40 protein-coding genes, 2 tRNA genes, 4 pseudogenes and 1 other annotated feature are annotated in these 42,879 nt (G+C 69.0%); of the genes and pseudogenes, 20 read left to right on the plus strand and 26 right to left on the minus strand.

The window, feature by feature from the left end:
* The first annotated feature begins 378 nt into the window (after positions 1-378).
* The 3 genes and pseudogenes from NHN26_RS14960 to NHN26_RS17750 form a co-directional block, all read left to right on the plus strand.
* Positions 379-454 (plus strand) — tRNA-Ala (locus NHN26_RS14960).
* A 110-nt stretch (positions 455-564) separates the two neighbouring features.
* Positions 565-870, plus strand: a pseudogene (locus tag NHN26_RS14965) (IS3 family transposase); the annotation flags it as partial.
* Positions 738-854: a sequence feature (AL1L pseudoknot), on the plus strand. Its footprint overlaps the pseudogene before it by 117 nt.
* Before the next feature lie 8 nt (positions 871-878).
* Positions 879-1,010 (plus strand): annotated as a pseudogene (locus NHN26_RS17750) (IS3 family transposase); the annotation flags it as partial.
* A gap of 115 nt (positions 1,011-1,125) precedes the next feature.
* Here NHN26_RS17750 and NHN26_RS14970 read toward each other — a convergent pair.
* The 10 genes from NHN26_RS14970 to NHN26_RS15015 form a co-directional block, all read right to left on the minus strand.
* Complete coding sequence (locus NHN26_RS14970) at positions 1,126-2,037, minus strand: MBL fold metallo-hydrolase (RefSeq protein ID WP_253090169.1); 912 nt, start codon at positions 2,035-2,037, stop codon at positions 1,126-1,128.
* Positions 2,038-2,063: 26 nt separating this feature from the next.
* The gene (locus NHN26_RS14975; RefSeq protein ID WP_253090170.1) at positions 2,064-2,300 is read right to left on the minus strand and encodes a thioredoxin family protein; all 237 of its coding nucleotides are present in this window, start codon (positions 2,298-2,300) and stop codon (positions 2,064-2,066) included.
* Positions 2,301-2,316: 16 nt separating this feature from the next.
* On the minus strand, positions 2,317-3,372 hold the full coding sequence (locus tag NHN26_RS14980) for a permease (protein WP_132693622.1): 1,056 nt from the start codon (positions 3,370-3,372) through the stop codon (positions 2,317-2,319).
* Positions 3,369-3,665, minus strand: coding sequence for an ArsR/SmtB family transcription factor (locus NHN26_RS14985; RefSeq protein ID WP_253090171.1), 297 nt, complete (start codon positions 3,663-3,665; stop codon positions 3,369-3,371). Before NHN26_RS14985 ends, NHN26_RS14980 begins: the two co-directional genes overlap by 4 nt.
* Before the next feature lie 213 nt (positions 3,666-3,878).
* Complete coding sequence (gene phoB, locus NHN26_RS14990) at positions 3,879-4,571, minus strand: phosphate regulon transcriptional regulator PhoB (protein ID WP_132695241.1); 693 nt, start codon at positions 4,569-4,571, stop codon at positions 3,879-3,881.
* 3 nt (positions 4,572-4,574) lie between these two features.
* On the minus strand, positions 4,575-5,285 hold the full coding sequence (phoU, locus tag NHN26_RS14995) for a phosphate signaling complex protein PhoU (protein WP_253090172.1): 711 nt from the start codon (positions 5,283-5,285) through the stop codon (positions 4,575-4,577).
* A gap of 13 nt (positions 5,286-5,298) precedes the next feature.
* Positions 5,299-6,096, minus strand: coding sequence for a phosphate ABC transporter ATP-binding protein PstB (pstB, locus tag NHN26_RS15000; RefSeq protein WP_253090173.1), 798 nt, complete (start codon positions 6,094-6,096; stop codon positions 5,299-5,301).
* A gap of 21 nt (positions 6,097-6,117) precedes the next feature.
* Entirely contained in the window at positions 6,118-7,407 is a 1,290-nt protein-coding gene (gene pstA, locus NHN26_RS15005; protein ID WP_253090174.1) for a phosphate ABC transporter permease PstA, read from the minus strand.
* A 10-nt stretch (positions 7,408-7,417) separates the two neighbouring features.
* Complete coding sequence (gene pstC, locus NHN26_RS15010) at positions 7,418-8,794, minus strand: phosphate ABC transporter permease subunit PstC (RefSeq protein WP_253090175.1); 1,377 nt, start codon at positions 8,792-8,794, stop codon at positions 7,418-7,420.
* An 84-nt stretch (positions 8,795-8,878) separates the two neighbouring features.
* Entirely contained in the window at positions 8,879-9,916 is a 1,038-nt protein-coding gene (locus NHN26_RS15015) for a substrate-binding domain-containing protein (RefSeq protein ID WP_253090176.1), read from the minus strand.
* Between the two features lie 435 nt (positions 9,917-10,351).
* Here NHN26_RS15015 and NHN26_RS15020 point away from each other — a divergent pair, with 435 nt between their 5' ends.
* Genes NHN26_RS15020 through NHN26_RS15030 form a run of 3 tightly spaced genes read left to right on the plus strand, consistent with a single transcriptional unit; the run spans position 10,352 to position 12,966 of the window.
* The gene (locus NHN26_RS15020) at positions 10,352-10,669 is read left to right on the plus strand and encodes an ArsR/SmtB family transcription factor (RefSeq protein ID WP_253090177.1); all 318 of its coding nucleotides are present in this window, start codon (positions 10,352-10,354) and stop codon (positions 10,667-10,669) included.
* A 55-nt stretch (positions 10,670-10,724) separates the two neighbouring features.
* Entirely contained in the window at positions 10,725-11,762 is a 1,038-nt protein-coding gene (locus NHN26_RS15025; RefSeq protein WP_253090178.1) for a permease, read from the plus strand.
* Between the two features lie 43 nt (positions 11,763-11,805).
* A complete protein-coding gene (locus tag NHN26_RS15030; protein ID WP_253090179.1) occupies positions 11,806-12,966 on the plus strand; it encodes an MFS transporter in 1,161 nt (386 codons plus the stop codon).
* Positions 12,967-13,011: 45 nt separating this feature from the next.
* Here the strand turns inward: NHN26_RS15030 and NHN26_RS15035 are convergent, their stop codons facing one another.
* Positions 13,012-13,323 carry an ETC complex I subunit gene (locus NHN26_RS15035; RefSeq protein ID WP_253090180.1) on the minus strand — a complete coding sequence of 104 codons (312 nt, stop codon included), beginning with the start codon at positions 13,321-13,323 and terminating at the stop codon, positions 13,012-13,014.
* 169 nt (positions 13,324-13,492) lie between these two features.
* Here NHN26_RS15035 and uvrB point away from each other — a divergent pair, with 169 nt between their 5' ends.
* The gene (gene uvrB / locus NHN26_RS15040; protein ID WP_290442992.1) at positions 13,493-15,676 is read left to right on the plus strand and encodes an excinuclease ABC subunit UvrB; all 2,184 of its coding nucleotides are present in this window, start codon (positions 13,493-13,495) and stop codon (positions 15,674-15,676) included.
* Positions 15,677-15,965: 289 nt separating this feature from the next.
* On the opposite strand, the pseudogene NHN26_RS17710 reads toward uvrB, so the two are convergent.
* From NHN26_RS17710 to NHN26_RS15065, 5 genes and pseudogenes are all read right to left on the minus strand, one after another.
* A pseudogene (locus NHN26_RS17710) lies at positions 15,966-16,170 on the minus strand (IS5/IS1182 family transposase); the annotation flags it as partial.
* Between the two features lie 544 nt (positions 16,171-16,714).
* Complete coding sequence (locus NHN26_RS15050; RefSeq protein ID WP_253090181.1) at positions 16,715-16,960, minus strand: hypothetical protein; 246 nt, start codon at positions 16,958-16,960, stop codon at positions 16,715-16,717.
* On the minus strand, positions 16,960-17,292 hold the full coding sequence (locus NHN26_RS15055; protein ID WP_253090182.1) for a hypothetical protein: 333 nt from the start codon (positions 17,290-17,292) through the stop codon (positions 16,960-16,962). Before NHN26_RS15055 ends, NHN26_RS15050 begins: the two co-directional genes overlap by 1 nt.
* Positions 17,293-17,394: 102 nt before the next feature.
* On the minus strand, positions 17,395-18,135 hold the full coding sequence (locus NHN26_RS15060; protein WP_253090183.1) for a glucose 1-dehydrogenase: 741 nt from the start codon (positions 18,133-18,135) through the stop codon (positions 17,395-17,397).
* Positions 18,136-18,146: 11 nt separating this feature from the next.
* A complete protein-coding gene (locus NHN26_RS15065) occupies positions 18,147-19,610 on the minus strand; it encodes an aldehyde dehydrogenase family protein (RefSeq protein WP_253090184.1) in 1,464 nt (487 codons plus the stop codon).
* Positions 19,611-19,876: 266 nt separating this feature from the next.
* On the opposite strand from NHN26_RS15065, the gene NHN26_RS15070 reads away from it, so the two are divergent.
* The gene (locus NHN26_RS15070; RefSeq protein ID WP_253090185.1) at positions 19,877-21,082 is read left to right on the plus strand and encodes an aminopeptidase P family protein; all 1,206 of its coding nucleotides are present in this window, start codon (positions 19,877-19,879) and stop codon (positions 21,080-21,082) included.
* Here NHN26_RS15070 and NHN26_RS15075 read toward each other — a convergent pair.
* Complete coding sequence (locus NHN26_RS15075) at positions 21,066-22,109, minus strand: AbrB family transcriptional regulator (RefSeq protein ID WP_253090186.1); 1,044 nt, start codon at positions 22,107-22,109, stop codon at positions 21,066-21,068. The genes NHN26_RS15070 and NHN26_RS15075 overlap by 17 nt on opposite strands.
* Before the next feature lie 183 nt (positions 22,110-22,292).
* On the opposite strand from NHN26_RS15075, the gene NHN26_RS15080 reads away from it, so the two are divergent.
* The 3 genes from NHN26_RS15080 to mnmH are packed head-to-tail and all read left to right on the plus strand — an operon-like array spanning position 22,293 to position 25,529.
* Positions 22,293-23,618, plus strand: a complete 1,326-nt coding sequence (locus NHN26_RS15080) for a UDP-glucose dehydrogenase family protein (protein ID WP_253090187.1) — start codon at positions 22,293-22,295, stop codon at positions 23,616-23,618.
* 5 nt (positions 23,619-23,623) lie between these two features.
* Positions 23,624-24,439, plus strand: coding sequence for a YdcF family protein (locus tag NHN26_RS15085; protein ID WP_253090188.1), 816 nt, complete (start codon positions 23,624-23,626; stop codon positions 24,437-24,439).
* 28 nt (positions 24,440-24,467) lie between these two features.
* Entirely contained in the window at positions 24,468-25,529 is a 1,062-nt protein-coding gene (gene mnmH / locus NHN26_RS15090) for a tRNA 2-selenouridine(34) synthase MnmH (protein WP_253090189.1), read from the plus strand.
* Here mnmH and selD read toward each other — a convergent pair.
* The 6 genes from selD to NHN26_RS15120 form a co-directional block, all read right to left on the minus strand.
* On the minus strand, positions 25,516-27,708 hold the full coding sequence (selD, locus tag NHN26_RS15095) for a selenide, water dikinase SelD (RefSeq protein WP_253090190.1): 2,193 nt from the start codon (positions 27,706-27,708) through the stop codon (positions 25,516-25,518). The genes mnmH and selD overlap by 14 nt on opposite strands.
* A gap of 34 nt (positions 27,709-27,742) precedes the next feature.
* The gene (locus NHN26_RS15100) at positions 27,743-28,300 is read right to left on the minus strand and encodes a pyridoxamine 5'-phosphate oxidase family protein (protein WP_253090191.1); all 558 of its coding nucleotides are present in this window, start codon (positions 28,298-28,300) and stop codon (positions 27,743-27,745) included.
* On the minus strand, positions 28,293-29,351 hold the full coding sequence (locus tag NHN26_RS15105; RefSeq protein ID WP_253090192.1) for a lipocalin-like domain-containing protein: 1,059 nt from the start codon (positions 29,349-29,351) through the stop codon (positions 28,293-28,295). Before NHN26_RS15105 ends, NHN26_RS15100 begins: the two co-directional genes overlap by 8 nt.
* Positions 29,341-31,752, minus strand: a complete 2,412-nt coding sequence (locus NHN26_RS15110) for an ABC transporter permease (protein WP_253090193.1) — start codon at positions 31,750-31,752, stop codon at positions 29,341-29,343. The genes NHN26_RS15105 and NHN26_RS15110 overlap by 11 nt, the downstream gene beginning before the upstream one ends.
* Positions 31,752-32,408, minus strand: coding sequence for an ABC transporter ATP-binding protein (locus NHN26_RS15115; RefSeq protein ID WP_253090194.1), 657 nt, complete (start codon positions 32,406-32,408; stop codon positions 31,752-31,754). The genes NHN26_RS15110 and NHN26_RS15115 overlap by 1 nt, the downstream gene beginning before the upstream one ends.
* Positions 32,409-32,487: 79 nt before the next feature.
* Positions 32,488-32,691: a YgaP family membrane protein gene (locus NHN26_RS15120; protein ID WP_253090195.1), complete on the minus strand. Its 204-nt coding sequence runs from the start codon at positions 32,689-32,691 to the stop codon at positions 32,488-32,490.
* A 211-nt stretch (positions 32,692-32,902) separates the two neighbouring features.
* On the opposite strand from NHN26_RS15120, the gene NHN26_RS15125 reads away from it, so the two are divergent.
* The 6 genes from NHN26_RS15125 to NHN26_RS15150 all read left to right on the plus strand — a co-directional run bounded on the left by NHN26_RS15125 (position 32,903) and on the right by NHN26_RS15150 (position 37,997).
* Positions 32,903-34,084: a hypothetical protein gene (locus NHN26_RS15125; protein ID WP_253090196.1), complete on the plus strand. Its 1,182-nt coding sequence runs from the start codon at positions 32,903-32,905 to the stop codon at positions 34,082-34,084.
* A complete protein-coding gene (locus NHN26_RS15130) occupies positions 34,081-34,545 on the plus strand; it encodes a hypothetical protein (RefSeq protein ID WP_253090197.1) in 465 nt (154 codons plus the stop codon). Before NHN26_RS15125 ends, NHN26_RS15130 begins: the two co-directional genes overlap by 4 nt.
* Positions 34,546-34,716: 171 nt before the next feature.
* Positions 34,717-35,376 (plus strand): ABC transporter ATP-binding protein, encoded by a 660-nt coding sequence (locus tag NHN26_RS15135; RefSeq protein ID WP_253090198.1) that lies wholly within the window; start codon positions 34,717-34,719, stop codon positions 35,374-35,376.
* On the plus strand, positions 35,354-37,015 hold the full coding sequence (locus tag NHN26_RS15140) for a KpsE/RkpR family capsule polysaccharide export protein (protein ID WP_253090199.1): 1,662 nt from the start codon (positions 35,354-35,356) through the stop codon (positions 37,013-37,015). Before NHN26_RS15135 ends, NHN26_RS15140 begins: the two co-directional genes overlap by 23 nt.
* Position 37,016: 1 nt before the next feature.
* Positions 37,017-37,850: a 3-deoxy-8-phosphooctulonate synthase gene (kdsA, locus tag NHN26_RS15145; protein WP_253090200.1), complete on the plus strand. Its 834-nt coding sequence runs from the start codon at positions 37,017-37,019 to the stop codon at positions 37,848-37,850.
* A 72-nt stretch (positions 37,851-37,922) separates the two neighbouring features.
* Positions 37,923-37,997 (plus strand) — tRNA-Gln (locus NHN26_RS15150).
* A gap of 497 nt (positions 37,998-38,494) precedes the next feature.
* Here NHN26_RS15150 and NHN26_RS15155 read toward each other — a convergent pair.
* The 3 genes from NHN26_RS15155 to NHN26_RS15165 all read right to left on the minus strand — a co-directional run bounded on the left by NHN26_RS15155 (position 38,495) and on the right by NHN26_RS15165 (position 40,008).
* Positions 38,495-38,869 carry a PepSY domain-containing protein gene (locus tag NHN26_RS15155; protein WP_253090201.1) on the minus strand — a complete coding sequence of 125 codons (375 nt, stop codon included), beginning with the start codon at positions 38,867-38,869 and terminating at the stop codon, positions 38,495-38,497.
* A gap of 184 nt (positions 38,870-39,053) precedes the next feature.
* Positions 39,054-39,701 (minus strand): cytochrome b/b6 domain-containing protein, encoded by a 648-nt coding sequence (locus NHN26_RS15160; RefSeq protein ID WP_253090202.1) that lies wholly within the window; start codon positions 39,699-39,701, stop codon positions 39,054-39,056.
* Positions 39,694-40,008 carry a PepSY domain-containing protein gene (locus tag NHN26_RS15165; RefSeq protein ID WP_253090203.1) on the minus strand — a complete coding sequence of 105 codons (315 nt, stop codon included), beginning with the start codon at positions 40,006-40,008 and terminating at the stop codon, positions 39,694-39,696. The genes NHN26_RS15160 and NHN26_RS15165 overlap by 8 nt, the downstream gene beginning before the upstream one ends.
* Positions 40,009-40,152: 144 nt before the next feature.
* Between NHN26_RS15165 and NHN26_RS15170 the strand changes: the two genes are divergently transcribed.
* The 3 genes and pseudogenes from NHN26_RS15170 to NHN26_RS15180 all read left to right on the plus strand — a co-directional run.
* A complete protein-coding gene (locus tag NHN26_RS15170) occupies positions 40,153-40,812 on the plus strand; it encodes a response regulator transcription factor (protein WP_253090204.1) in 660 nt (219 codons plus the stop codon).
* Positions 40,809-42,143, plus strand: a complete 1,335-nt coding sequence (locus tag NHN26_RS15175; RefSeq protein ID WP_253090205.1) for a sensor histidine kinase — start codon at positions 40,809-40,811, stop codon at positions 42,141-42,143. Before NHN26_RS15170 ends, NHN26_RS15175 begins: the two co-directional genes overlap by 4 nt.
* A 313-nt stretch (positions 42,144-42,456) precedes the next feature.
* Positions 42,457-42,756 (plus strand): annotated as a pseudogene (locus tag NHN26_RS15180) (recombinase family protein); the annotation flags it as partial.
* Positions 42,757-42,879 lie beyond the last annotated feature (123 nt).

The following is a 42,879-nucleotide window of genomic DNA, read 5'->3' on the forward strand; positions in this document are numbered from 1 at the left end:
CGATCTGTCACCAGCTTCACAGCCTCAAACTTGAACTCCTTCGTGAACTTCCGTCTTACCATGTCCGATCTCCAGGTCCTTGGTCACGATCTTATCTTCGTGTCCACGAAACCGGCAGCAGGCCAAGCGCCACCTTCGCCTTGAAGTCCGCGCTGTAGTTCTTCCGTTTGCCAGCCACGCTGTTCGTCCTCGTCTTCCTCGGCGGCAAGCTTAGCAAACTGTCCAGTTTCTGGGGACCACCTCACTGTTCCACAAGGGCCGCGAGGTCGCGCGGCTGAGCGGCGCCCGGCCTGCCGCCGATATCGTGGCCTTCGTGCGCAGCCATGTGGGGGAGACCGCTTGACATCCCCCGCGCCATGGGCCAAATCGGCACGCATCGGGGCCGTAGCTCAGCTGGGAGAGCGCGTCGTTCGCAATGACGAGGTCAGGGGTTCGATCCCCCTCGGCTCCACCAAACCACAGTTTCGGGTTGAAATATCCGCTGACACCTTGAACGGAAAGGTGATTTCAGCGGTTCGACAAGCTTCGCAGCGACCGTAGCGCAAAGGCGCTGCGTAGCGGGCGATCGCGCCAGAGCTTGGCTGTTCGCCGGACAGCCTGCGGGTCTGGGGTCGGCAGGCCGAACGCGATGCCGGGCGGCGGGCCGGACCGACCGGCGACCAGAAGGATCGCATCAAGGATCCGGAACGCGAGGTCCGCGAGTTGCGACAGGCCAACGAGATCCTGAAGAAGGCCAGCGCATGTTTCGCGGCGGCGGAGCTCGACCGCCCGTTCCGCAAATGATCGCGTTCATCGATGATCACCGTGGCGTCCTTGGTGTCGGGCCGGTCTGCCGGGTTCTGGGGATTGCACCATCGACGTATTACGCCTTCAGGGTCGTGGAGCGTGATCCGGACCCGGCATCGGACCGGGCCAGGCAGGATCGCCTGGACATGGCTGCGATCGAGCAGGCCTTCGATGGCCGCCGGGGACGATATGGCGCTCGCAAGGTCTGGCACCAGTTGCGCCGCGCCCGTCATGCCGCCTGTCTCCTGCGCGCGCCCCCATGTCAGACCTGCGCGGCGCGTTTCGCGACCCGAGATCTTCGGGCGCGCCATCCCGCGAGGCCCGTCCGGGGGGCGGGCCTCACTCCCATTCCATCTGCTCATAGGTGGCCTGGGCGTTGCGGCCCGCGAGGCTGTCGAACTGGTCCAGATACGCCCAGGCGGACTGGTCGATGCCGGGGGCGTCGATCATGGTGCCGCCGTCTTCGATCAGCGCGCCGATCCGCGTGCGCAGGTTCAACAGGTAATCGTAGCTGTCGCGTCGCGCGGTGGCGAGATCCGTGGCGGGGCCGTGGCCGGGCACGATATTTGCGGGTTCGAAGGCGGCCATCGCCTCGAACACCTCGATCCAGCTTTTGGCGTCGGATTGCGGGCCGTTGCCCAGGATGCGCCCGACATAGACGATGTCGCCGGTGAACATCACGCCGCGTTCGTCCAGCCAGACGAAGCTGTCGCCGGGCGTATGCGCCGGGCCGCGATGCATGATCTCGAAGCTCATCCCGCCCAGGTCCAGCGTGTGATCGGTCTCGAAGATCACATCCGCATGGCTGGGTTCGGTGCCCGCAAGCCCGTCGCCGATCAACTCGGCCAGCCCCGTCATCTGCATCGAGGCGCGGTCCTGCTGGTCCGCGACGGCGGCCACCGAGGCGATCACGGTCGCCCCCTGCGCCTGCCAGTAGCCATTGCCCAGCCAGCGGTGATCCTGCCCGCCGGTATTGATGACATGGGTCACCGGCTGGTCGGTCACGCCGCGGATGGCCGCATGCAGCATCTCGGCCCCCTGCCACGACCCGCCCGGGTCGATCAGCACCGCACCCGCGCCGGTCACGACAAGGCCGAAAGTGGCGTTGTTGCCCAGATTTTCGGGATCGCGCTGTTCCATCGGGCCGATAATGGCCCAGACATCCTCGGCGACGGGCTGCACCTCCAGCACATCGGCCAGGGCATATGTCGGCAGGGCCACGGCAATGGTGGCCAGCAATCGGAATTTCATCAACGCTCCTCCCCGAGACGATCCTGTCAGGCCGACAGCCAGGCTTCAAGCCTGGCCGCATCGGGCAGTCCACCGGCATGCACCAGCTTGCCATCGACGCTGATGCCCGGGGTGGACATCACGCCCGCCATGGCGATGGACCGGGCGTCGGTGACCTTTTCGACCTCGACCTCCAGCCCGAGGCGGGCGGCGGTCTCACGCACCATCTGCTCGGTCGTCTCGCAGCGCTTGCAGCCGGGGCCGTAGACCTTGACGGTTTTCATGGGCGTCTCCTTTCGGTCAGACGATGGCGTTGAACAGAAAGCCGGTGGCGAGGATGCCCAGGCTGACAACGGCGACGAAGATCGCGATCAGGCGCAATGTCAGCACCTGTTTCAGGATGATCATCTCGGGCAGCGACAGGGCGATCACACTCATCATGAAGGCCAGCACCGTGCCCAGCGCGGCCCCCTTGCCCAGAAGCGCCTCGACGATCGGGATGACGCCCGCGGCATTGGTATACATCGGCACGCCCACGACGACGGCCGCCGGAACCGACCACCACGCCTCGCCGCCCATGATGCGCAGCATCACCGCCTCGGGCACATAGCCGTGGATCAGCGCGCCGATGGAAATGCCGACGACGACCCAGATCCAGACCCGGCCGACGATCTCGCGCACCTGGTCCAGCCCGATCTTCAGCCGGTCGACCATGCCCAGCCGCTCTTGCGGCAGATCGCCCACCGGCGCGGCGGTCAGTTCGCGCACCCAGTCCTGAAGGAAGCGTTCCAGCCGCATCCGGCCCAGCACCCAGCCTGCCACCGTCGCGATGGTGAAGCCGAAGACCAGGTAGAGCGTCGCGACCTGCCAGCCGACCAGACCGTAGAGCAGGCCCAGCCCCACCGGCCCGACCATCGGCCCGGCGATCAGGAAGGAAAACGTCACGCCCAGCGGGATGCCCGCCGAGACAAAGCCGATGAACAGCGGCACCGACGAGCAGGAACAGAACGGCGTCATCACGCCGAGGGTGGCGGCCAGCGGATAGCCCCAGATCTGGCGCCGCCCGGCGAGGATCGCGCGGGTCTTCTCCGGGCTGAACCAGCTGCGCAGGACGCCGGTGACGAAGACGATCAGCGTCAGCAGCAGCAATACCTTGGGCACGTCATAGACGAAGAAGGCCAGCGCCTCGCCGGTATGGCTGTGGCGGTCGACCGGCAGGAGCGACACGACCCATTCCGAGAAGGGCACCAGCTGCCCATAGGCCAGCCACCAGGCCAGCGCCGCGACCGGCAGCCCGGCATACCAGGCCCAGTCGGGCAGGCCGCGGCGGTCGGGGGCTTGGGTTTCGGCACTCACGCGACCTTCCTTTCGGGACTGTCCTGCGCGGCCGCGGCCAGCGCGGCGGTGACGATGGCGCCAAGCTCGGGCGCAAGATCGGGGTTCAGCCGGTAGCGCACCCATTGCGCATCGCGCCGGTCCATCACGAGGCCCGCCAGTTTCAGCACCTTCATGTGGCGCGACATCCGGCTTTGCGTGGCCTCCAGCCGGGCCATCAATTCGCAGACGCAATGCTCGCCGCCATCCGCCAGGATCGCCATCGCCCCAAGGCGGGTCGGTTCGGCAAGGGCGGACAGGACGGCAAGGGGCATGGCAGCGTCTCCTGCGCTTATGCGTTTAACCGCATTCATGGCGCAAATGCGTCCGGAAAGCAACAGCGCCGTCGCGGGCGGCCCGTCCTCTCCGCCCGGCGTCATGGCAAGGCAAGGCGAAGGCCGGCCGGCCCGTTGTCGCAACCCTGGGTCCCGAGGGAGTGCCGGGCAAAACGGGGCAGCCCCCGGTCCCTGCAAGACGCAGGGGGCCCCCTACCCCAGCGCGTATCCCGCGCCGCGCACGGTGCGCACGGGGTCGTCGCCGCCATTCTGGCAGAGCGCCTTGCGCAGGCGGCCGATATGCACATCGACCGTCCGGGTATCCACATAGATGTCGCGCCCCCAGACCCGGTCGAGCAATTGCTCGCGGCTCCAGACCCGGCCGGGCTTTTCCATGAAGGTCGACAGCAGGCGGAACTCGGTCGGTCCAAGTTTCAGCGTCTGGCCGTCGCGGAACACCTTGTGCGTCTCGGGGTCGAGCACGATGTCCTCGAATTCCAGCCGCTGGCCGACCGCGGCGGGCCGCGTGCGGCGCAACAGCGCGCGCACCCGCGCCATCAGTTCGACCACCGAATAGGGCTTCACGACATAGTCATCGGCGCCGGTTTCCAGCCCGCGCACCCTGTCCACCTCTTCGGCGCGGGCCGAAAGCATGATGATCGGAAGCGTCCTGGTGTCGTTGCGGGTCTTGAGCTGGCGGCAGATCTCGATCCCCGAGACCGAGGGCAGCATCCAGTCCAGCACCACCAGATCGGGCACGATCTCGTCCACGAGGATCAGCGCCTCGTCCCCGGTCGCGGCACGGGCCACGCGAAAGCCCTCGGCCTCCAGGTTGTAGGCCAGGACCTCGCGCTGGGCGGGCTCGTCCTCGACGATCAGAACCGTGGGCCGTTCGGCAGGTGACATCGCCTAGACCTTCGGTGCGTCGATGGCGGTGCGGTCGGCCTTGGGCCTGTCGTCCTCGGGCAGTTCGCCGGTCACCAGATAGATCACCTGTTCGGCAATCGAGGTGACGTGATCGCCCATCCGCTCGATGTTCTTGGCGATGAAATGCAGGTGCATGCAGGCGGTGATGTTGCGCGGATCCTCCATCATGAAGGTCAGGAACTCGCGGAACAGCGCGTTGTACATCTGGTCGACTTCCATGTCGCGCAGGCGCACGTCCTGGGCCAGTTCGGCATCGCGCTGGATATAGGCGTCAAGGGCGTCCTTGAGCATCGCCTCGACCGCCATCGCCATGCGCCGGATCGCGCCCGCCGAGCCCTCGATCGGCGACATCTGCACCAGAACCCCGGTGCGTTTGGCCATGTTCTTGGCGTAGTCGCCGATCCGTTCGAGATTGGCGCCGATCTTCATCACGCTCAGCACGGTGCGCAGATCGCCCGCCGAGGGCTGGCGCAGCGCCAGGAGCCGCGCGGCCTCTTCGTTGACGCGCAGTTCCAGTTCGTCCACGGCGCGGTCATTCGCGCGGACGCGTTCGGCGAGTTCCTCGTCGCGGTTCTCAAGCGATTGCGCGGCCTCGAGAATCGCGGCTTCGACCAGCCCGCCCATCTTCATGATGAGGGCCTGGATCGCCTCCAGGTCGCGGTCGTAGGATTTGACGATATGGCGGTCGTTCATCTGCGATCCCTTCTCAGCCGATCCGGCCGGTGATGTAGCTTTCGGTGCGCGGGTCGTGCGGGTTGGTGAAGATCTGGCCGGTCTCGCCGAATTCCACGAGGTTGCCGAGGTGGAAGAACGCGGTCTTCTGGCTGACGCGCGCAGCCTGCTGCATCGAGTGGGTGACGATCACCACCGAATACTGCTCGCGCAGCTCGTCGATCAGCTCCTCGACCTGGGCTGTCGCGATCGGGTCGAGCGCCGAACAGGGCTCGTCCATCAGCAGCACCTCGGGTTCCGTGGCGACCGCGCGGGCGATGCACAGACGCTGCTGCTGGCCGCCCGAAAGGCCGGTGCCGGGTTCCTGAAGCCGGTCCTTGACCTCGTCCCAGATCGCGCCGCGGCGCAGGGCGCGTTCCACGATCTCGTCCAGTTCGGCGCGGGTGCGGGCCATGCCGTGGATCTTGGGGCCATAGGCCACGTTCTCGTAGATCGACTTGGGGAACGGGTTCGGCTTCTGGAACACCATGCCCACCTTGGCGCGCAACTGCACCGGGTCGATCGAGGGCGCGTAGATGTCCTCGCCGTCGAGCGCGATCAGGCCCTCGACGCGGCAGATGTCGATGGTGTCGTTCATCCGGTTCAGGCAGCGCAGGAAGGTCGACTTGCCGCAGCCCGACGGCCCGATGAAGGCGGTGACCGTCTTGTCCTCGATCTCGACATCCACATCCTTGATGGCATGGGTGTCGCCATAGAAGACGTTCACTTTGCGGGCGGCGATCTTCACCTCGTGGGTCACGGCTGTCTTTCCCGAAGCTGGCGTATCATACATGAGGGTGGTCCTTTCGCGGCGCTACCATTTCCGCTCGAACTTGTTGCGCAGGAAAATGGCGATGGCGTTCATGAAGATCAGGAAGGTCAGCAGCACCAGGATCGCCGCCGAGGTCCGGCTGACGAACCCGCGTTCGGGGCTGTCGGCCCAGATGAAGATCTGCGTGGGCAGGGCGGTGGAACTGTCGAAGGGCGTGGCCGGCGCCGAGGTGATGAAGGCGTTCATCCCGATCAGCAGGAGCGGCGCGGTCTCGCCCAGCGCCTGCGCCAGCCCGATGATCGTGCCGGTCAGGATGCCCGGCATGGCCAGCGGCAGCACATGGCCGAACACCACCTGATGCTTGGACGCGCCCACGCCCAGCGCAGCCTCGCGGATCGAGGGCGGCACCGCCTTGAGCGCGGCCCGCGTCGCGATGATGATCGTGGGCAGCGTCATCAAGGCAAGCGTCATGCCGCCCACGAAGGGCGCGGAGCGTGGCATCCCGAACCAGCCCAGGAAGACCGCCAGCGCCAGCAGGCCGAACACCACGGAGGGCACCGCCGCCAGATTGTTGATGTTGATCTCGATCAGGTCCGACACCCTGCTCTTGGGCGCGAATTCCTCGAGATAGATCGCCGCGCCGATCCCGATCGGGAAGGCCAGCAGGAAACAGGTCATCAGGGCGTAGAACGAACCGATGATCGCCCCCTTCAGGCCCGCCAGTTCCGGGAAGCGTGAATCCGCGTTGGTGATCAGCCACCTGTTGAGCGGCTTTGACACCATCCCCAGCTCTTTCAGCAGATCGAAATTGGCGATCTCGTCGTCTTTCAGGCGGCGGTTCGCCTCGGGCGTTTCGCGGTCGATCAGGCCCTTGTTCAGCTGGTCATAGGGATCCGACACCGGCACCCTGACCGCGACCGTCTGGCCGATCAGCGCAGGATCGGCCACCACGCTGTCGCGGATGCTGAACTGCGCGCCATTCGACAGGATCGTGGTCAGCCTGCGCAGTTCAGCCCGGTCATCGGCCACGTCGGGAAACAGCTTGACCATGGTATCGGTGAGGACCTGGCGATAGTTGCCGCGGGCGGGATCGTTGCTGTCGATATGCGCCGGATCAAGGAAGACCTCGATCTGGACGAAGGTCTGGGTAAAGGCGTGACGGCCCGTCGATATCAGCGATGCCACCAGCAGGAACAGCATGCCGAAGGCAATGGTGATCGCGGCCAGGCCGGCCAGCTTGAGGGCGATCTGGCTGCGCTTGCGCTTGTTCAGGCGCGCGGCGAATTCGGGGGCGGTCCAATCGAAACTGCCCGAGGAAGTCTGGTCGGTCATTGCGCGGCCCTCAATCGTAGATTTCGCGATACTTGCGCACGATGCGCAAGGCGAAGATGTTGATGATCAGCGTCATCACGAAAAGCACCATGCCCAGCGCGAAGGCGGCCAGGGTCTTGGGACTGTCGAACGCCGTGTCGCCGATCAGCAGCGTGACGATCTGCACGGTCACGGTGGTGACGCTGTCCAGCGGGTTGATCGTCATCTTGGCGATCAGGCCCGCGGCCATCACCACGATCATCGTCTCGCCGATGGCGCGGCTGACAGCCAGAAGGATGCCGCCGACGATGCCCGGAATGGCCGCCGGGAACAGCACCTTGGAAATCGTCTCGGCCTGCGTGGCGCCCAGCGCCAGCGAGCCGTCGCGCAGGCTGCGCGGCACCGCGGCCAGCGCGTCATCGGCGAAGGAGGAGATGAACGGCACCAGCATGATGCCCATGACCAGCCCCGCGGCCAGCGCCGTATTGGGCGCGATCGGCAGGCCCAGGTCGGTTCCAAAGGACCGGATCGCCGGGGCGATCACGAGGATGGCGAAGAAGCCGTAGACCACGGTCGGAACGCCGGCCAGGATCTCGAGCACCGGCTTGATGACGGCCCGTATCCTGGGCGAGGCGAATTCATGCAGGTAGATCGCCGAGAACAGGCCGATCGGAACCGCGATCACCATCGCCACCGTCGCGATGACCATCGTGCCGAGGAAGACCGGCAGCATGCCGAAGGCGCCCTTGGCGGCGATCTGGTCCTCGCGCAGGGGGATCTGCGGCTCCCAGGACGTGCCGAACAGGAAATCGGTGAACGGGACCATCTCGAAGAAGCGGTAGGTCTCGAACACCAGCGAGCCGACGATGCCGATGGTCACGAAGATCGCCACCGTCGCGCATCCGACCATCAGGCCGAGAACGATCCGTTCCACCCCTTGCCGCGCGCGGAATTCCGCGCGCACGGTCTTGCGGGTCAGCAGGATCAGACCGGCGGTCAACGCGATCGTCAGCACCACCAGCAGCAGCGACGAGGTGCTGCGCAGCGACACCAGCCGCTCGGCGGCCTCGAGCTTCCATTCCTCGGGCGTGCCGAAGATGCGCCCGCCCGCGATCGAACGGATTTCGGACATGATAAGTTGCACCTGGCCGGTGCCGAGACCGTCCAGCGTGCCGTCAGGCAGCCCCGCCTTGATCATGCTCTCGATCACGGTGCCCTGAAGCATCAGCCAGAGGATGATGAAGAAGAACGTGGGCACGAGCGTCACGAGGGCCGAGAACCCGCCGTGAAACCCGTCGAGCGAATGCAGCTTTGTCCCGCCTGCACGGATCGCACGGGCCGCACGCAGATTGAGGATGTATCCGATCACGACCGCAGCGAACAGGATCAGGAAGGCGAAAAGCGTCATTTGGATGCCTGTCGGTTCAAGTGAGGGACGCCCCCGCTTTTGCGGGCGGGGGCGTCGGTCGTCGGGTTCAGGGGGATGCCCTGATTACTGCTTGGCGTCCATCGCGACGGCGTTGATGACGCGCTCCTGCAGCTCGGCGCGACGCTCGTCGTTCAGCGGCACGAGGCCACGCTCGGACAGGTAGCCGCCGGGGGCCAGCGCGTCTTCGGACATGTATTCCTCGACGAATTCCTGCAGGCCGGGGATCACGCCGCGATGCGCGTTCTTGACGTAGAAGAACAGCGGGCGCGACACCGGGTAGGACCCGTCGGCGATGGTGTCGAGGGAGGGTTCGACGCCTTCCAGTTTCACGCCTTTCAGCTTGTCCAGGTTCTCGAAGAGGAACGAGTAGCCGAAGATGCCCTGCGCGTTGGGATCCGATTCAAGGCGCTGAACGATCAGGTTGTCATTCTCGCCGGCCTCGACGAAGGGGCCGTCGGTGCGCATGCGCGAGCAGTTCTCGTTGACCCAGGCGCCGTCGAAACCGCCATCCTTGACGTAGGCCAGTTCCTTGCAGCCTTCGTGCATCGCCAGTTCGACGAAAGCGTCACGGGTGCCCGAGGTCGGGGGCGGCCCCAGAACGACGATGTCGGTGTCGGGCAGGCGGCTGTCGATCTCCGACCACTTCTTGAAGGGGTTCGCAACCCACTCGCCGTTCACCGGAACCTCGGCGCCGAGCGCGAGATAGACTTCACCCAGCGTCAGGTCCCAGTCGAAGTCGTTGGCGCGCGACACGGCCATCGACAGGCCGTCGAAGCCGATCAGCGCCTCGCTCACGTCGGTCACGCCATTTTCGACACAGACGTTCCACTCCGACGCCTTCATGGCGCGCGAGGCGCCGGTGATGTCGGGGAAGCCTTCGCCGATGCCGTTGCAGAAGATCTGCATGCCGCCACCGGTGCCGGTGCTTTCGACGATGGGCGACGACATCCCGGTGTCGTTGGCGAACTGTTCGGCCACGGCCTGAGTATACGGGAACACGGTGGACGAGCCCACAATGCTGATCTGGTCGCGCGCGGAGGCCGCGGTGGCCGAGATGGCCGCGATCGCCAGCGCCGAGGCGGTCACTTTGATATGGGACATGGTAGCTCCTGAAACTTGGGTTCGGGTGCGGATTCGCACCTGCTCCGGCTGCGTACCGGCCCCGCGCGACGCTTATGTAAAACTTAAATGACAGATTTATGACAGCGCATTTCCGGGAGTCGGCGCATGGCGGCCAAGCCGCCACCGACCCCTTGTTACGGAATGTTTTTCCGCCTTGAGTTGTAACAGGACGCAGCCTTGTGGGCCATTGCGGGCGAGGGCAGCGGGCAACCTTTCCCCGGCCATCGACAGAATCGGCGCGACAGTCCTTGGCCGCGCGCAGGATGGCTTGTCGGGTTTCACCGCGCCCGCGGTCGGGCGAGAGGCGCGACCCGTGACCGGGGGGGCCACCGGCTTTTCTGCCGGGGCCGCCGGGCGCAGCGCGGGTGCGGCGGAAAGGATTTACAGAACCGGTTTTCCGGTTATGTTTGCCGAATGACCGCAACCAGTCCCCATGCCCGCGCGCTTGCCGCCCTTGGCCACGATGCCCGCCTGTCGATCTTTCGCCTGCTGGTGAAGGCGGGAAATGCGGGGCTTCGGGTCGGCGATATCGGCGCGCATCTGGGCCTGGCGCCCTCGACGCTGGCGCATCACCTGTCCACGCTGGTCGATGCGGGGCTTGTGCTTCAGGACCGGCAGGGTCGCGAAGTGTTCAACCGCGTGGATTACCCGGCAATGCAGGACCTGGTCGGTTTCCTGACCTCGGAATGCTGCTGCGGCGTCACGGTGCCGTCGGCAGAGGATGCCGCCTGATGCGCCTGTCGGGTCTTTCATTCCCCGAAACATCCACCGCCCCGGAACCCGGACCATGACCGATACAAGCCCTGCCCATGTCACCCTTCGCCGCGGCCTGCAGACCCAGCGCGTCTGGCTTGCCTCGGGGCTGATCCTCGGGACGCTGGCCGTGATCGACCCGACACAGGCCGCGGCCAGCGCGGGGTTCGCGGCGAATGCGTTGCTGAAGACGGCGCCCTTCCTGATCCTGTCCATCGCCATTGCCGCCTGGGCAGGGGCGACCGGGGCCGACAACCTGATCGCCCGGGCCTTCACCGGCGCGCCGGTGGCGATGATCGGGCTGGGCGCGCTGGCGGGGGCGATCTCGCCCTTCTGTTCCTGCGGGGTGATCCCGCTGATCGCGGCGCTGCTGACGATGGGCGTGCCGCTCTCGGCGGTGATGGCCTTCTGGCTGGCCTCGCCGATCATGGATCCGTCGATGTTCGTGCTGACGGCCGGGGTGCTCGGCCTGGAATTCGCGGTGGCCAAGACCCTTGCGGCCTTCGGACTGGGCGTCTGCGGCGGGCTGGTCGTGCATCTGCTCGCACGCGGCGGCGCCCTTGCCGATCCTCTGCGCGAGGGCATCGGCGATGGCGGCTGCGGCGGCGCCCGGGTCCGCGCCCCCAGGCCCGTCGCCTGGCGCTTCTGGACCGAGAGGGAGCGGCGCGCGAAATTCGGCCGGACCGCGGCGAGCACGACCCTGTTCCTGGCCAAGTGGCTGACGCTGGCCTTCATCCTGGAAAGCCTGATGCTGGCCTGGATCCCGGCCGAGACGGTGACCGCCGCGCTGGGCGGAGAGGGGCTGATGCCCATCGTCACCGCGACGCTGGTGGGTGTGCCGGCCTATCTGAACGGCTATGCCGCGCTGCCGCTGGTCGGCGGGCTGATCACGCAGGGCATGGCGCCGGGGGCCGGAATGGCCTTTCTGGTGGCAGGCGGGGTCACCTCGATCCCCGCGGCCATGGCGGTCTGGGCGCTGACCCGGCCGCAGGTCTTTGCGCTATACATCGCGCTGTCGCTGACGGGAGCGCTTGTCGCGGGGCTGCTTTTCCAGCTCTGGGTCATCGCATGAGGGAACGCCGTTTCGCCATTCGGCGCCGCCTGCGGACCCCTGAATGATCCCGAGACTTCCGCCCGAAAGGCGCGGCCTGATCGTCGCGGCGCTTGGCACGTCGCTGACGGTCAGCTGGGCGTCGAGCTACTACATCCCCGCGGTCCTGGCGGTGCCGATGGCGGCAAGCCTTGGCCTGTCGCCGGTCTGGGTCTTCGGTGCCTTTTCCATGGCGATGGTGGTCTCGGCCATGGTCGGGCCCTGGGCCGGGGCGCGGATCGACGGCGCGGGCGGGCGCGGCGTGCTGATGGCGTCGAACCTGATCTTTGCCGCCGGGCTGGTGCTGCTGGCCGTGGCGCCCTCGCCCGCCCTGCTGTTCGCGGGCTGGGCGATCATCGGGCTGGGCATGGGCATCGGTCTTTACGAGGCGGGATTTGCCACGCTGGCGGGCATCTATGGCAAGCAGGCCCGCGGGCCGATCACCGGCATCACGCTGATCGCGGGCTTCGCCAGCACCGTCGGCTGGCCGCTGTCGGGGCTGATGCTGGCGCTCTGGGGCTGGCGCGAGGCCTGCCTGGGCTGGGCGCTGATCCATCTGTGCCTTGCGCTGCCGCTGAACGCCCTGCTGCCGAAAGGGACCGGGTCCTTCACCGGCGCGACCGCCCCCACCGAGGTCGGGCCGCCGCCGTCGCGCCTGGCGCTTGTGCTGCTGGCCTTCGTCTTTGCCGTAACCTGGTTCAACGCGACCGCCATGGCCGCGCATCTGCCGGGGCTGTTGCAGGCCGCCGGGGCCAGCACCGCGGTCGCCATCGCGGCCGGGGCGCTGATCGGCCCGGCCCAGGTCGCGGCGCGGCTGCTGGAATTCGGCCTGCTGCGCCGGTTCCACCCGCTTTTCTCCACCCGCATGGCCGCGGCGGCCCATCCGGTCGCCGCCGTGGCGCTGGTGACCTTCGGCGGCCCGGCCGCCTATGTCTTCGCGCTGCTGCACGGGGCGGGCAACGGCATCCTGACCATCGCCAAGGGCACGCTGCCGCTGGCGCTGTTCGGGGCGGCGGGCTATGGCCAGCGCCTGGGCTGGCTGAACGCCCCGGCCCGCATCCTGCAGGCCGCGGCCCCGCTGATCTTCGGCGCGGCGCTGACGGCCTGGGGGCTGTCGGCGATCTGGCTGACGGCGGGTCTGGGGCTGGCGGCGCTGATCGCCCTGCTGATGCTGAGACGATCCTAGCCCCGCCGGGGCAATTCCCCCGGGAAACCGCGGTTCGACGGGCGTTCAGTGGGTCCAGGTCCCCCGGCGGTCGACCGCGAAATTCTCGGCATAGCCCATCGGCCGGATATTCGGCTTGCGCGTCTTGGGCCGGATGACCACGGCGTCGATGCCGTGGCGGCGGGCGTAATCCTCGGCGGCCTCGCGGCTGTCGAAGCTCAGCCGGACCTGCGACTGGGTGTCGTCGGAACTGGTCCAGCCCATCAGCGGGTCGATCTCGCGGGCGGAGGCGGGGGCGAAGTCCAGAATCCAGTGATGGGTCTTGGCCTGGCCGGACTGCATCGCGGTCCTGGCGGGCTGGTAGATGCGGGCGCGCATGGCGTGACGTCCTCCCCAAATCCTGCTGCGCCTGTTATGGGGGTTCGGGCCGGGGCCTGCAAGGGGCGGCATACCGCAGGATACAACCCGCCGCGCCCCGAGAAGCCTGCCCCTTGAATGCCGCGCCCCGGAGGGCAAGTCTGGGACAGCCGTCCGAGGAATCGCCGCCATGCCCTATTCGACCGAACCGCCCGCGCTGGACGCCCCCCCTGCCCCGACCCGACCGCGCGAGAAGCTGGAGGGCGGCCGGCGCTTCGTCATGCGCACCGAGTTCCAGCCCGCGGGCGACCAGCCCACTGCCATCGCCGCGCTGGCCGGGGGCGTGAATGCCGGGGAACGCGACCAGGTGCTGCTGGGGGCGACCGGCACGGGCAAGACCTTTACCATGGCCAAGGTGATCGAGGAAACCCAGCGCCCCGCCATCATCCTGGCGCCCAACAAGACGCTGGCCGCGCAATTATACGGCGAATTCAAGGGCTTCTTCCCCGAGAACGCGGTCGAGTATTTCGTCAGCTACTACGACTACTACCAGCCCGAAGCCTATGTGCCGCGGTCTGACACCTACATCGAGAAGGAATCCCAGATCAACGAACAGATCGACCGGATGCGCCACTCGGCCACCCGCGCGCTTCTGGAACGTGACGACGTGATCATCGTGGCGTCCGTGTCCTGCATCTACGGCATCGGCAGCGTCGAGACTTACGGCGCGATGACCCAGGACCTGATCGTGGGCCAGAGCTATGACCAGCGCAAGGTGATCGCCGATCTGGTGGCGCAGCAATACCGGCGCAACGACCAGGGGTTCCAGCGCGGCAGTTTCCGGGTGCGGGGCGATGTGCTGGAACTGTGGCCCGCGCACCTGGAGGATCGCGCCTGGCGGATGTCGTTCTTCGGCGAAGAGCTTGAGGCGATTACCGAATTCGACCCGCTGACAGGCCAGAAGACCGACACCTTCGACCGCATCCGGGTCTATGCCAATTCCCACTATGTCACGCCCAAGCCGACGATGCAGCAGGCGGTCCACGCGATCCGCAAGGAGTTGCGCCAGCGGCTGGACCAGTTCGTGCAGGAGGGCAAGCTGCTGGAGGCGCAGCGGCTGGAGCAGCGGACCAATTTCGACCTCGAGATGCTGGAGGCGACCGGCGTCTGCAACGGGATCGAGAACTATTCGCGCTATCTGACGGGGCGCGCGCCGGGCGAGCCGCCGCCCACGCTGTTCGAGTTCATTCCCGACAATGCCATTGTTTTCGCAGATGAATCCCATGTCACCGTGCCCCAGATCGGCGGCATGTACCGGGGCGACTTCCGGCGCAAGGTCACGCTGTCCGAGCACGGGTTCCGCCTGCCCTCCTGCACCGACAACCGACCCCTGAAATTCGAGGAATGGGACGCGATGCGGCCGCAATCGGTCTTCGTCTCGGCGACGCCTGCGGCCTGGGAGATGGAGCAGACCGGCGGTGTGTTCGTGGAACAGGTGATCCGGCCGACCGGGTTGCTGGATCCGCAGATCGAGATCCGCCCCGTCGAGATGCAGGTGGACGACCTGCTGGACGAGGTGCGCAAGGTCGCGGCGCGGGGGTTCCGGACGCTGGTCACGACGCTGACGAAACGCATGGCCGAGGATCTGACCGAATACCTGCACGAACAGGGGATCCGGGTGCGCTACATGCACAGCGACATCGACACCATCGAACGCATTGAAATCCTGCGCGATTTGCGGCTGGGGGCGTTCGATGTGCTGGTCGGCATCAACCTGCTGCGCGAGGGGCTGGACATTCCCGAATGCGGGCTGGTGGCCATTCTGGACGCCGACAAGGAGGGGTTCCTGCGGTCCGAAACGTCCCTCATCCAGACCATCGGGCGGGCGGCGCGGAATGCGGAAGGGCGGGTCATCATGTATGCCGACCGGATCACCGGCAGCATGGAACGCGCGATGCGCGAGACCGATCGGCGGCGGGAAAAACAGATTGCCTACAATAGCTTACACGGGATCACGCCGGAGACCGTGAAGAAGAATGTCGAGGATATCCTGGCCGGGCTCTACAAGGGCGACGTGGACATGAACCGCGTGACGGCGAAGGTGGACAAGCCGCTGCACGGCGCCAACCTGGAGGCGCATCTGGACGGGCTGCGGGCGGCGATGCGCAAGGCGGCCGAGAACCTGGAATTCGAGGAAGCCGCCAGATTGCGCGATGAAATCAAGCGGTTGGAGGCCGTGGACCTGGTGCTGTCCGACGACCCGCTGGCCCGGCAATCGGCGGTGGACGACGCGGTGGAGGCCGCGATGGGGGCCAAGGGACGCTCGACCGCGGGACGGGCCGGACAGCGCGGGGGCAAGCGCGGGCGGCGGTAGCGCAGGGTCCGCGTTGCGGCGCGATTCGTGGTTAACGGCCTTGTCTTGCAGGGTTTCGGCGGTCGGACCCGCATCGGAATTCCATCGGACTTTCATCGGACCTTTTTCGGACCCGGTGGGCGGTTAACGTGGCGTGCGGAAGGCAACTGGGGGCGGTGGGTTGGCACCCACCCTACGGGCGGGACCGATCGCGCCCGCCCCAGGCCGACCGGTCGCGGCTGGCTCTCGACGACCCCGATCGTCCGACCCGTCGACAATGTCGCCCGGACCATGGCGCCCCGATCTGGACCAAGCCGAACGGCACCTTCATCGTCAGGCAGGTCTGAATCGCGGCATCGCTGCACCCGGACTCTCGGCCGCTCTTGCCGGTCGGCACGGCCCCCCGGGTCGTCGCGGGATGAGATCGGGCTGTCGGCAACCCGCGGCGCTTGCGCGCGGCCCTGCGGGCTGGGCAGTTCCGGGTCTTGTGGGCAAGGGGGGGACGGTCTGCCCATGCCCTCCAGCCGCCAACCGGATTCACGACATCAATAGCCCGCGGGACTTGCGCTAACGGGCCCGTCCCGGCATCAAATGGCGCGTGGGAAACAGCGGCATGACCGGCGCCCGCCTAATCCGGCGGCTCTGACGTGTCGTGGTTATGGACGGTGCCGTCCGCGCAGGTCGTCCGGTACTTCCCTGTTTGCGGGTCGTAAATGGTCCGGACAAGCGCCGGGCGAGTTCCCTGGACGGGTTTCAAATTCGGGGAATTGCAATCATGCTCTGACATGGGTCAAGGTCCTGCTGTGGCCCGGACCGTCGGCATCATGCCGCCCGGCCCCGGCATTGGTGGTCGTGACACCGCGTCGGGGCGCACGGAACGTGTCCCCCAAAACGGTGTGATGGCAAGGCTGCATCGACTGACCTGACAAATCCTGTCATGGGAGGGAATAACGTTTCCCGCCCGACCAGAGCGTTGGCGGTATTGAACCAGGCGGGTTGGCACCCACCCTACGCTTGCTTGGAACCGACGCGAGCTTGTCAAACCTCGGGATCCCGAGGTCAATTGGTGTTTGCGGTCACCGTCATATTCTGTGGCTGACTTCCAAACGCGGTAATCAACCCTCGGATCCACGCTCCAATCATTAGAGGAATGGCGATGATCGCGAGAAAGCCCAGACGAGACACAGACAAGGCCAGGCCGAACCCGAATACCACGATTTGCGCTATGCCCTGTCCGACCTGACCCACAAAGCCGGAGCCCAATCCGAGAATCAAGATATTGGAAATTATCGCCAATGCGTTCATCACACACCTCCCTCGTAAAAACACCCGCGCGAATCTTTCAAATCCGGCATCAAAGTCAAGCACGCACTCGGTGCGACATTTCGAAAGCGATCATATGCGCCGTCTGTCAATGCCAAAGACGAAACAGAAGTGGCACGCAATTGCGCCCCGAGAGCGATGAAATCTTCAATGTGAGCTGCGCGATTGTCGCGATTTTTGGTTCGCTCCTCTTTACCCGGCCCGCCCCGCCATAGACCACCCCTCGATCCGACCGACGTCTCCACGGCCTCTTTCATCGTCGATTGCCGGGCCAGGAAGGGATGGTCAGAGACCGCGATGTCCACCGCCTCCATCCACCCGGTTTCGTCGCGCTGTCGCGCGGTCTCCTCAATTGCCGTTCTGCCAAGGCTGGGTGCCAACCCACCGCCCCATCCCACGCAGGACGAGGCCACCGCTCAGATGCAGCGTCCGCCGTCCACCTCGAGCGCGGCGCCGGTGATCATGGCGGCCTCGTCCGAGCAGAGGAAACAGGCGGCGTTGCCCATGTCCTCGGGGGTCGAGAACCGGCCGAGCGGGATGGTGGCGAGGAATTTCGCGCGCATCTCGGGCGTGTCCTCGCCCAGGAAGCTTTTCAGCAGCGGTGTTTCGCCCGCGACGGGGCAGAGCGCGTTGACCCGCAGGCCATGGGGGGCCAGTTCGACGGCCATCGCCTTGGTCGCGGTGATCATCCAGCCCTTGGACGCGTTGTACCAGTTCAGCCGCGGCCGGGGCGAGAGGCCGGCGGTCGAGGCGATGTTCAGGATCGCGCCTGCGCCGTTGCCCTTCATGTGCGGCACCAGGTGGCGGGCGGTCAGGAAGACCGACTTGGCGTTGACCGCCAGCACGCGGTCGAATTCGTCCTCGGTGACCTCTTCCAGCGGCTTGGGCAGGTGGGTGATCCCGGCATTGTTCACCAGGATGTCGAGCCGTCCGAACGCGGCCAGCGCGGCATGGGCCATCGCGCCGACCGCGGCGTTGTCGGCCACGTCCACGGCTTGTGCGAGGCCGCCGATCTCGGCCGCGATTGCCTCGGCCGCGCCCATGTCGATATCGGCCACCATGACCCGCGCGCCTTCGGCCGCGAACCTGCGCGCGATGCCCGCGCCGAAGCCCGAGCCGCCGCCCGTGACGATCGCGGTCTTTCCGTCCAGTCGCATCCCGTTCTCCCTCAGCCGTGGCGTGCGGCGACCGTCTTGACCGTCGAGAACCCGTAAAGCGCCTCGAAACCCTTTTCGCGGCCATGGCCGGACAGGCCGGTGCCGCCGAAGGGCAGTTCGACGCCGCCGCCCGCGCCGTAATTGTTCACGAACACCTGCCCGGCCCGCAAGGCGCGTGCCAGCCGCATCTGCCGGGCGCCGTCGCGCGACCAGATCGCGGCGACAAGGCCGTAGGCGGTGCCGTTGGCGATGGCTGTGGCCTCGTCCTCGTCCTCGAAGGGGATCAGCGCCTGAACGGGGCCGAAGATCTCGTCCTGCGCCAGCCGATGGGCGGGCGGAACGTTCGCCAGCAGGCGCGGGGCGACATAGTGGCCGCCCGCGGGCGCGTTGCCGAGGATCGTGCCTTCGGCGGCGGTTTCGAGATCCGCGCCCTCGGCCAGGAAGCCCTGGACGATCTGCTTCTGGCGGGCCGAGATCAGCGGGCCGAGGTCGAGATTGTCGAGCGCCGGGCCGACCTTCAGCGCGCGGTAGCGCTCGGCCATCCGGGCGAGCACCTCATCGTAGACGGGCCGCTGGACCAGGATGCGCGAGGCGGCCGAGCAGGTCTGGCCCGCGTTCTGGATGCCCGCATTGACGAGGAAGGGCAGCGCGGCGTCGAGATCGGCATCGGCGAAGACGATCTGGGGCGACTTGCCCCCCAGTTCCAGCGTGACCGGCACCACGTTCTGCGCGGCGGCCGCCTGCACCAGCCGCCCGACATTCAAGGACCCCGTGAACGAGATGTGGTTGACGCCCGGATGCGCCGCCAGCGCCGCGCCCGCCTCTTCGCCCAGGCCCGGGACCACGTTCAGCGCGCCGGGCGGCAGGCCGGCCTCTTCGGCGAGGCGGGCGAAGGCCAGCGCCGTGAGGCAGGCCTCCTCGGCGGGTTTGAGCACCACGGCATTGCCCATCGCCAGCGCCGCCCCGACCGAGCGGCCGATGATCTGCATCGGGTAGTTCCAGGGGATGATGTGGGCGGTCACGCCATGCGGCTCGCGCAGGGTGTAGACGGTGTAGCCGTCCAGATAGGGGATGGTCTGGCCCATCACCTTGTCGGCGGCGCCGCCGTAGAATTCCATGTAGCGCGCCAGCGCCAGCGCGTCGGCGCGGGCCTGGGCGAGCGGCTTGCCGACATCGGTCGCCTCGATCCCCGCCAGTTCGTCGGCGCGGCCGCGCACGAACTGGCCGATCCTTGCCAGGACGCGCCCGCGTTCGGCCGCCGTCGCCCGGCCCCAGGCGCCGCGGCGGGCGTCCTGCGCGGCGGTCACGGCGGCGTCGATATCGGCCGCCTGCCCCCGTGCGATGCGGCCGATTTCCGCGCCGGTCGAGGGATCCTCGATGGGCAGGGTCTCGCCGCCCCGGGGCGGGGTCCAGTGCCCGGCGATGACGCAGCGGTCGGTGGGAAACCAGAGGTCGCGGAGGAGGTCGTTTGTCATGCGGGCACCTTGAGGTCCGGCGCGTCGGCCATCGGATCCTTGGTACAGCGATGTCCCGGCGCGCGCAGCCCCTTTTCGGCCGGTCCGCGCCGCCGGATCTGCGCGCTTGCCCGGGCGCGCGGCACGCGGCATAGTCCGTCCGGGCCGCGTGGCGATGGCGTCGCCGCAGGGGCTTTGCCCCCATGGCCCGGGCCGCGTGCCCCGTTTCCTGAACGCCGGGACCCCACTTGGCCCGGCAGCCCCGGGCCGACCGCTCGGAGGTTTCGATGACCCGACCCGACTTTTTCCGCTTTCACAATGGCGACAAGGTGGCCCTGCCCTTTTCGCAGGACGAATACGACACCCGCCTGATGGGCCTGCGCTCCGCGATGGATGCGACCGGCGCCGAGGTGGCGGTGCTGACCTCGATGCAGAACATCGCCTATTACTCGGGCTTTCTCTATTGCTCGTTCGGCCGGCCCTATGGGCTGGTCGTGACCGCCTCGGACGCGGTGACGATCAGCGCAGGCATCGACGCGGGCCAGCCCTGGCGGCGCTGCGCGACCGACAACCTGACCTATACCGACTGGGCGCGCGACAATTTCTGGCGCGCGGTGGCGCATGTGGCGGGCACGGGCCGCGCCGTGGGGTATGAGGGCGATCACCTGACGCTGGGGCAGAAGGGCAGGCTGGATGCCGTCCTGTCCCCGCGCGAGAGCGTGGACCTTGCCCCGGCCACGATGCAGCAGCGGATGCGCAAGAGCCCGGCCGAGATCGAGCTGATCCGCGCGGGCGCGGCCGTGGCGGATGTGGGCGGCTATGCCATCCGGGACGCGGTGCGCGAGGGCACGCGGGAAATCGACGTGGCCATGGCGGGGCGCGACGCGATGGAACTGGAAATCGCGCGGCGGTTTCCCGACGCCGAGTATCGCGATACCTGGGTGTGGTTCCAGTCGGGGCTGAACACCGATGGCGCGCATAACCCGGTGACGGCCCGGCAGTTGCAGCGGGGCGATATCCTGTCGCTGAACACCTTTCCGATGATCTCGGGCTATTACACCGCGCTGGAACGGACGATGTTCGTGGGCGAGGTGGATGCCGCCAGCCTGGAGATCTGGCAGGCCAATGTCGCCGCGCATGAATACGGCATGTCGCTGCTGAAACCCGGCACCACTTGCGCCGAGGTGACCCATGCGATCAATGCCTTCCTCGAGGACCGGGGCCTGTTGCAGTATCGCAGCTTCGGCTATGGCCATTCCTTCGGCGTGCTGTCGCATTACTATGGCCGCGAGGCGGGGCTTGAGTTGCGCGAGGATATCGACACGGTGCTGGAACCCGGCATGGTGATCTCGATGGAGCCGATGCTGACCATCCCGCAGGGCCAGCCCGGCGCGGGCGGCTATCGCGAGCATGACATCCTGATCGTCACCGGGACCGGCGCCGAGAACATCACGGGCTATCCCTATGGCCCCGCGTTCAACGTGGTGGGCTGACATCGCGCCCGGCCGTCGCCCCGATCCGGGCGACGGCCAGCGGCAGCGCCACGGTCAGCACCAGCAGCCGGAACACATGATGCGCCGCGACAAAGGCCGGGTCCGCGCCCAGCAGGAGCGACATGGCCATCATCGTTTCCAGCCCGCCGGGGGCAAAGGCGATCAGCGCGGTCAGCATCGGCAGGTCGAGCAGCACCGCCACCAGCGCCGCGGCGGCCAGCGACAGCAGGGCGGCGAACAGGGTCAGCAGGCCGGAGGCGCCCAGCGCCTGCCAGACCATGCGCGGCGTGACGCCCGCAAACCGCGTGCCGATCAGCGTGCCCATCACCGTGAAGGCCGGGATCGCCAGCCATGCGGGCACCGCACCCGACACGACCCCGCTGGCATGGCCCAGCGCAGAGACCGCCATGCCCCCGAACAGCAGCGCCGCGGGCACCCGAAGCCTGCGGAACAGCAGCCCGGCCAGAACGGCCAGCGCGACCACCAGCGCCAGCACCGCCAGCGGCATCGCCTCGGGGCCGGGCGGCAGCACGGGCAGGTCGCCGCCGCCGATCAGCGGCGCGGCGAAGGGCACGATCAGGGTCAGCGCCAGAACCCGGATGGTCTGGATCAGCGTCACCCGCGGCAGGTCGGCGCGGACATCCGAGGACAGGCTGAGCACGAAGCTCAGATGCCCCGGCGTCGCGGCCAGAAGCGCGCTCATCCGGTCGAAGCCGAACCGCCAGACCAGCAGCCGCGCGCCCAGCGCCATGATCGCGAGCACCGTGAGGGCCAGCAAGGCAAGGCTGAGTGGCCAGCGCGCGGCGGTCGCCACCGTCTCGGGCGTGACGCCTGCGCCGATATTCAGCCCGATCAGCAGGAAACAGCCATCGCGCAGCCAGACGGGCAGCGCGACCGGCGCCCCGGCCAGCGCCAGCAGCGTCACGCAGAGCGCAGGCCCGGTCAGGAAGGGCGCGGGCACGCCCAGCATGGCGGCCAGCGCCGCACCCGCGGCACCGGTGGCAAGGGTCAGGAACGCGGGCAGCATGGGCATCCGGGGCAAGGGGGTTTCGAGAGGGCCATGAACCGCGGCAGGCGCGCGAATGTCAATTCGCTGCCGCAGCATCGTCACAGCGGCCTGGCAGATGGGCGCGGATCGGCAAAGGCGAGTTGACTTGGCCGCCCTGCTGTCGCATCGGCTTGGCCAAACCCCAGGGCAGGGAGATTTGAGATGAAGATCGCGATGATCGGCACGGGCTATGTGGGCCTTGTGTCGGGGGTGTGTTTCTCCGATTTCGGGCATGAGGTCGTCTGCGTGGACAAGGATCCGCGCAAGATCGAGATGCTGAACCGCGGCGAGGTGCCGATCTACGAGCCCGGCCTCGATACGGTGATGGCGCGCAACGTGGCGGCCGGGCGGCTGAGCTTTACCGGCGATCTGGCGGCAGCGGTGGACGGGGCGGATGCGGTCTTCATCGCGGTCGGCACGCCGACGCGGCGCGGCGATGGCCATGCGGACCTGACCTATGTGATGGCCGCGGCCGAGGACATCGGGCGCGCGCTGACCGGCTATGCCGTGATCGTCACGAAATCGACCGTTCCGGTGGGCACCAACCGGCAGGTCGCGGCCGCGGTGCGGGCGGCCAATCCGGCGGCCGAGTTCGATGTCGCCTCGAACCCCGAATTCCTGCGCGAAGGGGCGGCGATCGACGATTTCATGCGGCCCGACCGGGTGGTGGTCGGCATCGAGACCGAGCGCGCCCGCGCGGTGATGGCCGATATCTACCGCCCGCTGTTCCTGCGCGAATTTCCCGTCGTCTATACCGACCTCGAATCGGCCGAGATGATCAAATATGCCGCGAACGCCTTTCTCGCGACCAAGATCACCTTCATCAACGAGATGGCGATGCTGTGCGAGAAGGTCGGCGCCGACATCAAGGCGGTGTCCAAGGGCATGGGGCTGGATGGCCGGATCGGCAACAAGTTCCTGCATGCAGGCCCCGGCTATGGCGGGTCGTGCTTTCCCAAGGACACGCAGGCGCTGGCCCGGATCGGGCAGGATTTCGCCTCGCCCTGCGCGATCACCGAGACGGTCATCGCGGTCAATGACCGGGTCAAGCGGCGGATGATCGACAAGGTGGTGGATCTGTGCGGCGGCACGGTCAACGGCAAGACGATCCTGGTGCTGGGCGTCACCTTCAAGCCCAATACCGACGACATGCGCGATGCGCCCGCGCTGACCATCGTGCCCGCGCTGGTGGGCGGCGGGGCAAAGGTGCGCGTGGTCGACCCGCAGGGCCGGCGCGAGGGCGAGGCGCTGTTGCCCGGCGTCATCTGGGCCGAGGATCCCTATGCCGCGGCCGAAGGCGCCGATGCGCTGGTGATCCTGACCGAGTGGAACGAGTTCCGCGGGCTCGACCTGGGCCAGATGGCGCAGCGGATGGCGCATCCCCGGATGGCCGACCTGCGCAATGTCTACCCGCCCGAGGATGTGCGCGAGGCAGGATTCGAGGCCCATGTCGCGGTCGGCCGCAAGGGCTTCGGGCTCGAGGGCTGAGGGGGATGGGCCAGAGCCTGCCGGACGATCTGTTCTTCGTCGCCTCGAAGATCGTCTGGGGGCTTCTGCGCGCCGACACGGTCCTGCTGATCCTGCTGGCGGCGGGACTTTGGACGATGTGGGCGGGACGGCCCGAGCTTGGCCGCGGGCTTGTCACCGCGGCGGCGCTGGGCGGGGCGGTGATCGCGCTGAGCCCGCTGTCCAACGCGCTGCTGCGCGGGATCGAAGGCCGCCATCCCGTGCCGGAGGTGGCCGGGCCGGTGGCCGGGATCGTGATCCTTGGCGGCGCCGAGGATCCGGCGGGCACGCTGGCCTGGGGGCCGCCCTCGCTGAACGAGGGGGGCGAGCGGTTCTTCGCCGCGCTGGAACTGGCGCGGCTGCATCCCGAGGCTGTGGTGATGTTCACCGGGGGCAGCGGGCGGCTAGGCGGATCGGACCTGCCCGAGGCCGAGGTGGCGCGGCGCGTGCTGACCGGGGCGGGGCTGGATCCCGCGCGGCTGATCCTGGAAGGCGCCTCGCGCAACACGGCCGAGAATGCGCGGCTGGGCCGGGCGTTGGCGCCGGACCGTCCGGGGCAATGGCTGCTGGTGACGAGCGCCTTTCACATGCCGCGCGCGGTGGAAACCTTCTGCGCGGCGGGCTGGCGCGAATTGACGCCCTATCCGGTCGATTTCCGCAGCCGTCCGGGCGCGGGGCTGCGCTGGGCACCGGCCGAAAGCCTGCTGGACTTCAACCTTGTGCTGCACGAATATCTGGGTCTTGCCGCCTATCGCGCGACCGGCCGGGCGGCGACGCCCGCGGGGTGTCTGGTGCGGCCCTGACCCTTTCCCCGCCGCATAGAAGGGCGCCATGCCGCTGACGCTGTCCGCATTGTCCGATCTTGCCACGCTCGATGTCGACGAGATCATCGACGTCCGGTCCCCCGCCGAATATGCCGAGGACCATATTCCCGGCGCGATCTCGCTGCCCGTGCTGTCGAACGAGGAACGCGCGCGCGTCGGCACGATCTACACGCAGCAAAGCCCGTTCACGGCGCGCAGGATCGGTGCGGCGCTGGTCGCACGCAATGCCGCCCATCACATCGAGACGGCGCTGGCCGACCGGCCCAAGGGCTGGCGCCCGCTGGTCTATTGCTGGCGCGGCGGGCAGCGGTCGGGCAGTTTCGCGCTGATCCTGCGCCAGATCGGCTGGCGGGCCGAGACGATCGAGGGCGGCTGGCGCAGTTTCCGGCGGCTGGTGCAGGGGGCGCTCTACGATGCGCCCTGGCCTGCGCCGGTGGTGGTGCTGGACGGCAATACCGGCACCGCCAAGACCGAGATCCTGGGGCTGCTGGCCGCGGCCGGGGTGCAGGTGATCGACCTGGAGGGGCTGGCGAACCATCGCGGCTCGCTGTTCGGGGCGATGGCGGGCGGGCAGCCCGCGCAGAAGGCGTTCGAGACGGCGCTGGCGGTGGCGCGGGATGGGCTGGACCCGGCGCGCCCGGTCGTGGTCGAGGCGGAATCGAGCCGGATCGGCCGGCTGAACCTGCCGCCCGCCCTGTGGGAGGCGATGCGGGCCGCGCCCCGGATCGAGCTTTCGGCGGCGCTGGAGCTGCGCGCGGGCTATCTTGCGCGCCGCTACCGCGACCTGACCGCCGATCCCGCGCGGCTGATGGCGACCGTCGCGGCGCTGGCCGCCCGGCACCCGCGCGAGCGGATCGAGACCTGGGGGGCGATGGCCGAGGCGGGGGCGTTCGAGGCGCTGGCCGCCGGGCTGATGGCAGAGCATTACGATCCGCTTTACGCGCTCCAGCGTGCCCGGTTCGAGGATCGGCCGCTGCACCGGGTCCGGCTGGACCGGCTGGACGCGGACGGGCTGGCGGCGGCGCTGCCGCAGGTCGTGGCGGCGGTCGCGGCGCTCAGCCCAGGCTGATCCGCGGCGCGCCCGCGGTGACGGTGCCGATCCGCGCCGCTCCCGCGCCCAAGGCGTCCAGCAGACCGGCGGCCGCGGCCTCGGGCAGCGCGGCCAGAAGCCCGCCCGCGGTTTGCGGATCGAACAGCAGGGCCGTGCGCGGGTCGGCCGGGTCCGCCCCCTCGATGCCGGAGGCCAGCGCGGCGTTCTGCGGGTAGAGCGTCGAGCGAATGCCGAGGGCCGAGAGCCGCAGCGCCCCCGCCATAAGGGGCAGGGCGTCCAGATCCAGCGCCGCCCCCACGCCCGAGGCGCGCAGCATCGACAGGAGGTGCCCGACGAGGCCGTAGCCGGTGACATCGGTCATCGCATGGGCCAGGGCGGCCAGCCGGGCGGCGGCCTGGCCCTGCCCCTGTTGCATCATCTCCAGCGCGGCCAGAAGCTCCGGCCCCGTGGCCTTGCCCTGCATCGCGGCGGCAAGGATGGTGCCCGAGCCGAGGGGTTTCGTCAGGATCAGCGCGTCGCCCGGCTGCGCGCCGTCAAGGCCCAGCGGCCTGCCCGCGACCAGCCCGGTCAGCGCGAAGCCGATCGTCAGTTCGGCCCCGGTCGAGCTGTGCCCGCCCGCCAGGTCGGCGCCCGCGGCGCGCAGCACCTCCTGCGCGCCGGCGAGGATCTCGCGCAGCGTTGCCGCCTGCATCGGCTCGGCCATGCGCGGCAGGATCACGGTTGCAAGGGCGGCCTGCGGGCTGGCGCTCATCGCCCAGATATCGCCCAGCGCATGGGTCGCGGCGATGCGCGCCATCACATGGGGGTCTTCGGTCACGGCGCGCAGGTGGTCGGTGGTGAAGACCTGCGCCCCCGCGCCATGGGCCAGGATCGCCGCATCGTCGCCCGCCCCGCGCAGCACGTCCGGCCGGGCGGGCGGGGCGAGATCGGCAAGGGCCTGGGCCAGCGCCGCCGCGCCGGGCTTGGCCGCGCAGCCGCCGCAGGGCGGTTGCCCCCCGACGAGGTCGGCGACACCCAGCGCCGCGCCGCGCGGGATGCGGGGGGGCTGTCCCATGGGCGGCAGGTGATGGAAGCGGCGCATGAACTTGCGGTCGATATGGTCCTTCCAGCGCCAGACCCAGCCGCCCTCGATCCGGGCATCCAGCCGGTCGGCGGCGGCGCGCTTGCCGCCCATCGAGATCAGCTTGAGGTAATCCTTCTGCGGGTGATAGGGCCCTGGCCGTCCGCCCGTCGCGGCCGCGCGCAGGTTCGCCAGCAGGACCGGGGCCTGCCGCACCGCATAGACCCCGGCCTTGGGGCGCGGCGCATGCGCAAGATGCGCGCAATCGCCCACGGCGAAGATCGCCGGGTCGGTGATAGACCGCAGGAACCGGTCGACCGTCACGAAGCCGTCGGTCAGATCCAGCCCGGTGCCCGCCAGCCAGCCCTGCGGCCGCGCCCCCGCCGCCCCGATCACGAGCGCCGCGGGGATGGTGTCGCCGCCCTGAAGAACGACGCCCTCGGCCGTGATCCTTGCGACAGGGGCGCCGGTGCGCAGGTGCACCCCCTGCCCCGCGATCTGGTCCATCAGCGCGGCCCGGGCGCCCGGGCGCACGTCGCGCAGCACATCCGGGGCCGCGTCGATCAGCGTGACCTGCGGCACAAGCCCCGCCTGTGCCAGCCGGTGGCGCGCGGCCAGCGCCAGTTCCACCCCCGCGACGCCCGCGCCGATCACCGCGACCAGTGGCGCCACCTCGCCCGCCCACGCGCGGGCGACGAACCGCTCCCACGCCTCGGCGAAGGCGCCCAGCGGTTTCGCGGGCACCGCATGCGCGGCAAAGCCGGGCAGGTCGGGCAGGTCCGAGGTGATGCCGATGTCGATGGAGGCGAGGTCATAGCGGATCGGCGGGCGGCCGGGCACATGGATCAGGCGGGCGGCGCGGTCGATCCCCTCGGCGCGGCCGATCACCAGGCGCGCGCCCGCATGCGCCGCCAGCGGCACGAGGTCGATTTCCAGCTGCGCGCGCGTGTAATGGCCCGCGATCAGCCCCGGCAGCATCCCCGAATAGGGGGCCGTGGGGCCGGGATTGATGAGCGTCAGCCGCACGCCCGGCACGGGGGCCATGCCCCAGGCGCGGGCGACCAGCGCGTGGGCATGCCCGCCGCCGATCAGCACGAGGTCGCGGGTCAGCGGCAGGGGGGCGGTCATCGGGGCCATGGGTGCGGGCTCGTCCGTCGGGAGTTGCGGGGGGTCAGGGCGCGCACCAGCGGCCCTGCCAGCCTTCGGCGGCGCGGAACAGGGTGCGGCGATGGCCGAGCGTGGCCAGGTGCAGCGTCTCGATCTCGGACAGCGCCCCGCGCAGCACGCAGAAGGCATGCGCGGCGGGGTCGGCGATATGGTCGCCCGGCTCGGGGATCGGCGTTCCGGGGGCGGGGCGGCCGCCATAAAGCGCGCGCGCCGCACCGGGCAGGGCCTGCCACAGGGGCGCGACCGCCTCGCCCGCCAGCACCTCGAACCGGGCGCGCAGGCGGATCTGAAGCCGCTGCGCCGGATCCCAGACCAGCAGGCTTGCCCGCGGCTCGGCCACCAGTTCGCCGACCTTGGCCGAGCGGCGGTCGGCATAGATTTCCACCCGCGCGCCGTCGCGGTCGGCCTCGCGCAGGACCACCATCCGCGCCTCGCCGCCCGACCGCCCGGCGGTGGCCAGGACCGGATGGCGGGCCGGCGCGTCGCGGTCGGACGCCCCGCGCGCAAGCTGCGCCCAGACGGCATCGAGCGTGCCGGACAGCGTCGTGAGGGGATCAGTCATGGCCCGTCATCTCCAGGTAACCGCGGCCCGGATGGCTGCCGGTGATCCGCACCGGGCCTTCCCAATAGGCGACGGTGGTGTCCATCCAGGCGGCCTCGTTCAGCGCGTCGATGATGACATCGAGGCCGCGTTCGGGCAACGCGATGCGCCAGCGCACGGGGATCGTGCGGCCCGCGATCCGGGTCGTGGCGCGCGGCTCGAATGTCACCGAACCGGGGGCAAGCGGCGTGGCGCTGCCATCGGCGGCGATCCAGGTGCCGGTGGTGTAATCGCCCCCGGCAGCGCGCAACTGGAAGGCCATCAGCCTGTCGCCACCGTCGAAATGCAGCGAGACCCAGTCCCAGCCCTGCTGGTCGGAGGCCAGCGGCTGGCTGGACCATTCCCGGTCGAGCCAGGCATTGCCCGTGACCTCGACCGGGCCATCGGGCAGGGTCAGCGTGCCCGCGACCCGGTAGAAGGGCTGCGAATAGTAGTAGCTGGCATTGCCCAGATCGGATTTCACCGAATAGCCCCGCTCGCCATGCAGCACCAGCGGCCCCTCGGCCGCCAGCGTCAGGGCATAGGCGAAATCGCTGCCCGCGGCATTCAGCCGAAGCGCCGAGAGCGGATCGGCATCGGGTTGGGCATGGCTCTCCATCCGCCATTCGTCGATCCAGGCGGCGAAGGGGGCGGCGGTGACGCCCGCCTGCCCGGTGCCGCCGCGGCCCAGCCTCTCGGCATGGAAATGGCGCTCTGCCGTGGTCAGCCCGGCATGGCCCATCCAGACCTGCGCATTCTGCCAGCCCGCGCCCGGATTGCCGGGGGCCAGCGCGTTGCGAAAGAGCGTCCACTGGATGCCGTAGTCCTGCCCGTCCGCGCCGGTCAGGTTGGCGGTCAGATACCACCATTCGATGCGGAAATCGGGATGCGCGCCGTGATCGCGCGGAAAGTCCAGCACCGCGCCGCGCTGCGGCAGGGTATAGCCATCGGCGGTCTGGCCAAGCCCGGCAAAGCCCTGGGCCAATGCGGGCAAAGGCAGGAAAAGCGCAAGGATCAGGGCCCTAACGTTCATCGGCGAAGACCTTGACCAGGGTGGCAGGTTCGATTCGTGCAAGCCGCCAGGCGGGCCAGGCGGCTGCCAGACCGCCCGCCGCCAGCGCCAGCGCGCCCAGCCACAGCCAATCGGCCGGGAAGACGAACATCGGCAGCCGCCAGCCGAAGGCCGCGACATTGACCACGGCCAGCAGCACCCAGGCCAGGATCAGCCCGACCGGAATTGCCAGCGCCATGGTCAGCGCCGCCAGCAGCATCGCGCGCAGCACTTCCAGCCGCGCCAGCGCGGTGCGCGTCAGCCCCAGCGCCCAGACCGGGGCCAGTTGCGGCAGGCGCATCGCGGCCAGCGTCAGCAGGCTGGTGAACATGGCAAATCCGGCGACGCCCATGGTCAGCACGTTCAGCGCGGCGGTGACGGCAAAGGTGCGCTCGAAGATCCGCAGCGACAGATCCTTGACCGCCCCCTGGTCGATCATGCTGTCTTCGGGCAGGCCGAATTCCTGCACCAGGGCGCGGCGCAGCTCGGGCACGGCGGCGGGATCGGTGCGGATGGCGTAGCGGCGGCGGTCGAGATCGGGGAATTGCGCCACCAGATCGGCAATGCCGATGATGACCTGACCGCGCGGGTTGCCGTAGTCCGAATAGACGCCGACCAGCGGGCGGATCGCGCCGCCCGGCAGGGGCACCGGATCGCCAATGCGCAGCCCGGCGCGGCGCCAGAGCTGTTCGTTGACGATGGCGCCCTCGGCCCGGGCGAGCCGCGCCCAGACATCCGCCTCGCCCAGCAGCATCGGCCAGTTGTCGGAATAGGTGCGGTGATCGGCGACGCCGTAGATCTCGGCGCTCTGGCCGAAGACCGGCCCCTCGACGCGCCAGATCGGCAAGAGCGCGTCGCTGCGCGGCGTGAGCCAGTCGCGCAGGCGGGTCGCCTCCTCCTCGGTCCGGGCGGTGACGTAGAGTTCCGAAGGCAGGCGCTGGTCCAGCCATTCGGTGAAGGTCAGCCGGAAGCTTGCGACCATCGTGCCCACGCCGATATTGGCCGACAGCGCCAGCATCAGCGCCATCAGCGCCAGCGACAGGCCGGGCAATTGCTGGCGCGTGTCGGCCCAGAACCATTGCGCCAGCACGCCCCGGGCCAGCCGTTCCGCCGCCCCCAGCGCCAGCGCCAGCGCGCCGGGCAGCGCCAGCGCCGCGGCCAGCAGCAGCGCGCCCAGCAGCACGAAGCCGCCGACCACTCCCTGCCCGTAGACGCCCGCGATCACCGCCACCCCCGCCAGCAGCCCGGCCAGCGCGCCCAGCGCCGCGAAACCGCGGGCCGAGGCGCGCGCCCAGGCCCGCGGCTGGGCCGAGGCCAGAAGCGGCATGCGCCAGAGCCGCCACAGGCTTTGCGCCGCCGCCACGCCCGCGCCGATCAGCGCGATGGCCAGCCCGCCCAGCCACCATTCCGGGCGCAGCGACAGGCTGCCCGACAGGGTCGCGCCGTAAAGCCCGCGCAGGGTGGCGGCCACATCGGGCAAAAGCGCTGCGGCGATGCCATAGCCCAGCGCGACGCCGACGATCCCGGCGACCAGCGCCAGCAGCATCACCTCGGCCGCCAGCAGGCCGACCAGCGTGCGCAGCGGCAAGCCCAGCGCGCGCAGCGTGCGGAACATCGCGCGGCGCTGTTCGAAGGCCAGCCCGATCGCGGCATGGACGATGAACAGGCCCACCGCGAAGGACAGGAAGCCGAAAGCGGTCAGGTTCAGGTGAAAACTGCCCGTCAGTTGCGCCACATCGGCCGTTTCCTGCGGGGCGAGACGGTCGAGGCCGGGGGCCACCGTTTCCAGCGGCGCGCGGCCCAGCGGCTGATCCGGGGCCAGCAGCAGCCGCGAGATCTGGCCCTCGGCCCGCAGCAGGGTCTGGGCGATGCCGATATCGGCGATCAGGATGCCCGGCATGATGCCCTCGGCCGCGATCAGGGGCGGCAGGCCCTCGGCGCCCTCTAGCTCGGCCACGGTTTCGGGTGCGGCAAAGCCCCGGCCGGGCGGGGTGAAGAAGCCGGAAATGTCGCCGCTTTCGCCCACGGCCTCGGGCAGCGCACCGGCGGGCATGGTGAAGGGGTCGATGCCATAGACCTGCACCGCGCGGCCCGCGCGGGCCCAGCGCCCCTCGATCAGCGGGGTGACCTGCCAGCCCGCGCGGCGCAGATCGACGAAGACCCGGTCCGGCACGCGCTGGCCATCCCTCGGCACGAGGCTTTCAAGCTGGTCCTGGCCCAGCACCTCGGCCGCGCGGTCATAGCTGGCCCGTGCCTCGGCATTGATCGCCTGCACGCCGGACCACAGCGCGGTGGCCAGCGCCAGCCCCAGCAGCAGGCTGGCCAGTTGCAGCGGGTGGCGGCGCCAATGCGACAACAGCGCGGCAAGGGCGGTGCGGCGCATCAGGCCAGCCGCCCGCCCGACAGATGCACCCGGCGCGAGAGCCGGGCGGCCAGCCGGGGCGAATGGGTGACCATCAGAAGCCCGGCACCCGCCTCGGCCACCAGTTCCAGCATCAGGTCGAGCACCGCATCGCCGGTCGCCTCGTCCAGATTGCCGGTGGGTTCGTCGGCCAGGATCAGCGCGGGCCGGGCGGCCAGCGTCCGGCCGATGGCGACACGCTGCTGCTGGCCGCCCGACAATTGCTCGGGATAGCGCCGCATCAGCCCGCCAAGGCCCAGGCGGTCGGCCAGCGCCGCGATCGCCGCGGGATCGTCGCGCCCCGACAGCCGGGCGTGAAAGGCAAGGTTGGCCCCGACATCGAGCGAGGGGATCAGGTTGAACTGCTGGAACACCAGCCCCACCGCCTGCCGGCGCAGCGCGGCCAGCGTGGCATCGTCCGCCCCGGCCAGATCGCGCCCCGCGACCTCGATCCGGCCGGTATCGGCGCGGTCGAGCCCGGCGCACAGATGCAGCAGCGTGCTCTTGCCCGAGCCCGACTCCCCGGTCAGCGCGACCGTCTCGCCCGGGTCAAGCGCCAGATCGACGCCGCGCAGCACCTCGACCCGCGCGCCGCCGCTGTCATAGCCCTTGCCAAGCCCGTTGATGGATAGAAGCATCCGCACCTCCGCTGCGCCTATCTAGCGCAGGCGCATGGCGCGGACACCCCCCACTCGCGGGACCGTGTGCCGAAAGGGCTTACTGAAAGGCGTTGCCCGGCCGGATGCCGGCCTTCTTCATCACCATGGCCGCCGGGCAGAAGCCGGTGACCGAGGCCTGGATCAGGTTCACGCCGACAAAGGCGGTCAGCAGATACCACCAGCCCGAAACCCAGGTTCCCAGGGCAAGCGAAAGCAGGATCATGAAGCCTGCGAACATCATCACGGCGCGGTCGAGTGTCATTCTCTCTGTCTCCTTGGCTGGAATCGGCCCGCCCCGGGGCGGTCACGGAAAGGATAGGGCCTGCGCCCCACAAATTCAATATTTTGAATGTTTATCCTGCGTCGATGCCCTGCCGCATCCGCAGATTGACGCCCGTCAAGCGCGACCCGGTCGCCTCGTGCTATGCTTCGGGTTGCCCATGGCGGGCCGACCTTCAGGGGGAGACAGAACGATGACCTGGACTTTCGATACCGGCGCGAAATACCACACGCAGGACACGAACTATTACTGTGGCGCGGCCTGCGCGATGATGGTTCTTGCGGAAATCGGGTTGCCCTATACCTCGATGAACCAGGACGACCTCTACAACTCGAACCACAATCACAACGTCAAGCCGGGCTGGGCGACCGACCCTTACGGGCTGCAATTCACCATGATGGACCGCAAGCCCGCGGCCTTCACCAATTCCTTCGTGGTCTACAAGCCCACGACCGAGGCCGAAGGCACGCAGAAGGTGGTCTACACGCTCTGGCGCTATCAGGTCTCGCCGATCACGCTTGTCTATGGCTGCATGCACTGGATCGTGGTGCGCGGCGTGCAGACCGATGTCGAGCCCACGCCGGGCACGCCCTATTCGGTGCTGGGCCTGTGGGTGAACAACCCCGTGCATCGCAACAACGCGCCGCATGGCGCGGGCGATGTCTGCGGCAGCGGCGGCGTGAACGGGGTCGAGGCGCAATGGGTCAGCTATGCCAGCTGGCAATCGACCTATTTCACCGGCTGCGACTATGACAGCGGCACCGGCACGCGCCAGTATATCAGCGTCTGCGACCCCGAGCCGCCGCGGATCGAACTGCCGCGCCGTCCGAAATTCGAAAGCCCCTTCAACGGGCGCGAGCTGATCCGCCGCGAAGAGGCGCTGCGGATGGTCAGCGACGGCATCGACCGCTACAGGCTGCATGATGGCGTCGAGGCGATGCGCAAGCTGCGCCAGCCGCGGTTCGAGGAGCCGGTCCTGGTCAAGCGGCTCGACCGGCTGGACGAATACTATTACCTTGCCCCGGCGATGATGGGGGGCGAGGTGCACGGCTATGCACAGGTCGACGCGCTGTTCGGCGATCTTCAGGGCGTGTCGATCCTGGCCAAGCCTGCCCGTCCCTACGATCTGGACCGAGAGCGGGTGGCGAAACGGGCGATGGACCATGTCTTCAGCCTGCGCGACGAGTTCCGCGGCCGGTTCCGGCTGCGGCCCGACACGTTCTGCGTCTCGCCGACGATGGTGTGGCGGCCCTGCCGGGAATCCTATTCGCCGCATCTGCCGTTCTGGCAGATCACCGCGGGCACGCAGACCGTCTATGTCCGGGCCGATGGCGAGATGTTCACCAGCCTGACCACCGGCGGGACCGGCGTGTGAGTTCCGGGCGATCCGAGACGGGCGGGCCTTGCGGCCCGTCCGACGCCCGCGCCGCGGCGATCGCGGGTCTTGCGGCGGGGGACGGCCTGCAAGGCGCGGTTGCCGGGGAACCGGCCTTCGTGCACCGGCTAGATCTGGCGGATGCGGGCTATTACCTCGTGCCGCTCCTGCGCGAGGGCATCCTTGTCGGCATCGCCGAGATCGAGGCGCGGGGCTGCACATTGGCCAAGGCAGGCGCGATCACGGCGCCGGGCACGCCCTTCCTGCTGGACCCCGAGGCGGCGCGGGCCGCCCTGCCCGTCCCGTCAGGGGGCGCGCCCTTCCTGGGCTGGCAGCCCTGCCGCGAAAGCTGGGACAGCTTCCTGCCGTTCTGGGTGTTCGACACGGCCGAGGGCCGGTTCCATGTCGACCAGTCGGGCCAGGTCCACCGCCAGCTCGGCACCGGGGCGCGCGGCGGCTGAGGCCCCGGCGCGACGATCCCGGGCAATCGGCAAGGTGGTGTCGTGCCTTGCTTTTTCGCGTGGCGCCGACGCCGCAGCGGACATAATGTGGCCGCAAATCCGGTTTAGCATCCGATCTGGAAACAAACGCCCGGCGGGACCGGGCCGGGGGGCCATCGGCGCAGGCAAGGCATGATCGAGTTCATTGAGGTCAGCAAGAGTTTCTGGACCGGAAAGCAGCGCAAGGTGATCCTTGACCGCGCGTCCTTTCGCGTCGAGCTGGGCAACTCGCTGGGCATCCTCGCGCCGAACGGCACCGGCAAGACCACGCTCATCAACATGATGGCGGGCCTGGAAAAGCCCGACGAGGGGCGGATCAACCGCGTCTGCCGCATCTCGTTTCCGCTGGGCTTCATGGGGGGCGTGGTCAACCGCCATACCGGCACCGAGAATGCCCGCTATATCGCGCGCCTTTACGGCCTGGACCCCGATTATGTCGAGGCGTTCTCGCGCTGGCTGTGCGGGATCGGGGAATATTACGACATGCCGGTGGGCACCTACAGCCAGGGCATGCGGGCGCGGTTCACCTTTTCGCTGATGCTGGCGCTGGATTTCGACATCTACCTGATCGACGAGGGGATGCCGTCCACCACGGATGTCAAGTTCAACCGCAAGGCCGGCGCGCTGCTGCGCGAGCGGCTGGAAAGCGCGACGGTGGTGATCGTGTCGCACCAGGCCGCGACGCTGGAGAAGTTCTGCCGCTCGGCGGCCGTGCTGCATCACGGCCGGATCCATCTTTTCGACAGCCTGGAAGAGGCCAAGGAACTCTATGACTACCAAACCCAGGGCTAAACGCTTCCGCATCCGGCGCAGCGGCGCCGCAGGCGACGCGGCCGCGCCGCAGGCGCCCGCGCCGGTCGAGGACGGTTTCGGCGCCGCGCCCTTCCCGACCGCCCGCGCCACGGCCCAGGCAACCGCTCCGGACGCCCCCGCGCAGGCGGGTGGCGCGGCGCTGTCCGCCGACCAGGAGATCGAGGCGATCCGGCGCGAGGGGCTGACCGGGCGCCAGCTGCGCATGGCCCGCCGCGTCGCCCAGAAACACGGGATTGCCGTCGCATCGGACCATGACGCGGTGCGGCTGCTGCGCAAGCGCGGGGTCGATCCGTTCCAGCGCGCGAACATGCTGGAACTCGTGCGCGGCACGGCCATCGCCACCGGGCCGGGTCAGGACGGCACCGGACAGGGCCAGTTGCCGCAAGCCCTGATGCAGCCCGGCCCCGACCTGCCCGCAGGACGACCTGCCGCTGACAGGATCGCCCCGGCCCGTCGCGCGCCCGCCGATGCGCGGATGCACGAGATCCGCGAGATCCAGCGCGACATCGCCCGCCGCCGCCGCCGCGCCCTTGCGATGATGATGGCCCGGCTGGCCGCCTTCGTGCTGCTGCCCACGATGATCGCGGGCTATTACTACTACCGCGTCGCGACCCCGATGTATGCGACCAAGTCGGAATTCGTGATCCAGCAGGCCGATGGCCAGGGCGGCGGCGGGCTTGGCGGGCTGTTCCAGGGGACCGGGCTGGCGATGCAGCAGGATTCGATCGCGGTGCAAAGCTATCTGCAATCGCGCGACGCGATGCTGCGGCTCGATGGCGATCTGGGTTTCCGCAGCCATTTCAGCCGGGAAGAGATCGACCCGATCCGGCGGCTGGCCGAGGGGGGCAGCAACGAGGCCGCCTACAAGCTGTATCAGAAGGTGGTCCGGATCGGCTTCGACCCGACCGAGGGCATCCTGAAGATGGAGGTGATGGCCGCCGATCCCGAGACCAGCGCCGCCTTTGCCGAGGCGCTGATCTCCTATGCCGAGGAACGGGTCGACGGGCTGACCCAGCGGCTGCGCGGCGACCAGATGGCGGGCGCCAACCAGAGCTATGACAATGCCGAGGCCCGGGTGGCCGAGGCGCAGGCGCGCGTGCTCGACCTACAGGAAAAGCTGGGCGTGCTGGACCCGGTCAGCGAGACCAGCGCGCTGATGAACCAGATCGCCGGTTTCGAGACCCAGCTGCGCGAGAAGCGGTTGCAACTTCAGCAGCTTCTGGACAATCCCAGACCCAGCCGGGCACGCGTAGACGGGGTCGAGGGCGATATCAGGCGGCTTGAGGACCTGGTGACCGACCTGCGCGCCTCGATGACCGAAAGCGGGACTTCGGGCGGATCGCTCGCCCGCGTCTCGGCCGAATTGCGCATCGCCGAGGCCGACCTTGCCAACCGGCAGCTTTTGCTGCAACAGGCATTGCAGCAGCTCGAGACCGCCCGGATCGAGGCCAACCGGCAGGTGCGCTACCTGTCGCTGGGCGTCAGCCCGGTGGCCCCGGACGAGCCGACCTATCCGCGCGCCTTCGAGAACACGGCGCTGGCATTCCTGATCTTCGGAGGGATTTACCTGATGATCTCGCTGACCGCCTCGATCCTGCGCGAACAGGTCTCGGCCTGACATGACGGATGTCCTGATCGGCGACCTGAGCGTCGGAAACACCCGCCCGCTGACCGTGATCGCCGGGCCCTGCCAGCTGGAAAGCCTGGACCACGCGCTGATGATCGCCCGCGCGATGCAGGATGCCTGCGCCGCGGCCGGTGCGGGTTTCGTGTTCAAGGCCAGCTTCGACAAGGCCAACCGCACCTCGCTGGGCGGCAAGCGCGGGGTCGGCATGGCACGGGGGCTGGACATCCTTGCCGAGCTGCGGGCGACGCTGGGCGTGCCGGTGCTGACCGACGTGCATGCCCCCGAGCAATGCGCCGCCGCGGCGCAGGCGGTGGACATCCTGCAAATCCCCGCCTTCCTGTGCCGCCAGACCGACCTGCTGCTGGCCGCGGGCGAGACGGGGGCGGCGATCAATGTCAAGAAGGGCCAGTTCCTGGCGCCCTGGGACATGGCCAATGTCGTGGCCAAGGTGGAATCGACCGGCAACCGGCGCATCCTGCTGACCGAGCGCGGCACCTCCTTCGGCTACAACACGCTGGTCGCGGACATGCGCGCGCTGCCGATCATGGCGCGCACGGGCTATCCGGTGGTGATGGACGCGACCCATTCGGTGCAGCAGCCCGGCGGGCTGGGCGGGGCCTCGGGCGGGCAGCGCGAATTCGCCCCGGTGATGGCGCGGGCCGCCGTGGCGCTGGGCGTGGCCGCGGTCTTCATCGAGACGCATGAGGCGCCCGACAGCGCCCCCTCGGACGGGCCGAACATGATCCCGCTGGACCGGATGCCCGACCTGGTGGCGACGCTGATGGCCTTTGACCGGCTGGCCAAGGCGCATCCCCTGCAGCCCTGAGCGCGGCCAGCGTTTTTTCGCGGGATGGGGCTTGCAGCCTGCGCGCGACCGGCGTATCTAGCGCCGCAGCATTGGGGAGTGGCGCAACGGTAGCGCAACGGTTTTTGGTACCGCAGGTTGCAGGTTCGAATCCTGCCTCCCCAGCCACCCCGAAAGAAACGACAAGTCCCGCTCTGCGCGATGTGACGCCGGGGCCGGTTTGCAGGTCGGTTTACAGAAGAACGTCAGGAATTGTCGCGCAGGGGCACCGAAACGTCCTCGGACGCCGGGCTGTTCGCGGCATGGATCCCGATCATCCGGACAGCATGGGGGATAGACCAGCCCATGCGCCGGGCGGTTTCGGAGAGTGATTCCCCGGATGGAAAGAGCCGGGTCCCCGCCGCGCGTCAACGGGGCGTGCCCTTGGGGATTTCCGGTCCGGCGCGCTTCCACATGGCGCGACTGCGCGAGGTCGAGGGGAAACCCTGGCCCGGCAGCCACGCGGGCAAGACGCCTGGGCGGGTCGCTGGGAACGCCACGCGCCTGCGCCTGCTCCGGCTTGTCACGCGGAGCGAATGCAGGCGTTGCCCCGGGCAGAGCCTGCCCGGGTGCTTCTTCACGACGATCTCCACGACGACGTCGCGCCGCGAAACGAGGGACAGGGGTCAGTTCGCCTGCATCTGAGGCGCGGCGCCGTTTCCGGACAGCCCGTTCTGCGGCGGCGCGATGCTGCCGGCGGGCGCGGGCGTGCGGGCGCCGCCGCGGCGGTCGTCACCCTCGAACGCCATCTCGACGACCTGCAGCGTCGCCGGGTCGAGCTTCACCTCGATCTGGCGGCCATCGCTGTCGCGGCCCTTGATCTCGTAGCAGCCATCGTCGATCTCGAACTTGCGCACGGTCCAGCCGTTCTGCTCGGCAAGCTGCATCGCCGCCTCGCGCGGTTGCCACTGGTCGCGCGGCGCGCGGCAGTCATCGTCGGCCAGCGCCGCACCAGCGGGCAGCAGGGCGATCAGGGCAAGGGCGGTCAGGGTCTTGGTCATGGCAGGGTCTCCTTTCATCTGCAGAAACCACTTTGGCGCGCCGACCTGAGGGCGTCCTGACGGCGCGGCGAGTCCCGCGTCAGCCTGGCGTCAGGAACACCGGCGCCGCCCGACGAAAAAGGCCCCGACCTTGCGGGCGGGGCCAGGAGGGGCCGATGGAACGGTCGGCCTTGGGGGTGGGCGGTCAGGCGATGTCGTCCGGACCGGGGGCGCGCTTGTCGCCGGTGAGCATGGCGCGGGCGAGGTTCTCGTGATGCCGCAAGGAGGCCAGCACGACGCCGCCGACATGCAGCGCGGCGAGCAGCAGCAGCAGGTTGGCCAGCGTCTCGTGGATCTCTTCCAGCGCGTCCTCGCCGCGCGCGCCGTGCTCGTGCCCATCGTCGTCGGCCCAGGCGGGCGCCACGATGGCGGGCATGGACGGCAGCATGGCCAGACGGTCGGGCTCCTCCATCAGCCAGCCGGTGAAGGCGGTGCCCGACAGCGTCACCAGCAGCGCCACGATCATCGCCGCACCTGCCGGATTGTGGCCGAGGTAACGCCGCTCACGCCCGCGGCTCATGTCGCCGAGATAGGCGAGCGTCTCGCCGGGCCTTTTCAGGAATTGCGCGAAGCGGGCATAGCGGCTGCCGACCAGGCCCCAGACCAGCCGGACGGCCACCAGACCGGCAACCGCGTAGCCCGCGACTTCGTGCACCGGCTGCAGCTCGTCTGCCGTCAGCCATGCGGTCGCGAAGGCGGCGACCAGACCCCAGTGGAACACCCGCACCAGCGGGTCCCAGACCCGGACCGCCTCGATTGTCTGCGGGACGTCATGCGTGGTTGCCTCAGTCATTGTCGCCTCCCTTGCGATCGCGCTCGCGCCGGTCGTCGTCGTCCTCGTATTCGAACTCGATCACCCGCAGCGTGCCGGGATCGACCTTCACCTCGATCCGGCGCCCCCCGGCATCGCGGCCGTCGATCTCGTAGCAGCCGTCGTCGATCTTGATGCGGCGCACGGTCCAGCCGTTTTCCTCGGCCATCCGGGCGACGGCATCGCGCGGCTGCCAGTCGGCCATCGGCACGAAGCAGTCGTCGTCCGCCAGCGCCGCGCCGGCTGGAAAGACCGCGAGAAAGCCGAGAATTGTCAATGTCTTCTTCATGGGCCAAACTCCTTGCCGCGGCCTTCGTGATACCATTCATGCGCGGTGAAGCTGACGGCAGCCTGACGGGGCATGGCCACCCGCGTCAGCCTGGTGTCAGGCAGACGGATCAGGGAGGGTCATCGGACGAGGACGGGGACGGGCATGCGCATCCTGCTGATCGAGGACGACACGGTGCTGGGCGCGGCGGTGCGCGACCAGATCGCGGCCGATGGCCAGTCGGTGGACTGGGTAACGCGGCTGGATGCGGCGGGCGACGCCATGCGCGCCACGGCCTATGACCTGATCCTGCTCGACCTCATGCTGCCGGACGGGCGCGGCATCGGCTTTCTCAAGGGCCTGCGCGCGCGGGGCGAGGTGACGCCGGTCATCATCCTGACCGCGCTGGATCAGGTCTCGGACCGGATCGAGGGGCTGAACGCGGGTGCCGACGACTATCTGGTGAAGCCCTTCGACCTTGCCGAACTCTCGGCCCGGATCGGATCGGTCGCCCGGCGCTATAGCGGCAACCCGAACCCCATCGTCACCCATGGGCCGCTGGAGATCGACCTGGCGGCCCGCAGCGTGCAGCGCGATGGCAGGACCGTCCTGTTGACGGCCCGTGAATGGGCGTTGTTCGAAGCCTTCCTCGCGCGGCCCGGGCAACTCCTGTCCAAGGCGCAGCTGGAGGAAAAGCTTTACGCCTTCGACAACGAGGTCGAAAGCAACACGATCGAGGTCCATGTCAGCCGCCTGCGCAAGAAGCTGGGCGCCCGGGTGATCGAGACCGAGCGCGGCCTGGGCTACAGGCTGGGGCGCGCATGAGCTGGCCCGCCAGCCTTCAGGCGCGGCTTGCCCTGTCGGTCGGGCTGGTGCTGACGGTGCTCTGGCTGCTGGCCGCCACGGTCACCGCGGTGCTCGTCCGGGGCGAGATGGACGAGGTCTTCGACAGCGCGCTGCGCGAGACCGCCGAGCGCATCCTGCCGCTGGCGGTGACCGATATCGTCGGACGCGAGGAACAGGGCCTCCCCCAGCGGCTCGCGCCGATCCGCGCGCATGACGAGTTCTTCACCTATATCGTCCGCGACCCCGAGGGGCGCATCCTGCTGCAATCCCATGCCGCCGACGCGGCCGTGTTCCCGCCCTGGGACGGGGCGGGCTTCCGGCAGACCGCCACCCATCGCTTCTATGGCGACGCGGCGTTGCAGGGGACGATCCGCATCACGGTGGCCGAGCCGCTGGCCCATCGCGCCGCGGTCGCGCGCGAGATCCAGATGGGCCTCGGTTTGCCGCTGCTGGTGCTGCTGCCCATAGCACTTGCGGCGATCGTGCTGGCCGTGCGCCTGAGCCTTGCCCCGCTGCGCCGGTTCCGCCTGCGCCTTGCCGCGCGCGGTGCCCGCGATCTGTCCGAGGTGCCCGCAGGCGACCTGCCCGCGGAGATCGCGCCGCTGGCCGCCACGCTGAACGGCCTGCTGGCGCGGCTGCGCGCGGCGTTCGAGGCCGAGCGCAGCTTTGCCGCAAATGCCGCGCATGAGTTGCGCACGCCGCTGGCCGGGGCCATCGCGCAGGCGCAGCGGCTGCGGTCGGAAACCCGCGACCCGGCCGCCGGCGCCCGCGCGGCCGAGATCGAGGCCACGCTCAAGCGGCTGACGCGGCTGTCGGAACGGCTGATGCAGCTGGCGCGCGCCGAAGGCGGGCGGCTGCGGACCGATACGGTCGCGGATCTGCGCGCCTTGGCGCGGGTCGTGGTGGACGATATCGGGCGCGCGGGCGCGCCGGGGCGGATCGCGCTGCGCCTGCCCGACGCGGCGGTGATGTCCGACCTCGACCCCGACGCGTTTGCCATCCTGTGCCGCAACCTGGTGGAAAACGCCCTGCGCCACGGTGCGCCGGAGACGCCGGTCGACGTGACCCTGACGGCGGATGCGCAGCTGATCGTTGCCAATGACGGCCCCGTCGTGCCGCCCGAGATGCTCGACCGTCTGACGGCCCGCTTCAAGCGGGCGAACCCGGAGGCCGAGGGCAGCGGCCTCGGCCTCGCCATCGTCGCCGCCATCGCGGAGCGGATCGGCAGCCCGCTCGACCTGGCCTCGCCCCGCCCGGGCACCACGTCCGGGTTCGAGGCCCGCGTGAGGCTTCCCGCCCCTGCGGCGTGAGACGCGGCGGATGCGAGGGCAAGAGCGCCAAGGCATCGGCAGTTCCATTCGCCTCGCCCGTTTCAAGCTCGCCCTCGATGGTCCCCATCCGGTTGGTCACATGGGCGAGGCAGATGACGGCACGACCCCGGGCTTCTGCGAAGGCGTAGCGCCCGGCGGCCTTCGACTCGACCGCCGGGACGCCGCGAGAGACGCTGTGCGGGCGCCTGTTCGGCCGCCGCGCGTTTCATCGCCACCATCAGGTCCTGACGCCCGGCCAGCGCGAGGAACGTGCCCAGCACGGCGTCGGAATGCCGGGCCAGCGCCACCGGATGTCCGTGACGTCAGCCACCGGGGCCGGTTTCAGGACGCGGACGCGGGCGCGTAGCGCGCGCATGCCTGTGCCCGCGCCGGCATCCGGGTCCATTACTGCGGCGAGCAGTTCGTGAATGACGGCAGCATCGGCTCGGACCTTCTGAAAACCGTCAGGCGGGGGATGGTCCGCGAGTACAGCCGCGGGCTGTCGGTGAAGGTCTTCGCCGGGCAATGCCGTCTCGTCGAGTTGGGCTATCGCCAGGGCGGCGCCGCCGGCTATGGGCTGCGGCGCGTGCTGATCGACGTGCATTGCCCGCCGAGCGCGGCACCTGCAGAGGCGCCGTGGTCTGGACCAGGATCACAAGAACCAGTTGCATCCGCGACCTTCACGATAACCTCCATCGACAGCAGATCGACATTCGTTCCGAGAAAGCTGCCCGCC

The sequence above is a fragment of the Rhodovulum tesquicola genome (assembly GCF_024128855.1).
Taxonomy (GTDB): domain Bacteria; phylum Pseudomonadota; class Alphaproteobacteria; order Rhodobacterales; family Rhodobacteraceae; genus Rhodovulum; species Rhodovulum tesquicola.

Bases quoted from the DNA above. Each gene is read 5' to 3' on its own strand.
- NHN26_RS15085 (WP_253090188.1), top strand. From the start codon at position 23,624: ATGGGCCAGAGCCTGCCGGACGATCTGTTCTTCGTCGCCTCGAAGATC.
- phoU (WP_253090172.1), bottom strand. From the start codon at position 5,285: ATGAACGACCGCCATATCGTCAAATCCTACGACCGCGACCTGGAGGCG.
- NHN26_RS15050 (WP_253090181.1), bottom strand. From the start codon at position 16,960: ATGAACGCATTGGCGATAATTTCCAATATCTTGATTCTCGGATTGGGC.
- NHN26_RS14975 (WP_253090170.1), bottom strand. From the start codon at position 2,300: ATGAAAACCGTCAAGGTCTACGGCCCCGGCTGCAAGCGCTGCGAGACG.
- selD (WP_253090190.1), bottom strand. From the start codon at position 27,708: ATGGCCCCGATGACCGCCCCCCTGCCGCTGACCCGCGACCTCGTGCTG.
- NHN26_RS14970 (WP_253090169.1), bottom strand. From the start codon at position 2,037: ATGAAATTCCGATTGCTGGCCACCATTGCCGTGGCCCTGCCGACATAT.
- NHN26_RS15020 (WP_253090177.1), top strand. From the start codon at position 10,352: ATGACCGCAACCAGTCCCCATGCCCGCGCGCTTGCCGCCCTTGGCCAC.
- mnmH (WP_253090189.1), top strand. From the start codon at position 24,468: ATGCCGCTGACGCTGTCCGCATTGTCCGATCTTGCCACGCTCGATGTC.
- NHN26_RS15105 (WP_253090192.1), bottom strand. From the start codon at position 29,351: ATGAACGTTAGGGCCCTGATCCTTGCGCTTTTCCTGCCTTTGCCCGCA.
- NHN26_RS14985 (WP_253090171.1), bottom strand. From the start codon at position 3,665: ATGCCCCTTGCCGTCCTGTCCGCCCTTGCCGAACCGACCCGCCTTGGG.
- NHN26_RS15110 (WP_253090193.1), bottom strand. From the start codon at position 31,752: ATGCGCCGCACCGCCCTTGCCGCGCTGTTGTCGCATTGGCGCCGCCAC.
- pstA (WP_253090174.1), bottom strand. From the start codon at position 7,407: ATGACCGACCAGACTTCCTCGGGCAGTTTCGATTGGACCGCCCCCGAA.
- pstB (WP_253090173.1), bottom strand. From the start codon at position 6,096: ATGTATGATACGCCAGCTTCGGGAAAGACAGCCGTGACCCACGAGGTG.
- NHN26_RS15075 (WP_253090186.1), bottom strand. From the start codon at position 22,109: ATGCTGCCCGCGTTCCTGACCCTTGCCACCGGTGCCGCGGGTGCGGCG.
- NHN26_RS15030 (WP_253090179.1), top strand. From the start codon at position 11,806: ATGATCCCGAGACTTCCGCCCGAAAGGCGCGGCCTGATCGTCGCGGCG.
- NHN26_RS15100 (WP_253090191.1), bottom strand. From the start codon at position 28,300: ATGACTGATCCCCTCACGACGCTGTCCGGCACGCTCGATGCCGTCTGG.
- NHN26_RS15115 (WP_253090194.1), bottom strand. From the start codon at position 32,408: ATGCTTCTATCCATCAACGGGCTTGGCAAGGGCTATGACAGCGGCGGC.
- NHN26_RS15155 (WP_253090201.1), bottom strand. From the start codon at position 38,869: ATGACCAAGACCCTGACCGCCCTTGCCCTGATCGCCCTGCTGCCCGCT.
- NHN26_RS15125 (WP_253090196.1), top strand. From the start codon at position 32,903: ATGACCTGGACTTTCGATACCGGCGCGAAATACCACACGCAGGACACG.
- NHN26_RS15055 (WP_253090182.1), bottom strand. From the start codon at position 17,292: ATGGAGGCGGTGGACATCGCGGTCTCTGACCATCCCTTCCTGGCCCGG.
- NHN26_RS15025 (WP_253090178.1), top strand. From the start codon at position 10,725: ATGACCGATACAAGCCCTGCCCATGTCACCCTTCGCCGCGGCCTGCAG.
- NHN26_RS15035 (WP_253090180.1), bottom strand. From the start codon at position 13,323: ATGCGCGCCCGCATCTACCAGCCCGCCAGGACCGCGATGCAGTCCGGC.
- NHN26_RS15060 (WP_253090183.1), bottom strand. From the start codon at position 18,135: ATGCGACTGGACGGAAAGACCGCGATCGTCACGGGCGGCGGCTCGGGC.
- NHN26_RS15080 (WP_253090187.1), top strand. From the start codon at position 22,293: ATGAAGATCGCGATGATCGGCACGGGCTATGTGGGCCTTGTGTCGGGG.
- NHN26_RS15120 (WP_253090195.1), bottom strand. From the start codon at position 32,691: ATGACACTCGACCGCGCCGTGATGATGTTCGCAGGCTTCATGATCCTG.
- phoB (WP_132695241.1), bottom strand. From the start codon at position 4,571: ATGTCACCTGCCGAACGGCCCACGGTTCTGATCGTCGAGGACGAGCCC.
- NHN26_RS15160 (WP_253090202.1), bottom strand. From the start codon at position 39,701: ATGACTGAGGCAACCACGCATGACGTCCCGCAGACAATCGAGGCGGTC.
- NHN26_RS15135 (WP_253090198.1), top strand. From the start codon at position 34,717: ATGATCGAGTTCATTGAGGTCAGCAAGAGTTTCTGGACCGGAAAGCAG.
- kdsA (WP_253090200.1), top strand. From the start codon at position 37,017: ATGACGGATGTCCTGATCGGCGACCTGAGCGTCGGAAACACCCGCCCG.
- NHN26_RS15015 (WP_253090176.1), bottom strand. From the start codon at position 9,916: ATGTCCCATATCAAAGTGACCGCCTCGGCGCTGGCGATCGCGGCCATC.
- pstC (WP_253090175.1), bottom strand. From the start codon at position 8,794: ATGACGCTTTTCGCCTTCCTGATCCTGTTCGCTGCGGTCGTGATCGGA.
- NHN26_RS15140 (WP_253090199.1), top strand. From the start codon at position 35,354: ATGACTACCAAACCCAGGGCTAAACGCTTCCGCATCCGGCGCAGCGGC.
- uvrB (WP_290442992.1), top strand. From the start codon at position 13,493: ATGCCCTATTCGACCGAACCGCCCGCGCTGGACGCCCCCCCTGCCCCG.
- NHN26_RS15065 (WP_253090184.1), bottom strand. From the start codon at position 19,610: ATGACAAACGACCTCCTCCGCGACCTCTGGTTTCCCACCGACCGCTGC.
- NHN26_RS15175 (WP_253090205.1), top strand. From the start codon at position 40,809: ATGAGCTGGCCCGCCAGCCTTCAGGCGCGGCTTGCCCTGTCGGTCGGG.
- NHN26_RS15165 (WP_253090203.1), bottom strand. From the start codon at position 40,008: ATGAAGAAGACATTGACAATTCTCGGCTTTCTCGCGGTCTTTCCAGCC.
- NHN26_RS15070 (WP_253090185.1), top strand. From the start codon at position 19,877: ATGACCCGACCCGACTTTTTCCGCTTTCACAATGGCGACAAGGTGGCC.
- NHN26_RS15170 (WP_253090204.1), top strand. From the start codon at position 40,153: ATGCGCATCCTGCTGATCGAGGACGACACGGTGCTGGGCGCGGCGGTG.